The organism is Novosphingobium sp. HNCC26DJ243, assembly GCF_057180545.1.
Genome location: NZ_JBXUGN010000005.1, coordinates 115,343 through 173,013 on the forward strand (window position 1 = coordinate 115,343; position 57,671 = coordinate 173,013).

44 protein-coding genes (2 of these 44 running past the window's edge) are annotated in these 57,671 nt (G+C 64.2%); 25 read left to right on the plus strand and 19 right to left on the minus strand.

Features of this window, described 5'->3' with window-relative positions; genetic code table 11:
- The 3 genes from cobT to AC2A04_RS14655 all read right to left on the minus strand — a co-directional run.
- Positions 1-925 carry the 5' portion of a cobaltochelatase subunit CobT gene (gene cobT, locus AC2A04_RS14645; RefSeq protein ID WP_484213099.1) on the minus strand. It extends 890 nt beyond the left edge of the window, so 925 of the gene's 1,815 nt are visible here — the first part of the coding sequence; it begins with the start codon at positions 923-925; its stop codon lies beyond the left edge, outside the window.
- 30 nt (positions 926-955) lie between these two features.
- The gene (fsa, locus tag AC2A04_RS14650; RefSeq protein WP_484213100.1) at positions 956-1,609 is read right to left on the minus strand and encodes a fructose-6-phosphate aldolase; all 654 of its coding nucleotides are present in this window, start codon (positions 1,607-1,609) and stop codon (positions 956-958) included.
- Between the two features lie 72 nt (positions 1,610-1,681).
- Positions 1,682-2,365, minus strand: coding sequence for a DUF4197 domain-containing protein (locus tag AC2A04_RS14655; protein ID WP_484213101.1), 684 nt, complete (start codon positions 2,363-2,365; stop codon positions 1,682-1,684).
- Positions 2,366-2,436: 71 nt separating this feature from the next.
- Here AC2A04_RS14655 and AC2A04_RS14660 point away from each other — a divergent pair, with 71 nt between their 5' ends.
- Entirely contained in the window at positions 2,437-4,602 is a 2,166-nt protein-coding gene (locus tag AC2A04_RS14660) for a primosomal protein N' (RefSeq protein ID WP_484213102.1), read from the plus strand.
- A gap of 56 nt (positions 4,603-4,658) precedes the next feature.
- A complete protein-coding gene (locus tag AC2A04_RS14665) occupies positions 4,659-6,254 on the plus strand; it encodes a cryptochrome/photolyase family protein (protein ID WP_484213103.1) in 1,596 nt (531 codons plus the stop codon).
- Here AC2A04_RS14665 and AC2A04_RS14670 read toward each other — a convergent pair.
- Both AC2A04_RS14670 and ada read right to left on the minus strand, forming a co-directional pair.
- On the minus strand, positions 6,223-7,095 hold the full coding sequence (locus AC2A04_RS14670) for a lysostaphin resistance A-like protein (protein WP_484213104.1): 873 nt from the start codon (positions 7,093-7,095) through the stop codon (positions 6,223-6,225). The two genes, AC2A04_RS14665 and AC2A04_RS14670, sit on opposite strands and share 32 nt — an antisense overlap.
- A 24-nt stretch (positions 7,096-7,119) precedes the next feature.
- Entirely contained in the window at positions 7,120-8,145 is a 1,026-nt protein-coding gene (gene ada / locus AC2A04_RS14675) for a bifunctional DNA-binding transcriptional regulator/O6-methylguanine-DNA methyltransferase Ada (protein ID WP_484213105.1), read from the minus strand.
- Positions 8,146-8,372: 227 nt separating this feature from the next.
- On the opposite strand from ada, the gene AC2A04_RS14680 reads away from it, so the two are divergent.
- The 8 genes from AC2A04_RS14680 to AC2A04_RS14715 all read left to right on the plus strand — a co-directional run bounded on the left by AC2A04_RS14680 (position 8,373) and on the right by AC2A04_RS14715 (position 17,538).
- On the plus strand, positions 8,373-9,998 hold the full coding sequence (locus AC2A04_RS14680; protein ID WP_484213106.1) for a S1 family peptidase: 1,626 nt from the start codon (positions 8,373-8,375) through the stop codon (positions 9,996-9,998).
- A gap of 150 nt (positions 9,999-10,148) precedes the next feature.
- The gene (locus AC2A04_RS14685) at positions 10,149-10,703 is read left to right on the plus strand and encodes a F0F1 ATP synthase subunit delta (protein ID WP_484213107.1); all 555 of its coding nucleotides are present in this window, start codon (positions 10,149-10,151) and stop codon (positions 10,701-10,703) included.
- Between the two features lie 28 nt (positions 10,704-10,731).
- A complete protein-coding gene (atpA, locus tag AC2A04_RS14690) occupies positions 10,732-12,261 on the plus strand; it encodes a F0F1 ATP synthase subunit alpha (protein ID WP_484213108.1) in 1,530 nt (509 codons plus the stop codon).
- A 60-nt stretch (positions 12,262-12,321) separates the two neighbouring features.
- Positions 12,322-13,194 carry a F0F1 ATP synthase subunit gamma gene (locus AC2A04_RS14695; protein WP_484213109.1) on the plus strand — a complete coding sequence of 291 codons (873 nt, stop codon included), beginning with the start codon at positions 12,322-12,324 and terminating at the stop codon, positions 13,192-13,194.
- Between the two features lie 28 nt (positions 13,195-13,222).
- Positions 13,223-14,668 (plus strand): F0F1 ATP synthase subunit beta, encoded by a 1,446-nt coding sequence (gene atpD / locus AC2A04_RS14700; protein ID WP_484213110.1) that lies wholly within the window; start codon positions 13,223-13,225, stop codon positions 14,666-14,668.
- Positions 14,669-14,715: 47 nt separating this feature from the next.
- The gene (locus AC2A04_RS14705) at positions 14,716-14,973 is read left to right on the plus strand and encodes an ATP synthase F1 subunit epsilon (protein WP_484213111.1); all 258 of its coding nucleotides are present in this window, start codon (positions 14,716-14,718) and stop codon (positions 14,971-14,973) included.
- Between the two features lie 163 nt (positions 14,974-15,136).
- Positions 15,137-16,525: a syringate O-demethylase gene (gene desA / locus AC2A04_RS14710; protein ID WP_484213112.1), complete on the plus strand. Its 1,389-nt coding sequence runs from the start codon at positions 15,137-15,139 to the stop codon at positions 16,523-16,525.
- A 173-nt stretch (positions 16,526-16,698) separates the two neighbouring features.
- Entirely contained in the window at positions 16,699-17,538 is an 840-nt protein-coding gene (locus AC2A04_RS14715; RefSeq protein ID WP_484213113.1) for a beta-etherase, read from the plus strand.
- A gap of 36 nt (positions 17,539-17,574) precedes the next feature.
- Here AC2A04_RS14715 and AC2A04_RS14720 read toward each other — a convergent pair whose 3' ends face one another.
- Genes AC2A04_RS14720 through AC2A04_RS14735 form a run of 4 tightly spaced genes read right to left on the minus strand, consistent with a single transcriptional unit; the run spans position 17,575 to position 20,841 of the window.
- The gene (locus AC2A04_RS14720; RefSeq protein ID WP_484213114.1) at positions 17,575-18,576 is read right to left on the minus strand and encodes a nucleoside hydrolase; all 1,002 of its coding nucleotides are present in this window, start codon (positions 18,574-18,576) and stop codon (positions 17,575-17,577) included.
- Positions 18,573-19,322 (minus strand): IclR family transcriptional regulator, encoded by a 750-nt coding sequence (locus AC2A04_RS14725; RefSeq protein WP_484213115.1) that lies wholly within the window; start codon positions 19,320-19,322, stop codon positions 18,573-18,575. The genes AC2A04_RS14720 and AC2A04_RS14725 overlap by 4 nt, the downstream gene beginning before the upstream one ends.
- Positions 19,319-19,711 carry a nuclear transport factor 2 family protein gene (locus tag AC2A04_RS14730; RefSeq protein ID WP_484213116.1) on the minus strand — a complete coding sequence of 131 codons (393 nt, stop codon included), beginning with the start codon at positions 19,709-19,711 and terminating at the stop codon, positions 19,319-19,321. Before AC2A04_RS14730 ends, AC2A04_RS14725 begins: the two co-directional genes overlap by 4 nt.
- Positions 19,708-20,841: a cobalamin-independent methionine synthase II family protein gene (locus AC2A04_RS14735; RefSeq protein WP_484213117.1), complete on the minus strand. Its 1,134-nt coding sequence runs from the start codon at positions 20,839-20,841 to the stop codon at positions 19,708-19,710. Before AC2A04_RS14735 ends, AC2A04_RS14730 begins: the two co-directional genes overlap by 4 nt.
- A 585-nt stretch (positions 20,842-21,426) precedes the next feature.
- Here AC2A04_RS14735 and AC2A04_RS14740 point away from each other — a divergent pair.
- The 3 genes from AC2A04_RS14740 to AC2A04_RS14750 all read left to right on the plus strand — a co-directional run bounded on the left by AC2A04_RS14740 (position 21,427) and on the right by AC2A04_RS14750 (position 25,733).
- On the plus strand, positions 21,427-22,383 hold the full coding sequence (locus AC2A04_RS14740; protein WP_484213118.1) for a hypothetical protein: 957 nt from the start codon (positions 21,427-21,429) through the stop codon (positions 22,381-22,383).
- Positions 22,384-22,463: 80 nt separating this feature from the next.
- Complete coding sequence (locus AC2A04_RS14745; protein WP_484213119.1) at positions 22,464-25,160, plus strand: hypothetical protein; 2,697 nt, start codon at positions 22,464-22,466, stop codon at positions 25,158-25,160.
- 33 nt (positions 25,161-25,193) lie between these two features.
- Complete coding sequence (locus tag AC2A04_RS14750) at positions 25,194-25,733, plus strand: pseudouridine synthase (RefSeq protein ID WP_484213120.1); 540 nt, start codon at positions 25,194-25,196, stop codon at positions 25,731-25,733.
- Here the strand turns inward: AC2A04_RS14750 and AC2A04_RS14755 are convergent.
- Entirely contained in the window at positions 25,730-26,641 is a 912-nt protein-coding gene (locus AC2A04_RS14755) for a helix-turn-helix domain-containing protein (RefSeq protein WP_484213121.1), read from the minus strand. The two genes, AC2A04_RS14750 and AC2A04_RS14755, sit on opposite strands and share 4 nt — an antisense overlap.
- Before the next feature lie 43 nt (positions 26,642-26,684).
- Here AC2A04_RS14755 and pobA point away from each other — a divergent pair, with 43 nt between their 5' ends.
- From pobA to asd, 3 genes are all read left to right on the plus strand, one after another.
- Positions 26,685-27,854 (plus strand): 4-hydroxybenzoate 3-monooxygenase, encoded by a 1,170-nt coding sequence (pobA, locus tag AC2A04_RS14760; RefSeq protein ID WP_484213122.1) that lies wholly within the window; start codon positions 26,685-26,687, stop codon positions 27,852-27,854.
- Between the two features lie 118 nt (positions 27,855-27,972).
- Positions 27,973-28,647, plus strand: coding sequence for a response regulator transcription factor (locus AC2A04_RS14765; RefSeq protein WP_484213123.1), 675 nt, complete (start codon positions 27,973-27,975; stop codon positions 28,645-28,647).
- Positions 28,648-28,708: 61 nt separating this feature from the next.
- Positions 28,709-29,563: an archaetidylserine decarboxylase gene (gene asd, locus AC2A04_RS14770; RefSeq protein ID WP_484213124.1), complete on the plus strand. Its 855-nt coding sequence runs from the start codon at positions 28,709-28,711 to the stop codon at positions 29,561-29,563.
- Between the two features lie 10 nt (positions 29,564-29,573).
- Here asd and AC2A04_RS14775 read toward each other — a convergent pair whose 3' ends face one another.
- On the minus strand, positions 29,574-30,065 hold the full coding sequence (locus AC2A04_RS14775; RefSeq protein ID WP_484213125.1) for an SRPBCC domain-containing protein: 492 nt from the start codon (positions 30,063-30,065) through the stop codon (positions 29,574-29,576).
- On the minus strand, positions 30,049-30,402 hold the full coding sequence (locus AC2A04_RS14780) for an ArsR/SmtB family transcription factor (RefSeq protein WP_484213126.1): 354 nt from the start codon (positions 30,400-30,402) through the stop codon (positions 30,049-30,051). The genes AC2A04_RS14775 and AC2A04_RS14780 overlap by 17 nt, the downstream gene beginning before the upstream one ends.
- Positions 30,403-30,555: 153 nt before the next feature.
- Here AC2A04_RS14780 and AC2A04_RS14785 point away from each other — a divergent pair, with 153 nt between their 5' ends.
- Together AC2A04_RS14785 and AC2A04_RS14790 are read left to right on the plus strand one after the other, a co-directional pair.
- On the plus strand, positions 30,556-31,044 hold the full coding sequence (locus tag AC2A04_RS14785; protein ID WP_484213127.1) for a hypothetical protein: 489 nt from the start codon (positions 30,556-30,558) through the stop codon (positions 31,042-31,044).
- Positions 31,045-31,193: 149 nt separating this feature from the next.
- Positions 31,194-33,827, plus strand: a complete 2,634-nt coding sequence (locus AC2A04_RS14790; protein WP_484213128.1) for a TonB-dependent receptor — start codon at positions 31,194-31,196, stop codon at positions 33,825-33,827.
- 148 nt (positions 33,828-33,975) lie between these two features.
- On the opposite strand, the gene AC2A04_RS14795 is transcribed toward AC2A04_RS14790, so the two are convergent.
- The 3 genes from AC2A04_RS14795 to AC2A04_RS14805 are packed head-to-tail and all read right to left on the minus strand — an operon-like array spanning position 33,976 to position 45,127.
- Complete coding sequence (locus AC2A04_RS14795) at positions 33,976-37,095, minus strand: CHAT domain-containing protein (protein ID WP_484213129.1); 3,120 nt, start codon at positions 37,093-37,095, stop codon at positions 33,976-33,978.
- Positions 37,092-43,394 carry a beta strand repeat-containing protein gene (locus tag AC2A04_RS14800; RefSeq protein WP_484213130.1) on the minus strand — a complete coding sequence of 2,101 codons (6,303 nt, stop codon included), beginning with the start codon at positions 43,392-43,394 and terminating at the stop codon, positions 37,092-37,094. Before AC2A04_RS14800 ends, AC2A04_RS14795 begins: the two co-directional genes overlap by 4 nt.
- Positions 43,394-45,127: a ShlB/FhaC/HecB family hemolysin secretion/activation protein gene (locus AC2A04_RS14805; RefSeq protein ID WP_484213131.1), complete on the minus strand. Its 1,734-nt coding sequence runs from the start codon at positions 45,125-45,127 to the stop codon at positions 43,394-43,396. The genes AC2A04_RS14800 and AC2A04_RS14805 overlap by 1 nt, the downstream gene beginning before the upstream one ends.
- A 71-nt stretch (positions 45,128-45,198) precedes the next feature.
- On the opposite strand from AC2A04_RS14805, the gene AC2A04_RS14810 reads away from it, so the two are divergent.
- From AC2A04_RS14810 to AC2A04_RS14820, 3 genes are read left to right on the plus strand one after another with little or no spacing between them, the layout of a single operon-like run.
- A complete protein-coding gene (locus AC2A04_RS14810; RefSeq protein ID WP_484213132.1) occupies positions 45,199-46,080 on the plus strand; it encodes a heme NO-binding domain-containing protein in 882 nt (293 codons plus the stop codon).
- A 10-nt stretch (positions 46,081-46,090) separates the two neighbouring features.
- Positions 46,091-47,893, plus strand: a complete 1,803-nt coding sequence (locus AC2A04_RS14815) for an ATP-binding protein (protein ID WP_484213133.1) — start codon at positions 46,091-46,093, stop codon at positions 47,891-47,893.
- A 47-nt stretch (positions 47,894-47,940) separates the two neighbouring features.
- Positions 47,941-48,288, plus strand: coding sequence for a hypothetical protein (locus AC2A04_RS14820; protein ID WP_484213134.1), 348 nt, complete (start codon positions 47,941-47,943; stop codon positions 48,286-48,288).
- 3 nt (positions 48,289-48,291) lie between these two features.
- Here the strand turns inward: AC2A04_RS14820 and AC2A04_RS14825 are convergent, their stop codons facing one another.
- A complete protein-coding gene (locus tag AC2A04_RS14825) occupies positions 48,292-49,731 on the minus strand; it encodes a WecB/TagA/CpsF family glycosyltransferase (protein WP_484213135.1) in 1,440 nt (479 codons plus the stop codon).
- Positions 49,732-50,006: 275 nt separating this feature from the next.
- Here AC2A04_RS14825 and AC2A04_RS14830 point away from each other — a divergent pair, with 275 nt between their 5' ends.
- From AC2A04_RS14830 to AC2A04_RS14845, 4 genes are read left to right on the plus strand one after another with little or no spacing between them, the layout of a single operon-like run.
- Entirely contained in the window at positions 50,007-51,296 is a 1,290-nt protein-coding gene (locus AC2A04_RS14830; protein ID WP_484213136.1) for an oligosaccharide flippase family protein, read from the plus strand.
- The gene (locus tag AC2A04_RS14835) at positions 51,293-52,249 is read left to right on the plus strand and encodes a glycosyltransferase family 2 protein (RefSeq protein WP_484213137.1); all 957 of its coding nucleotides are present in this window, start codon (positions 51,293-51,295) and stop codon (positions 52,247-52,249) included. Before AC2A04_RS14830 ends, AC2A04_RS14835 begins: the two co-directional genes overlap by 4 nt.
- 36 nt (positions 52,250-52,285) lie before the next feature.
- The gene (locus tag AC2A04_RS14840; protein ID WP_484213138.1) at positions 52,286-53,275 is read left to right on the plus strand and encodes a glycosyltransferase family 2 protein; all 990 of its coding nucleotides are present in this window, start codon (positions 52,286-52,288) and stop codon (positions 53,273-53,275) included.
- Entirely contained in the window at positions 53,272-54,318 is a 1,047-nt protein-coding gene (locus AC2A04_RS14845; protein ID WP_484213139.1) for a glycosyltransferase family 4 protein, read from the plus strand. The genes AC2A04_RS14840 and AC2A04_RS14845 overlap by 4 nt, the downstream gene beginning before the upstream one ends.
- Here AC2A04_RS14845 and AC2A04_RS14850 read toward each other — a convergent pair.
- The 3 genes in view from AC2A04_RS14850 to AC2A04_RS14860 are tightly spaced (each overlapping or abutting the next) and all read right to left on the minus strand, a layout consistent with a single transcriptional unit that may run on beyond the window.
- Entirely contained in the window at positions 54,315-55,607 is a 1,293-nt protein-coding gene (locus tag AC2A04_RS14850) for an O-antigen ligase domain-containing protein (protein ID WP_484213140.1), read from the minus strand. The two genes, AC2A04_RS14845 and AC2A04_RS14850, sit on opposite strands and share 4 nt — an antisense overlap.
- A complete protein-coding gene (locus AC2A04_RS14855) occupies positions 55,550-56,965 on the minus strand; it encodes a GumC family protein (protein WP_484213141.1) in 1,416 nt (471 codons plus the stop codon). The genes AC2A04_RS14850 and AC2A04_RS14855 overlap by 58 nt, the downstream gene beginning before the upstream one ends.
- A protein-coding gene (locus AC2A04_RS14860) for a polysaccharide biosynthesis/export family protein (RefSeq protein WP_484213142.1) crosses the window boundary here: on the minus strand, positions 56,962-57,671 show its 3' portion. Its footprint extends 475 nt past the window's final position; only the last 710 of its 1,185 coding nucleotides appear in the window; the start codon falls outside the window, past its right edge; it ends in the stop codon at positions 56,962-56,964. Before AC2A04_RS14860 ends, AC2A04_RS14855 begins: the two co-directional genes overlap by 4 nt.

Consider the following 57,671-nt stretch of genomic DNA (forward strand, 5'->3'; position numbering starts at 1 on the left):
CGTCGAACTGCGTGGTATAGGCCTTGTAATCGAAGTTCTCGGGCAGGTCGGTCCACGGACGGTTGGGCCGGGTCGGCAGCATGCCTTCCTCGCCCTCGTCGGCCATGTCGGCATCGGCCGCGTCGTCGTCCTGTTCGATTTCCTGCTCGGAATCCGAATCCTCGTCGCCTTCGCTGGTGTCGCCGGCGATCTCGGAAGGCTGTTGCTCCTGATCCTCGGAAGTATTGGGCTCTTCCTCGCCCTCGTCCTCCTGGTCCTCGCCTTCGTCTTCCTCGTTCTCCTGATCCTGCTCGCTGGCAGACTGGGTGAGTTCGAGGTGCTGGAGCATGTCGAGCGCGAGCTGCTGGAACGCGCGCTGGTTATCGAGCGAAAGCGCGAGCGCCTCGAAGTCGTCGCCTGCCTTGCTTTCGATCCAGCTGCGCACCATCGCCATGCCGACATCAGTGCTGGCGGGCGCTGCCTGCCCCGTCAGCTTCTCGCGCAACAGCAGCGCCAGTGCCGTTGGCAAAGGCACTTCCTCGGGCCGCGTGGCGCGGGAAATCGGATCCCCGGCCATGCGCATCCTTAGCGAAGCATCGAGATTGCCGCGCATCCCTGCATAGGCGTTGGCACCCAGGGCCTCGTAGCGGACCTGCTCCACCGCGTCATAGCATGCCCGCGCCAGTGCCTCGGTCGGGGCGTTGCGACCATGGAGCGGTGCATTGTGATGGCGCAGGCGCAGCGCCATCGAATCCGCATGACCGCGCGCCTCTGCTACCTGTTCCGGCGGCAGGGCGCGGCCCGGCATCGGCACTCGCATAGAGCTTCCCGACTGCACCGGCGCATCGGCGGTCCACGCCACCTCGACCTCGGGATCGAGCGAAATGGCGCGTGCCGTGCCGGTCAGGACCGAACGGAAGCGATCGAGGGGGGATTCATCGGCCAAATCGGAAATGCTCGTGTGGGAAGGTCTGGATCAGACGATCTTCTGGCCGGTCTTCGCCCAGTCGGCAAGGAAGCCTTCGATACCCTTGTCCGTAAGGACATGTTTGAACAGGCCCTTGATCACGGCGGGCGGTGCAGTGATCACATCGGCACCGATGCGTGCGCTTTCAAGGACATGCACGCCGTGACGGATCGATGCGACGAGGATCTGCGTGTCGAAGGCGTAGTTGTCGTAGATGAGGCGGATGTCGCGGATCAGGTCCATGCCATCGAAGCCATTGTCGTCATGGCGACCAACGAAAGGCGAGATGAACGTCGCGCCGGCCTTTGCCGCCAGCAGCGCCTGATTGGCCGAGAAGCACAGCGTGACGTTGACCTGGGTGCCCTCGCTGGACAGCGCCTTGCAGGTCTTGAGCCCGTCGATCGTCAGCGGCACCTTGATGCACACGTTGTCGGCGATCTTGCGCAGCACTTCGGCCTCGCGCATCATCGTCTCGTGGTCGAGCGCAACGACTTCGGCCGAAACCGGACCATCGACCAGACCGCAGATTTCACGCGTCACTTCGATGAAGTCCTTGCCGGCCTTGGCGATCAGGGTCGGGTTGGTGGTAACGCCATCGAGCAGGCCGGTGGCGGCAAGGTCCGCGATTTCGGCGGTATCGGCAGTGTCGACGAAGAACTTCATGGGGTCTGGCCTTCCAAGCGGGGAGAATGATTCCCCCCGCCTATAGGCAAGCTGCGGCCCGATGTCAGTCCGTCACTTTATCCCGAATGCGCCCATCAGCACCGGATCGTTGGTCGAACGCGGATCGGCGCGGATTGCGGCTTCTTCGCGACCGATCGCGCGAAAGATCGCACTGTCGGCCTCATAAGCCAGTGAATTGGCGATCCCGCCGATATCGACGCCGGTCAGGGCCGAGAGCACCTGCCCCACCAGCGGCTCCCGGCTGACGCGCAGGGCATCGCCGAATTCGGGCACCATGATTTCGACAAGGCTCGATCCCATTTCCTGATGCAGGAAGGCCGTCGCCGCCATCGGATCGCTGCCGCGCAGCAGGGCAAGTGCATTGCGGATGCCGATCGTACGCACGGCCTCGGTCACCGCGGGCGCGGCCCGCTCGGCCGCGTCATAGGCCATGTCGTTGAACGCGCGCTGCAGGCGCTCCTTGAAGATGGGTCCGGTCAGGATGCGCTGAAGAACCCCGCCGCGATTGCCGATGGCCTCGGGCAAGGCCAGACGCGCCATCTGGTCGTCCCAGAACCCGCCGGGCTGCAGCAATCGCGCAAAGGCCCGGTCGGTCGAAAGGAACAGCAGCCGGCGTACCGCATCCTCGAGCGAAAACGAGGGAAACGTTGCGCATCCCGCCAGCGAGAGCACCGTGACTGACGTCATGCCGCCAAGCAAGGCCCGGCGATTGGTGGCGAACGAGAACTGCGACATCCGATTTCTCCTCATTTCGTTTCGCAGCGGGCTTTGCCCACCGCTTCGGCGCCCCATATAGACCGCCTAACATGAACCGTGTCCGATGCCTTGTCTTCAATGCCGCGCTTGGCCCGCTCGACTATCGCGTGCCCGACGGCCTCGTCGTGGAGCCCGGCAGCGTCGTCGTCGCGCCACTCGGCCCCCGACAGATCATCGGCGTGGTCTGGGAAGCGGAACGACTGCCTGGTGTCGAGGTTCCGGACAACAAGCTGCGCCCGATCCTCTCGGTCCTCCCGGTCCCGCCCTTGCCCGGGCCGTTGCGCCGCCTGATCGAATGGACGGCCGACTACTACCTCGCCCCGCTTGCCGCCGTGGCGCGGATGGCGCTGTCGAGCACCGGCGCGCTGCGCGGTGGCAGCACCGTCACCGAGTATCGCCTTACCGGCAAGGAGCCGGGCCGCCTCACGCCCCAACGCGCGAAGGCGCTCGAAGCGCTCGACGCGCAGCAGGCCACGATCCGCGAACTGGCCGAGATCGCAGGCGTGTCCGACGCCGTCCTGCGCGGGATGGTCAATGCCGGCCTGCTCGAGGCGGTGGTGGTTGATTCGGACCGGACCTACCACTTCGCCGATCCGGCCCATGCCGCGCCCGACCTTTCCCACGATCAGGCCGAAGTCGCCGCGCTTTTCGTCGCGTCAGTCCATGCCCATGAGTACCAGCCGTTCCTGCTCGACGGGGTAACCGGTTCGGGCAAGACCGAGACCTACTTCGAAGGCGTCGCCGCCGCGATCGAGGACGGGCGGCAGGTCCTCGTGCTCCTGCCGGAAATCGCGCTGACCGAGACTTTCCTCAAGCGCTTCGAAGCGCGCTTCGGCGTGTCCCCGGTGACATGGCATTCGTCGCTGAAATCGTCCGAGCGGCGGCGGGCGTGGCGTGCGGTCGCGATGGGCACCGCACAAGTCATCGTCGGCGCGCGTTCGGCCCTGTTCCTGCCCTTTGCCAACCTCGGCCTGATCGTGGTCGACGAAGCGCACGAAATCTCGTTCAAGCAGGACGACGGCGTGCGCTACAATGCGCGCGATGTGGCCGTCATGCGCGCGCGGTTCGAGAGCGTACCCGTGATCCTCGCGAGCGCCACGCCCGCGCTCGAAAGCCTGCAGATGGCCGAGGCGGGCCGCTATGAGCGCGTTATCCTGCCCGCGCGCTTCGGCGGCGCGACGATGCCCGACATTCAGGTGGTCGACCTGCGCCTCGAACAGCCCGAACGCGGCCACTGGATCGCGCCGCCTCTGGTCAAGGCGCTCAAGGACCGTCTCGACAAGGGCGAACAGTCGCTGCTGTTCCTCAACCGTCGGGGGTATGCCCCGCTCACCCTGTGTCGCACCTGCGGCTACCGCTTCCAGTGCCCCAACTGTTCGGCCTGGCTGGTCGAACATCGCCTGTCGCGCCGGCTTGCCTGCCACCACTGCGGGCACGAGGTCCCCACGCCCGACGCCTGCCCGGAATGCAACGAACCGGATTGTCTGGTCGCCTGCGGCCCCGGCGTCGAGCGCATCGCCGATGAAGTTGCCGCCATCCTGCCCGAAGCACGAGTCGCGCTGGTCACATCGGACACGCTCACTAGCCCGGCCAAGGCTGCCGAGTTTGTCGAGATGGCATCGGCCAAGGCGATCGACGTGATCGTTGGCACCCAGCTCGTCACCAAGGGCTATCACTTCCCCGAACTCACGCTCGTTGGCGTGATCGATGCCGACATGGGGCTGGAAGGTGGCGACTTGCGCGCGGCCGAGCGGACTTACCAGCAGGTCGCGCAGGTGGCCGGGCGCGCCGGACGCGGCGAGAAGCCTGGCGAAGTCCTGATCCAGACCCGTCACCCGGAAGCCCCGGTGATCGAGGCACTGGCCAGCGGCGACCGCGATGCCTTCTACGCTGCCGAGACCGAGGCCCGCCGCGACGCCGGTGCGCCTCCCTTCGGACGTTGGGCCGCGATCATCGTATCGAGCGAGGACGAGGCCGAAGCGCGCGATTCGGCGCGCGGCATCGGCGGATCTGCGCCCCGCCTTGCCGACGTCCTCATTCTCGGGCCGGCACCAGCCCCGCTTTCGCTGCTGCGGGGGCGCTATCGCTATCGCCTGCTGATCAACGCACGCCGCTCGACCGAACTCCAGCGCGTCATCCGCGAATGGCTCGAACCCCTTCGCTTCCCGCCCGGCGTGCGCGTGGCCGTGGACATCGATCCCTACAGCTTCGTCTGATCGCCTGCCCCGAAAGGGCAGGTTGAACCAATCGGTCGCTCGGCCATTCACACGCGATGACCGGCCCCGTCCTCGTGCCCATCTTGGGCGACCAGCTCTCACCCGATATCTCGAGCCTTGCCGATCGCGGGCCCGAAGACACAGTCATCCTGATGATGGAAGTGGCGCAGGAGACGACTTACGTTCGCCACCACAAGGCGAAGATCGCGCTGATCCTCTCGGCCATGCGCCACTTCGCGCAGGAGATGAAGGCCGCCGGATGGACGGTCGACTACGTCCGCCTCGACGATCCTGCGAACACCGGCAGTTTCACCGGCGAAGTCCTCCGGGCCATCGAGCGTCATGCCCCCCGCGGCGTGCAGGTCACCGAGCCGGGCGAATGGCGCGTGCGCGAAGCGATTGAGGTATGGCGCACAACCATGCCGGTGCGTGTCCGCATCCTGCCCGACACCCGCTTCGTCTGCCTGCTCACCGATTTCTATGAATGGGCGGCCGGTCGGCGCGAATTGCGCATGGAGTGGTTCTATCGCGACATGCGCCGCAAGACAGGACTGCTGATGGACGGCGACAAGCCTGTCGGCGGCAAATGGAACTACGATGCTGACAATCGGGGCGGCCCGGACAAGGGCCTCACTCCTCCCAGCATCCCCCCGTTCGCACCCGATGCCGTGACGCGCGAGGTCATCGCCATGGTCGAAGAGCGTTTCGTCGGCCATTTCGGATCACTGGACGCCTTCGCGTGGCCGGTCACCCGCGCGCAAGCCGAAGCGGCACGCGACATCTTCTTGCACAACCGCCTGCCATTGTTCGGCAGGTATCAGGATGCCATGGTGGCAGGGCAGGACTTCATGTTCCACGCCGCCCTGTCACCGGCCATCAACCTGGGCCTGCTCGATCCGCTCGACCTGTGCCACCGCGCCGAAACCGAGTGGCGCGAAGGCCGCGCCCCGCTCGAAGCGGTCGAAGGCTTCATCCGCCAGATCATTGGCTGGCGCGAATATATCCGCGGCATGTACTGGCTCGAAATGCCGGACCTTGCTCAAGCCAACGGCCTTGAAGCCACCCGGCCCCTGCCCGACTTCTACTGGACCGGCGATATACAGATGCGCTGTCTGTCCGACTGCGTCCGCACCACTCGCGACAACGCCTATGCCCATCACATTCAGCGCCTGATGGTGCTCGGCAACTTTGCGTTGCTGGCGGGCCTGAAGCCGCAGGAGGTCGCCGACTGGTATCTCGTCGTCTTTGCCGATGCCTATGAATGGGTCGAACTTCCCAACGTCGCCGGAATGATCCTCCATGCGGACAAAGGGCGCCTGGCCTCGAAGCCCTATGCTGCCAGCGGCGCCTATATCGATCGCATGAGCGATTACTGCGGCAATTGCACCTACAGCGTAAAACAGAAGACCGGCCCCGGCGCCTGCCCGTTCAACGCCCTCTATTGGCACTTCCTGGCGCGCAACGAGAGCAAGCTGGGCCGCAACCACCGGCTCGCCCAGCCTTATGCGACCTGGCGCAGGATGAGCGAGGACAAGCGCGCGGAATATCTCGCAAGCGCCGAGACCTTCCTTGCCACGCTCGAACCTGCACGAGCGGGTTGGGCTCGCCGAGTCACTGACCCTAGTCGCGCTTCCCCCACATCGGCGGCCTGATCCCGCCCTGTCTGGTCACGCGCACGAGCAGCAGCAATCCCGCCAAGGTCGCCACCGCCATCGCGACAACGCTAGCTTCGAGCCCGAAATCCCCGCCCGTGAGCCACTCAGGCCCGGTTCGGTTCGTCACCAGCAGGCCTGCGGGCCCGCGTCCGCCCGATACCGGCACGCTGAAAACCCAGCCTTGCGTGAAGTTCCACGCGGCGTGAATGCCGATGGGTATCCACAGCCGCCGCTTCCACAGATAGGCCGCACCCAGCAGGATTCCCGCTTCCATCGCAATCGCAAAGGCCGCAAACAGGCTTGCGTTGTCATTGGCGAGATGCGCCGCTCCGAACAGGAGAGAAGTGATCGCCAGCGCCGCCCAGGTACCAAGCATGGCCTCGATATGGCGCAGCAGGATTCCACGAAACAGCACTTCCTCGAACACGCCCGATGTCACTGCCATCGCCAGCATCGTCCACAGCGCCCCCATACCGTTCACCCGGCTGATGGAAATGCCGCCCATCAGAGCCACGATTCCCGTCATCAGCGTGAACAGGCCCGCACCGATCAGCAGGCCAAGCGGCAATTCGCGCCCCAGCGCCCCAAACGGCAGGTCCTCGTTCCCGCTCCGCTCGATCCAGCGGCGGCAGGCAAGGTAGATCGCGATCACGATCATCGCCAGGACGAGCGCTCCCAGGGCATCGACCGGCGTATCGTGCGAGACGACCTTTTGCAGCGCCCACGAAGATCCGCCCGCCAGCGCGACCACAAGGACGAATTCCACGATCATCAACGTCAAGGGGAAGGCGATGATCCGGCGCAAGAGCCCGGGTCTTGCGTGCTGTACCTCGTCCATGCCTTCGCTCTCCCTCCACCGGGGTCAGGCCCCTTTGCGCTCCTTGTCCAGCAAACGCTGCTTGATCTCAAGCCCATAGGCATAGCCGCCCAGCGATCCGTCGGTCCGCACCACGCGATGGCACGGGATCAGCACCGCCACGTTGTTCGCGCCATTGGCAGATCCGGTCGCGCGCACAGCTCCGGGCTTGCCCACTTCGGCCGCGATCTGCGCGTAGGAGCGCGTCTCGCCCCGGGGAATGCGCCGTAGCGCCTGCCACACCGCTTCCTGGAACGCCGTCCCCTTCACATCGAGCGGGATGTGCGAATGGTCTCCCGGCACTTCCACCGCAGCCACGACCTGCGCCAGCAGCGCCTCGAACCCATCGCCGCCCTGCACCAGCTCCGCCTTGGGAAAGCGCGCAGCGAGCGCTTCCACGCCTTCGTTGAAGGACAGGCGACATATGCCCTTGTCGGTCGCAGCAACGAGCATCGGCCCGAGCGAGGTCGGCACCACTGACCAGCGGATCAGGACCCCGCGCCCGCCCTGCGCCCATGCCGAAGGCGTCATGCCAAGCCGCCCCCCTGCGGCCGCATAGAACCGCGAGGGGCCGGAAAACCCTGCATCATAAATGGCATTCGTGACGCTCCCCGTTTCAGTCAACGCTTCGCCCATGCGCTCTTGCCGCAGGGCGCGGGCATAGGCAGCGGGCGAAAGGCCGGTATGCCGGGCAAACACGCGCTGGAAGTGCGCAGGCGAATAACCGCACCGCGCCGCAAGATCGCCCAGCGCCAACACCTGTTCCGCCGTCTTGATCGCCTCGATCGCGCTCAGCACCGCGCGCTCATCGCGCGAGACATCGTCGGGAAAGCAACGCAGACAAGGTCGCAGCCCCGCAGCACGCGCAGCGGCTCCGTCGCCGAAGAAGCGGACGTTCTCGCGCCGCGGATGGCGCGCCGCGCACGAAGGCCGGCAGTAAATCCCGGTGCTGAGCACGCCTGTCACGAAGCGCCCGTCGAATGCGCGGTCGCGGGCGAGCACCGCAGCCCAGGCCTCTTCATCAGGGATCATGCTGGCGGTCTCCGGCCCATGCCCTGCATCGTTAGCCCGATTGTCGGTTCCAGCAAGGGGCCCTGTCTCCAATGTCACTGTCCCCAATGCCGCTGTCCCCAATGCCGCTGTCATCGCTTCTGCTCCTTCTCGAACTGTCGCTTTGTCGTGGACAGCTATGGTCCGGGCGCGCGAGCCACGCGTCCCGCACCTTGCGATCAAAGCGAAACAGCGCAAGAAGCGCAGCCATGCGCGTCGCCAAACAGATAATTGCCTTTCTCGCGTTGCTTTTAATGGGCCTTGCTGCGCCCGCCGCATGGGCAGACCCCGCCGACATCTCCGCTGCAGGCCGTTCGGTCGTGCGCGTCGTCATCGTCGAAAGCGACGGCGACCGGGCGAATCTGATTACGCATGGCAGCGGCTTTGCGATTACCTCGAACCTGATCGTGACCAATGCCCACGTCGTCGAGGAACTGCGCAACGACGACACGCTGATTGCGGGCGTCGTGCCTGCCGAGGGCGGGAACGGCTTCCCGGCACGGCTGATTGCCTATTCCCCGGCCAACGATCTTGCGCTGCTGCGCATCGAAGGCGGCGGCACGCTCACTCCGATCACGCTGTTCCCCGGCGCACCCGCCGATGGCGCAGAGGTCTATGCTGTCGGCTATCCCGGCAATGTCGACCTCGCCCAGGGCCTCTCGATGGCAGACCTCGTTTCCCCCCAGGCCCCGGTAAAGACTCGCGGCTATTTGTCGGGCGGGCGCTCGTCGCGCTCGTTCGACACGCTGCTGCACACCGCTCCCATCGGCGCCGGCAACTCGGGCGGCCCCTTGCTCGATGCCTGCGGCCGCGTGCTGGGCATCAACTCGTTCGGTACGGTCAGCGATAACAATACCGATTCGGCATTCTACTTCGCAATCTCGATGCGCGAACTCGCCGCGTTCCTGCGCAAGGCAAATGTCGAGGCGCACACCAGCGGTCTGCCCTGCCGCTCCATCGCCGATCTCGACCGTGCCGAGGCCGAACGCGCTGCGGGCGATCTGGCGCGCAAGGCGGCCGAGGCCGAGGAAAGGCAGCGCGCGATGGACAAGGCGCGGCGCGATGCGGAACTCGCTATTCTATCGGAGCGCGACAACGGACTGGCGCTCGCGGCGCTCCTGCTTGTCGCAGCGCTCGGTGCTGGCGGATGGGGCATGGTCGAAGCCTCGAAGCGGCGCGGGCGGTTCCAGCGCAAGCATGTCTTTGCGGCGATGGCCTTGCTTGTCGCTGCCATCGCGGTCTGGTTCCTGCGGCCATCGCTCACGCTGATCGACCAGCGCGCGCGCGAATCACTCGAACAGCCTTTGCCTTCGCCCACCGGCGGCGACGTCGCCTCGGCGACGCCCAAGGCCGCGGGCAGGATGATCTGCGTGCTCGATCCGGAACGCAGCCGCGTCACCGTATCCGACATCACCGATGTCCCGCTCGACTGGAGCGAGGACGGCTGCGTCAACGGCAAATCGCAATACGGCTTCGCCGCCGATGGCTGGTCGCGCATTCTCGTGCCCAATTCCGAGGAAGCGATCTCGCGCAATTCCTACGATCCGGCCACGCGCACCTATACGGTAGAGCGATTCCTCATCGATCTCGGCGCGATGACCGAGGCCCGCGCGGCGCGGGCAAAGCTCGAAGCGCCTGCCTGCGGTGCAGGTCTCGAAGCCGCAAGGCGCTTTGGCGAAAACCAGCAGGCGATCAAGGCGCTGCTCCCGCCCGAGCCGAATGAGCGCCTGCGCTATAATTGCCAGCCCGCGTCCTCAACGCAGAATGCAGAAAATTTGGCTACACCTTACGGCGACACAGTCACACGAAGGAGACGAACTCGTCCAAAGCGCTAAGTCACCTTCATACCTATGCACAAGAAGCCAAGACGCATCTTGTCATATGGGCCCGACGTTGCTAGGCGCGCCCCGTCTGCGGACCACCGGGTGTTCATCTCCCGGCAATGGAACGCACCGGCTTATCCTTGGATGAAGGAACTTCGACGCGTGGAGATTTCCGGCGGCATTACGGCCAGCTTGTCAGGGCGTTACGCTTCGGCGTTGTTCGAACTGGCGAATGAACAGGGCTTCGTTGCCGCTGTCGAAGGCGATCTCGAGACGCTGGGCGCCGCCCTGCGCGAATCGAGCGATCTCACCGCGCTGATCCACAACCCGGAAGTGAGCCGCAAGGCCGCCGCCGGCGCGATCGACGGGGTTGCCGGCCTGCTCGGTCTTTCGCCTCTGGCCAAGAACTTCCTCGGCGTTCTCGCCGGCAACCGCCGTCTCTCGGCCCTGCCCGACGTGATCCGCGCTTTCGCCCAGATTGCTGCTGCCCATCGCGGCGAAGCGACTGCCGAAGTGACCAGCGCCCACCCGCTCGACGATGCCCAGATCTCCGCCCTGACTGAAAAGCTCAAGGCGCGTGAAGGCAAGGACATCAAGCTCAAGACCAACGTCGATCCCGAGATTCTCGGCGGCCTTGTCGTGAAAATCGGCAGCCAGATGATCGACAGTTCGATCCGCACCCGTCTCAATTCCCTCGCCCAGGCGATGAAGGCTTGAAGCCTCAAGGCTCTACGAAAGGCTGAAAATGGAAATCCGCGCCGCTGAAATCTCGAAGGTCATCAAGGACCAGATCGCCAGCTTCGGCACCGAGGCCCAGGTCTCGGAAGTGGGCAGCGTGCTGTCGGTCGGCGACGGCATCGCCCGCATCCACGGTCTGGACCAGGTCCAGGCCGGTGAAATGGTCGAATTCTCGAACGGCGTTAAGGGCATGGCCCTCAACCTCGAAGCCGACAACGTCGGCGTCGTGATCTTCGGCTCGGACGCCGAGATCAAGGAAGGCGATGTCGTCAAGCGTACCGGCACCATCGTCGACGTTCCCGTCGGCAAGGGACTGCTCGGTCGCGTGGTCGATGGCCTCGGCAACCCGATCGATGGCAAGGGCCCGATCGCGTACACCGAGCGCAAGCGCGTTGAAGTCAAGGCTCCGGGCATCATTCCGCGCCAGTCGGTTTCCGAGCCTGTCCAGACCGGCCTCAAGGCAATCGACGCTCTCGTCCCCGTCGGCCGTGGCCAACGCGAGCTGATCATCGGTGACCGTCAGACCGGCAAGACCGCCGTCGCGATCGACACTTTCATCAACCAGAAGGGTCCGAACTCGGGCGACGATGAAGGCAAGAAGCTTTACTGCATCTACGTCGCCATCGGCCAGAAGCGCTCGACCGTTGCGCAGATCGTGCGCCAGCTCGAAGAGAACGGCGCGATGGAATACTCCATCGTCGTGGCTGCCACCGCTTCGGAACCCGCTCCGCTCCAGTACCTCGCGCCCTACACCGGCGTGACCATGGGCGAATTCTTCCGCGACAACGGCATGCACGCCGTCATCGTCTATGACGACCTTTCCAAGCAGGCTGTGGCCTATCGCCAGATGTCGCTCCTGCTGCGCCGTCCTCCGGGCCGCGAAGCTTATCCCGGCGACGTGTTCTACCTCCACAGCCGCCTGCTCGAGCGCGCTGCGAAGATGAACGATTCGCTCGGCGGTGGTTCGCTGACGGCTCTGCCGATCATCGAAACCCAGGCAGGCGACGTTTCGGCCTACATCCCGACCAACGTGATCTCGATCACCGACGGCCAGATCTTCCTCGAAACCGGCCTCTTCTACCAGGGCATCCGTCCGGCCATCAATGTCGGCCTCTCGGTTTCGCGCGTCGGTTCGGCCGCACAGACCAAGGCGATGAAGAAGGTTGCCGGCTCGATCAAACTGGAACTGGCGCAGTACCGCGAAATGGCGGCCTTCGCCCAGTTCGGTTCGGACCTCGACGCTTCGACCCAGAAGCTTCTGAACCGTGGTTCGCGCCTGACCGAGCTGCTCAAGCAGCCCCAGTTCTCGCCGCTCGGCTTCGAAGAGCAGACCGTGGTGATCTTTGCTGGCACCAACGGTTACCTCGACAGCATCCCGGTAAACCGCGTTGGCGAATACGAGGCCGAGCTCCTCAGCTACCTGCGCACGCAGAAGGCCGATCTGCTGGCCGAGATCCGCACGACCAAGGACCTGGGTAACGACACCAAGGCCAAGGTCGTTGAAGCGCTCGAAGCCTTCGGCAAGCAGTTCGCCTGATTTTCAGAGTTATCGTCTCCCCGGCCTGCGGGTCGGGGATGACGGATCAAGGGAGCCGTCATGGCCTCGCTTAAAGAACTCAAGGGCCGCATCAACTCGGTCAAGTCGACCCAGAAGATCACCAAGGCCAAGCAGATGGTCGCAGCGGCAAAGCTGCGCAAGGCACAGGCTGCGGCCGAAGCCGCGCGTCCCTATGCCAGCCGTCTGGCCGAAGTGATGGGCAGCCTTGCCGCCAAGGTTGCGGGCCAGGATAACGGCCCGCTGCTGATGCGCGGCACCGGCTCGGACAAGCGTCACCTCCTCGTCGTCGTCAACACCGACAAGGGCCTGTGCGGCGGTCTCAACTCCAACATCGTCAAGGAAGCCAAGCTTCAGGCCCGCGCGCTTGAGGCCGCTGGCAAGACCGTGACTTTCTACCTCGTGGGCAAGAAGGGCCGCGCGCCGATCAAGCGTGACTATCCCAACGCGATCGCGAAGAACTTCGACACCAGCCTTGTGCGCACGCCCGGCTTCGACGAAGCCAGCGCCATCGCGCACGAACTGATCGCGCTGTTCGAAGCCGGCAAGTTCGATGTTGCGCATCTGATCGCGCCGAAGTTCAAGTCCGCGCTCTCGCAGGACCCGGTCACCACGCAGCTGATCCCGGTTCCCGCTCCTGCCACCAAGACCGAGACCGGCTCGGTGGTCGAGTACGAACCGAGCGAGGAGGAAATCCTCGAAGAACTGCTGCCGCGCTACGTCACGACGCAGGTCTTCGGTGCCCTTCTCGAGCGTGAAGCGTCGGAACAGGGCGCGTCGATGACCGCCATGGACAACGCAACGCGCAACGCGGGCGAGCTGATCAACAAGCTGACGATCCAGTACAACCGCAGCCGCCAGGCCGCGATCACCACCGAACTCATCGAAATCATCGCCGGCGCCGAAGCGCTCTGACGACGACATAGAAGGCAAGGAAACAACCATGGCCACCGTGCTCACCTCCACCGGCAAGATCAGCCAGGTCATCGGCGCCGTCGTCGACGTGACCTTTGACGGCGAACTGCCCGCCATTCTCTCGGCGCTCGAAACCGACAACAACGGCAACCGCCTCGTGCTCGAAGTCGCGCAGCACCTCGGTGAAAACACCGTCCGCACCATCGCAATGGACTCGACCGACGGTTTGACCCGCGGACAGTCGGTGCGCGATACCGGCGCGCAGATCTCGGTGCCGGTCGGCCCCAAGACGCTCGGCCGCATCATGAACGTGATCGGCGAACCGATCGACGAGCGTGGCCCGGTCGGCGCGGAACAGACCGCCCCGATCCACGCCAAGGCTCCTGAATTCATCGACCAGTCGACCGAGGCCGCGATCCTCGTGACCGGCATCAAGGTCATCGACCTTCTCGCCCCCTATGCCCGTGGCGGCAAGATCGGGCTGTTCGGCGGCGCAGGCGTGGGCAAGACGGTTCTCATCCAGGAACTGATCAACAACATCGCCAAGGGCCACGGCGGCGTGTCGGTCTTCGCAGGCGTGGGTGAACGCACCCGCGAAGGTAACGACCTCTACCATGAATTCCTCGACGCGGGCGTTATCGCCAAGGACGCCGACGGCAACCCGACCCCGGATGGGTCGAAGGTTGCGCTGGTGTTCGGCCAGATGAACGAGCCTCCGGGTGCGCGCGCGCGCGTTGCTCTGTCGGGTCTGACCATGGCAGAATACTTCCGCGACCAGGAAGGCCAGGACGTGCTGTTCTTCGTCGACAACATCTTCCGCTTCACCCAGGCGGGTTCGGAAGTGTCGGCTCTGCTCGGCCGTATTCCTTCGGCCGTGGGTTACCAGCCGACGCTCGCCACCGACATGGGCGCGCTGCAGGAACGCATCACCTCGACCACCAAGGGTTCGATCACCTCGGTTCAGGCCATCTACGTTCCCGCCGACGACCTTACCGACCCTGCGCCAGCCGCCTCGTTCGCTCACCTTGACGCAACGACCACGCTGAACCGCGCGATTTCTGAACTCGGAATCTACCCGGCGGTCGATCCGCTCGACTCCACTTCGCGCGTGCTTACGCCCGCCGTTGTCGGTGAAGAGCACTACCAGACCGCCCGCCGCGTTCAGGAAACGCTGCAGAAGTACAAGTCGCTGCAGGACATCATCGCGATCCTGGGCATGGACGAGCTTTCGGAAGAAGATAAGCTCACCGTCGCCCGCGCCCGCAAGATCCAGCGCTTCCTGTCGCAGCCGTTCCACGTCGCAGAAGTGTTCACCGGCATCTCGGGCAAGTTCGTCCAGGTCGAAGACACCGTGCGTTCGTTCAAGGCTGTGGTCGATGGCGAATACGACCACCTTCCCGAAGCCGCGTTCTACATGGTCGGCGGCATCGACGAAGCGGTCGAAAAGGCCAAGAAGCTGGCTGCCGACGCCTGATTTGACCTAGCTCCCCGGGCCCGCCCGGGGAGACTGAAAGGCAAGACATGTCCCTTCACTTCGAACTCGTCACCCCGGCCCGACTCGTCCGTTCGGAAGAGGTCCACATGGTCGTCGTTCCCGGCACCGACGGTGAATTCGGCGTGCTGGAAGGCCACGCACCGTTCATGTCGACGGTCAAGGATGGCTCGATCAAGGTTTACAAGTCGGCAGGTGCTGCCCCCGAAGAGATCAAGGTCCAGGGCGGCTTCGCCGAAGTCGGCGTAAACGGCCTGACCGTTCTGGCCGAACACGTCGAAGGCTGATAGTCTTCAAACCGCCCAACGGAAGGGCCGGCCCGCGAGGGTCGGCCTTTTTCGTATGTCTCGCATACTTTTTTATTGATTTCATCATTGCGAACTTTTCACGCTCACGAATTTCTGGCAATAAGGTGACAACAGCCAGAATTAGCATCGGGAGAGTCGATCAATGTCCCAAACCCTCGAACAGGTCATCCAGAACGCCGGTGACCTCGTAAACTTCGTCCGCAACCAGCAGGTTGGACCGAACGTTTACCCGGGCGTGCCGTCCGAATTTTCGAACTGGCGTGCAGAACAGTGGGCCTGGGGCCACACCGCCGTGCTCTACAACCAGTCGTACCACATGGTCGATCTCGCGGTTAGGGGCCCGGACGCCTTCAAGATGCTTGAACACCTCGGCATCAACAGCTTCAAGAACTTCCAGCCCGATCGCGCCAAGCAGTTCGTGCCCGTCACGCCCGATGGCTACGTGATCGGCGACGTTATCCTGTTCTATCTGGACGAGAACCACTTCAACCTCGTCGGTCGCGCACCGACGATCGAGTGGGTCGAATTCCACGCCGCCAGCGGCAACTGGAACGTCACCGTCGAACGTGACGAGCGCTGGGCGATGCGCACCGATGGCAAGCGCAACTCCTATCGCTTCCAGATCCAAGGCCCGAATGCGATGAAGATCATCGAGAAGGCCACCGGCAAGACTCCACCCGAACTCAAGTTCTTCCACATGACCCGCATGACCATCGGCGGCAAGGAAGTCCGCGCGCTACGCCATGGCATGGCCGGGCAGCCGGGCTTCGAACTGATGGGGCCATGGGAAGACTATGGTGCAGTCCACGCCGCACTGGTCGATGCTGGCAAGGAGTTCCAGATGGCGCTCGTCGGTGGTCGTGCCTACTCGTCGAACACGCTGGAATCGGGCTGGATCCCCTCGCCCTTCCCCGCGATCTACACAGGGGAAGCGCTCGCCCCTTACCGCGCATGGCTGACCGCCAACTCCTACGAAGCCAAATGCTCAGTCGGCGGCAGCTACGTGCCCGAAACCATCGAGGGCTACTACACTACGCCTTGGGATCTCGGGTACGGTCCATTCGTGAAGTTCGACCACGACTTCATCGGCCGCGCCGCGCTCGAGAAGATGGCGGCAGAGGGCAAGCACCGGACCAAGGTCACGCTCGCGCTCGACAACGAGGACGTCATGCGCGTCCAGTCCTCCGCACTCAGCACCGGCGATCGCGCAAAGTTCATGGAATACCCGAGCGCGGTTTATTCGATGCACCCGTTCGATCAGGTGCTGGCGGACGGGAAGATGGTCGGCCTGTCCACCTGGATCGGCTACACCGCCAACGAAGGCAAGTTCCTCACGCTCGCCATGATGGAACCGGGCTTCGAAACGCCGGGTACCGAGGTCAGCCTGCTCTGGGGCGAACCCAACGGTGGAACTTCCAAGCCTACCGTAGAACCGCACGTCCAGACCGAAATCAAGGCCACAGTCTCAGCCGTGCCTTACGTTACCGCCGCGCGCGACAACTATGCCGAGGGCTGGCGCACGCGCAAGTAAGCTTGCGGGCATCTGCCTGACAGCGAGAGCGCCGGTCCCAACCCGACGGGCCCGGCGCTCTTTGCTTTCAAAGGAGACATGCGCGGCCTTCGGCAAGGCCCGCCCACGTTCACAATTTGTTTGTGTTACTAACAAATTCTGGCACACTGCCGATCAACGATAACGAGGATGTCATGGCCCAGAACAACACCATCACCTTCTACGACCTGGCGCTCAGCACCGGTGCGACGATCAGCCCGTTCGTCTGGGCGACCAAGTACGCGCTAAAGCACAAGGGCTTCGAGCTCGACGTCGTCCCCGGTGGCTTCACCGGCATTCTTGAACGCACCGGAGGCAAGACCGAACGTCTGCCCGCGATCGTCGACGATGGCGAATTCGTGCTCGATAGCTGGGGCATCGTCGAATACCTCGACACCAAATATCCTGATCGCCCTACCCTCATCCCGCACGAAAGCGTCGCTGCGACGCTGAAAGCTTTGGACCACTGGTTCTGGAACGCCGCGGTTGGCCCATGGATGTTCTGCTTCTGCCAGGACTATCGCGACCTCTCGCTTCCGCAGGATCACGAATACGTCACCCACAGCCGCGAGAAGATGCTCGGTCGCAAGCTGGAAGAGGTTCAGGCTGGCCGCGAAGAACGCCTGCCCAAGATTTCGGCCGCGCTCGAACCGCTGCGCGCCGCGCTCGGTCAGCATCAGTGGCTCGGCGGATCGACACCGAACTATGCCGACTTCCGCATCATGGGCGGAATCCTGTTCACCGCTTCGGTCTGCAAGACCCCGGTCCTTGCCAACGACGATCCGCTGCGTGACTGGATCGAGCGCTGCCTCGATCTCTACGGCGGCCTTGGCCGTCATCCTGGCCTCTTCCCGCTGTTCGGCCTCGAGCAGCGCGAAGGCGATCCCGACCTGTTCAACCGCGCGGCCGGCCAAGGCGGCATTTACAAGCGCAACACCGGCCCGGATTCGACCCGCGCCGAAACCCAGCGTATTACCGAAGGCATGAAGAAGTAAGACAGGCGATCGGGGCCGGAGCAATCCGGCCCGCGCTTACCTGAGCTTGGCCAGCATGTCGCCGAAGGTCAGCCGCGTGTCGATCGTCGTATAGACGCGGATGGGGCGGCCTTTGGCGTTGCGGCGATAAAGCCCATCGTCGCCGATGATCGGGCATGGCCGCACAACGTAGTCGCTCGAGGCGGGATCGGGCTCGAAGGTAGATTGCAGCGCGGTGAGGGTGACAAGCGGGCTGTCGCCCAGCACATACGTCTCACCGGCCGGCAGTCCGTACTTGCCGACCATCTCCCACACCTTTTCGACTTCGCCCACCAGCCACGCGCTGATGCCGCCGCGCGACTTCATCTCGACCAGCTCGCCCGCACCGAACAGCATTCGCCGGTAGGTGTTTCGCGGCACCTGCCAGATTGCGATGTCCGACCGGTTGAACACGACCTGCGCCGCGATCCGGTCGATCGTCAGGTTGTATTCGGCAGGGGTTGCGCCGGGGACGGGGATCCCGAGGCCCGGATATTCTTGCCCGCCGATCCAGACGAGCGTCATTTTCTTCGCGATTTCCGGGGCGATCAGCAGCGCCGTTGCAAGATCGGTCAGCCCCGCGCCGGCGCAATAGAACAGCGGCCGGGAGTCGTCGCGCATCGCCTCTGCGATGATCGCGTCCGTCGCCTTGGACCGGGCCGGCAGCGCCATGCCGGCAAGAGCCTTGGGAGCTCCGGCGACGACCGGCACCTTGCCGGCGATACCGAGCCTGCCAAGCAGTTCGTTCGCACGCTCAGCCGAGGCTTCAGCCTGATCGCCCGGCCCTCCCCACGGTTCGTTCTCGTGCATGTGCGATCCGATGATCGCGCGGATTTCGACCGAGGTGCAGCGCAAGTGGTGGGCCAACTGGAACAGGCCGTCCGGATCGCCCGACAAGTCGTTGTCAACGATAACCCGGAAGCGGCGCGCGTCCGGCTTGGCCAGGGCTGGCAACGGAAGGGCCAATGCGGCAGTACCGGCCGCGGCAAATGAGAGAACTTCCCGGCGGTTCATGATCATTCGCTTTTGATGGCAGCGGCGGTGCGCAGGAGCAAGGATTTGATGCGCGCCTCGCTGGCAGCATCAAACCGGACGGCGGGCACTGCCACGCTGAAAGCACCCGCGAGCGATCCGCCGATCCATACCGGCACGGCAGTCCCGCAGATGCCCACGGTCGCCTCTTCCCGCGCGACGCTGAAGCCTTCCACGCAGATGCGCGTAAAGTCCGCGCGCAGGTCGGCTTCGCTGGTGTGCGTATAAGGGGTCAGCGCCTCACGCTGGACCTGCGCGAAATAGCGCGCCTGTTCCTCGGGCGGCATCCACGCCAGCAGCAGCTTTCCGGCAGCGAGCGCATGGAGCGGGCGGCGCGTGCCCGGATCGACCGCGTATCGCAAGGCCTGGTCGCTCGCCTCTGTGACGATCGCCTCGACCTCCCAATCGCGCCGGACCATGAAGGAAGAGGTCTCGTTCAACTCGCTACGCAGCGCGCGCACCAGCGGGGCTACGCGATCTTCAAGCGTCAGTGCCGCATCGGGCGCGCGCAGGCGCTGCAGCCCGGGCCCCGGCAAGTAACGCCGTCCTTCCCGCGCGAGGTAACCGCGCTCTACAAGCGTGGCGAGCAGGTAGGACAGGCTGCTGACCGGGATTGCCAGCGCGCCCGCGATTTCCTGCGCCACGGCCCCCTGCCGGTTCGCAACGACATACTCGATCACGTCGAGCGTGCGCATCGCGGACTTGACCGGGTTTGAGGCGGCCGGCGCGTTCACTTGAACAGCAGGCTCCCGCGCCGCTCGGCAAAGCGCCAGCCCTCCGCAGTCAGGCAGAAGCGATCGTGGAAGGAACCGACCAACGGCGCGCCTTCGCCCGTGAACAACAGCATCGCACTCGTCCCGCGCGCGGTGGCGGGGCCCTCGACGTCTATCACCACATTTGAGCACACGTGCCGTGTGGTGCGTGGTGGGCGGGCCTTGAATGCCGCAAGGATAGCCTCGCGCCCTTCAACGCCTGCGTCGGGCGAGGTCGGGCGATACATCACGCCGTCCTCGGCATAGAGCGCGGCGACCTCGTCCCACCGCGCCTCGTCGTTGAGGTTGGCGTAGAGCGCGATCAGGCGCGCGCAGTCATGTTCGGCAGCGCGCCGGTCCTCCGGGCTCACAGGCGGGCGCCCGCGATGTCGGCACCTTCGCGCAAGGACTTGAGCTTGCGCCAGGTCACTATCGGATCGAGCTTGCCGTAGCCCGCGAACGTACCGAAGCCGCAGTCCGTGCTGGCGACGACGCGATCGGCGCCGACGAACGAGGCGAAGCGTTCGATGCGCTGGGCGATCAGTTCGGGATGTTCGATGTAATTCGAACAGGTGTCGATCAAGCCCGGCGCAAGGATCTTGTGATCGGGCAGCTTGGCATCGCGCCACACGGTCCATTCGTGTTCGTGACGCGGATTGGCACCCTCGAACAGGATCGTCGCGGGACGCGCGCCGATCACGATATCGACGACGCGCTCGAGCGGAATGTCGTGATCGTGGGGGCCTTCGTAATTGCCCCAGCAGATGTGCATGCGCATCTTCTCGGGCGGAATGTTGGCGGTCGCCGCATTCAGCGCCTCGACGTTGGCCGCCGCGATCTTGAGGAATTCCTCCTCGGTCGCGTCCTGATAGCCTGTATGGCGGCTCATCGCGAGATCGGGGCAATCGAGCTGCAGGTAGAAGCCCGCATCGACGATCGTCTCGTACTCCTCGCGCATCGCGTCGGCGAGGTCGGCGAGATAGGCCTCGTGGCTCGGGTAGTGGCGGTTGACCTGAAAGGCGGTGATCAGGCCGGGCGAAGCGGCGTTCATGAAGGCTTCCGTCCCGGGCCCGGCGTGCTTGTCGAGCGCAGAGCGGAAGCGGCGGATATCGTCATGCAGGGGCTGGAGCGTGACCTTGCGGACCGGGCCGATGCACGAGGCGCGGACGAATTCCTGGCTGCCCATGATCGCTGAAAGCTTCCTGGCAAGGTTCGGCACTTCGGCGAGATCAGCCGCCGGCTTGCGGTCGATATGGCCGCCAAAGCCGGACAGGCGCTCGATCATGTAAGTCGAGTAGCCGACCTTGCCGAGTTCACCGTCCGAAACCACCGAAACCCCGGCTTCGACCTGGTGGCGGACAGCTTCGTCCACCGCTGCCGAGACTTTCGCATCGAATTCGGCGGCATCGTATGCTTCGCCCTTGTCGCGGGCGAGCAGGAGCGGGGTGAGTTCATCGCCGCGAGGCAGGCTGCCAACGTGCGTGGTCTTGATCTTCGCCATGATTTCAGCCTCTCCCACAGTTCATATCCGTGAAAATTTCATAGCGTACTTGAGGGAGGAAACAAGCGGATTTGCTGGATTTTCCCCGCAGCGACACTGCGAGAGGTTTACACCGGTTTACACTGTCCAGAGACGCAGGGGGCCCTTTCCACCTTTCCAACAAGGTCGGCCAAAGCTCTCGCTCATGCGTCGGGGTCGAGAGAGCCGGCCGGGCATGGCGCGCATGGTGACGCTGGTTGGTGATGTAGGAAAGCGCTTTGCTGCGCTCGCTCCTGACAGGGCATGAACCTAGCACGATTGAGCGGTTTACCGCACTATGCCGAGGAGGCGAAATTAAAGAACAAAAACAGCATGGTCCTTTACCAAAGAAATAATTTGACACGAACTTTTGTTAAAGCATGAATATTAATCTGGGATCGCGTTTTAGTCCCACAATGGACCATATCCTATTAATGACTCCCCATAAGAAGATTAAACAATTATTAATCATCAATCACTCGATGAATTGGCGAGTCGCCCGCAGCAACTCGGCTTTCAGGGCTGCACATCCGACGCAGCCCTTCGAGAAACACGGGGGAGTTTCAGATGAAGACCGTTAAGATCCTTGTGAGTGCCGCGCTGTGCGCCTCCTCGTTGAGCCCGATCGCGATTGCGCCTGCCATGGCAATTACTCTATCGGCCGACACTGCAACCGCGATGGCCGGCACCTGCGAGGCAGACCTCGCGTCGAAGCTTACCGCACCGCTGCATGATGGCCGCCCGTCGCTGAGCGTCGAAGTCGTCGAAACAGGCCAGCTCGATGGCGCCCCGGTCGAAAGCAACCGCGTTGAAACGCCGGGCACCCGTTTCGGCACCGGCACGCCGACGTATTCGGGTTTCACGATCGAAGGAAAGCCGTTCCGCACCGGCGGCAGCGTCAACATGTTTGGCGACAAGGTTGCCAAGAACAAGAACTGGCCCGCCAGCGAATATGATTTTACCGCCGATTATTCGACCACGACAACGGTGAGCTACAACTGCGAATACACGCGTTACAGCGAAACTTATGTCCCGCCGGTCGAAGGTTCGCCGGTACAGGGCTATTACATTCGCGATCCGGAAGCGAACGGCAACATCGAGGCGGTTACCCGTGCCTGCGAAGGCTTTACAGAAAGTGGTGCAACCAAGCCGTTCTGGGGCGAAGATCACGCCCAGTGCCTGTTCATCAAGACGGCTGACGCCGTGGAACCGCAGGACGAGCAGTGGATCGACAACGATCCTGCCGCCGCGCCCGAACTCACCTCGTCGCATACGATCGACGAAACCAACACCGAATATGGCGTAGCAGGCCACGAAGTTCTTGGCGGCCCATGGACCGAAGTCGGCAACTGGCTCGCCGAAAAGGTCGTGATCTGCATTTCGCCTCGGAAGCTGCCTGGCACCTGGACCAACCAGAACGGATACACGGGCAGCTTGTGCACGACGGCCTACTTCAACACCGCGCCGTGGGGTGGCGGCTCGCAGACCTCGAACGGGACATATATTTCGGTTCCTGGCGCCTGAGCGCTCTGACGTTGGATAAAGTGCACTTTCGGCTCCATCGGCAACTGCCGGTGGAGCCTTGCTCCTTTGTACGATTCTGAATGGCTATCACTCGACATATCGTTCGCCGTGAGCGGGTCGCGCGCCGTGCGGCAGGCACGCGCGCGGCCTGGTCAACGCCGCGGCTCCAGTGTCTAGGGGCAATAAAGTCTGGAACTTCGATTTCGGCCCTTCTGCTGTCCTGTCTTTCCAGCACGGCCCATTCAGCCAGCGTAGGCACCGAAGGAAGTGCCGAGGCCACATCGGGAAGCGGCGATGGCGCAACACGAGGCGAATCGGCGCAACCCTACCGACCCGGCCTCGATCTGCCGGTTCCGCTGTTCGACCGGCAGATCGTGGTGGTGGGCGATCGGGTGATCATTTCGCAACTGTCGGATGTGGAACCCGAACAGACGTACGAGGAGGACCGGATCGCGTCCTACGGCGCCAGTACGGTCGGACAACTGGTTGACCAGATCCAGAACGAAAACGGCGACGACCAACCCGCCGTTCTGGTAAACGGCCAGCCGGTCAGCGACATCGGGGACATCTCCGACTATCCGGTGGAAGCGGTGCGCAAGATCGAGGCGCTGCCGCGAGGATCGGCCACGCGCGTGGGTGGCGGATCGACGCAGCGTGTTTACAACATTGTCCTGAAGCCGTCGGTCAAGTCTCTTACCGTGACCGGAAGCCGCGAAATGGCTACCGAAGGCGCGTGGCATCTTGACCGGGGCGAGGCGCAGCTGACCTATATCCGCAAGCGCGACCGCATCAATCTTTCGATCAAGGCATCGCGATCAGATAACCTGTTCGAAAGCGACCGAAATCTCGTTCGCCCGGATTCAGCCATACCCTTTGCGCCACAGGGCAACTTGATCGCGTTTCGTGGCAGCGAGATCGATCCGAAACTGTCGGTGCTGGCCGGTGCGACTGTCTCGACTGTCGCCTTGCCCACTGGCGGCGGCCAGCCGACGCTGACGAGCCTTGTTCCTTTCGCGAACCAGGTCAACGCAAGTCGCATCGGGGAATTCCGCACGCTGCGCGGGGCGTCGCAGCCGATCGAGGCCAGCCTTTCGGGCAACAAGACCCTGGCGCCGTGGCTATCGCTCTCCTTCAACGCGCGGATCAGCCAGACCACCGGATCGAGCCTCAATGGCCTGCCGACGGCGCGCTTCCTGCTTCCTGCAAGCCACCCTGCCAGCCCGTTCTCAACGCCCGTGGTGATCGCTCTGAGCGATGCCGCACGCCCATTGCGCTACGACACGCGATCGGAAAGCCGGTCTGTGACGACATCGCTGATCGCTTCGCGCGGATCGTGGCAGGGCACGCTGTCCGGTCGGTATGAGGAACGCGAGCGGGTTTCGGGAAGCAGCATTGCGGGGCAAGTCACGGGCGGGTTCATAACGATTGATCCTGCGGCCAACCCCTTTGGCGGAACGCTGGCGGCGATGATCCCGCTGACGCTGCGCAATACGCGCAACCGCACTACCGCACGGGAACTGCGGCTCGATCTGCAAGGTCCGCTTTTCGCGCTGCCTGCCGGGTCGATCCAGGCGCGCGGCGGTGGCGCAATGGGCGGATCGACGCTCGACACGACAGACCAGCAGGACCACACGGCACGGATCGAACGCAACGAATGGAGCCTTCGCGGCGGGATAACGGTGCCGCTGACCAGCAAGTCGGCGAATTTCCTTGGCGTGCTGGGCGACATCGATCTTTCGGGAGATATCGCGCGGCAGGACTTCGGGCGCTTTGGCAGGGTCGACGAATATGCCATCGCGCTCAACTGGCGCCCCCTGCCCTGGTTGCGGTTCAACTTGACTGACAATCGCGATGGCCGGGCGATCCCGCTCGAACTGATCGCAGCGCCTGGCACGATTGCCCAGAATGTCCCTTACTTCGACCCGCTGCGCGGCGAGACCGTGACCGTCACGACGATTTACGGCGGTGGCGGCGAGTTGCGCAACGAAACCCAGCGGTTGCGCACGCTATCGGCCTCCGCCTCGCCCTGGTCGCGCTACAAGCTGCAGTTGAATGCCGATTATTCGATCTCGGACACGCGCAACCAGTTCGGTGCACTGCCATTGCCCACGCCAGCGGTGGTCCAGGCCTTTCCCGATCGCTTCGTGCGTGATGCCAGTGGGCGGCTGACGCTGGTGGACAACCGGACAGTCAATTTCGACCGTCTTCGCTCCCGCCAGTTACGGCTGGGCACGAGCTTTGCCATACCGCTCGAGGCGATGCCGCTCGACGCGTCCGGCAAGCCAAAAGCCTACGGCCCGCGGCTGACATTGCAGGTGAATGCAGCCCACACGTTCGTGCTTGAGAGTTCCGCGCTGATCCGGGCAGGCCTTGGCGAGGTCGATCTGCTTTCGGGCGGTGCGGTCGGTCTGGGCGGGGGGCAGCAAAGACACCTCACCAATGCCAACCTTTCGCTCATGCGGGGCGCGAGCGGCTTTCGGTTGAGCGCAAGTCGGCGGGGGCAGAGCCGGCTTGCCTATGGATCGCAAGGGGCGCCGAACACTTTGACTTTCCATGCGATCGGCACATTCGATCTCCGCGCGATTGCCGACATGGGATCCCTTTTCCCGAAGACGCGCTTCTGGAAAGGGGCGCGCATGTCACTTGCGGTCGACAACATCGGCAACACCCGACAGCGCGTTTCGGCGCAAAGTGGCGATTTGCCGCTGGGCTTTCAGCCGGCCTATCGCGATCCCATCGGGCGGACCGTGACGGTGGAATTGCGCAAGGTCTTTTGACAGGCGAGCGCTGGCAGCGCAAAGGCCGGGGCGATGACGCTGATCGTTTTCAACAAGCCATACGGGGTGCTCTGCCAGTTCACCGATGAGCGCGAGGGCCCACCGCGTCCGACGCTGGCTGACTTCGTCAAGGTTCCGGGAGTTTACCCTGCCGGACGGCTCGACACCGACAGCGAGGGACTGCTGCTGCTGACCGACGACGGCCGGCTGCAGGCGCGGATTGCCGATCCGCGCTTCAAGATGGCCAAGACCTATCTGGTGCAGGTGGAAGGCGAGCCCGACGATGCCGCGCTGAACGCGTTGCGCCGGGGTGTCCGGTTGAAGGATGGCATGACGCTGCCCGCCGACGTCGAACGCATCGACGATCCCGCACTATGGCCGCGCGACCCACCGGTGCGCTTCCGCAAGACCGTGCCCGATTGCTGGATCAGCCTGACCATCCGCGAGGGCCGCAACCGGCAGGTGCGTCGCATGACCGCAGCCGTCGGCCACCCCACGCTGCGGCTGGTGCGCTGGCGGATCGGCGAGTGGACGCTGGACGGTCTGGCGCAGGGGGAGTGGCGCGAGGTTTAGGCACGATCCCCTGCCGGTCTGCGGCCGGTCATGCGGTGATAGAAGCGCGAGAAGTAGGAGGGGTCTTCGAAGCCGAGTTCGGTGGCGACCTGTGCGGCGGTAGCGTTGGTATATCGCAGCAGGCGATGGGCTTCGAGCGCGAGGCGGCGGTGGATGACCTCGAGCGGGGTGCAGGCGAGCTGCGCGGTGGTGAGCCGGGTGAGCGTGCGCCGGGTCATGCCGAGCGCGCCTGCGTAGAAATCGAGGCTGCGATGCTGGCGATAGTGCAGTTCGACCAGCTGGCGGAAGCGATCGAGGCGGCGGTCGGCGCGGGCGTCGGGGTCGGCGGGCGCTGCCTCGCGCGCCAGCGTGCGGATCAGGGCTTCGGCCAGCGCGAGGAACAACGGATCGCGCTCCTGCCATTGCTGTTGCAGCACCAGCATTTCGCGCGCGAGCCAGCAGGCACGGGTGGCGGCCTCGGGCGAAAGGGGCGCAAGGCCGCCGCGTGCCAGGGCGGTCAGCAGCGCGTCGGCAGGACCGGTGGCCCTTGTGGAAAAGTCTGTCGACAAGGTGAGAACAAATCCGCGCGTGCCCTGGCGGAAGCGGAAGCCGTGGACGGCGGCGGCGGGTACGATCACTCGCCCCGGGCCTTCGAGCCCCTCGCGCGCACCATCGAGCAGGACCTCTGCGTGTCCCTCCTCTACCAGCAGCACTTGCACGAAATGGTCGTGACGGTGCACGCCGATTTCCCAATCGTGCAAGGCGCTGCGCTCAGCAATCGTTTCGATATGCGCAAAGCCGCCGGGAGCAGGCGCGGCCCCCTCGCCATAGAGCGCATAAGTGGGGATGGCCGGTTGCATGTCCTGATAGTGCCAGTAGTTTGTCCCATGGCTGCATTCCGCCAAGACCGTCGTCGTGTCAATCTGCATGGCAGTTGCCCGGATCCCAGAGCGGGCGCGTGGGAGGATAGCCATGAAGACCCAAGTCGCCATCGTCGGCGCCGGCCCCGCCGGCCTACTGCTCGGACACCTGCTCAAGGCCGAGGGCATCGACTGCATCGTGGTGGAGCGGCAGCAACCCGATTACATCCTTGGCCGCATCCGCGCAGGCGTACTCGAGCAGATCACGGTCGGACTTATGGGACGGCTCGGCCTCGATGCGCGGCTCAAGGCCGAAGGGCTCGTCGAGGAAGGGTTCAACCTGGCTGACGGCGAGCGCCTGATCCGCATCGACGTGGCCAACCTCACCGGCAAGACCGTGGTCGTCTATGGCCAGACCGAGATCACGCGCGACCTGATGGACGCCGCGGCCGGACGCGGGCTCGAGGTAATTTACGGTGCGGACGAGGTGGCGCTTTCGGACATCGAGAGCGACGCCCCTTACCTCACCTACGCGCTGGACGGCGTGGCGCAGCGGATCGACGCGCGGTTCATCGTCGGATGCGATGGCTTCCATGGCCCTTCTCGAAAGGCGATCCCGGCAAGCGTGGTGCGCGAGTACGAGCGCGTCTACCCGTTCGGCTGGCTGGGCATCCTGGCCGACGTGCCGCCGTGCAACCACGAACTGATCTATGCCAACCATGAACGCGGCTTCGCGCTTGCCTCGATGCGCAGCCACACGCGCAGCCGCTACTACGTGGACGTTGCACTGACCGAGAAGGTCGAGGACTGGTCTGACGAGCGCATCTGGGACGAACTGGCGGTGCGCCTCGGGCCCGAGGCTGCGGCGAACATGACGCGCGGACCCTCGATCGAAAAGTCGATCGCGCCGTTGCGCTCTTACGTGTTCGAACCGATGCGCCACGGCAGCCTGCTGCTGTGCGGGGACGCCGCGCACATCGTGCCGCCGACCGGTGCCAAGGGGCTGAACCTTGCGGCGAGCGACGTGCACTATGCAGCCGAAGCGCTGACCGGCCTCTTCAAGCGCGGCGACAACGATGCAGTCATGGGCTACTCGGCCAAGGCGCTGGCGCGGGTGTGGAAGTCCGAGCGGTTCTCGTGGTCGTTGACAAAGCTGATGCACCGCTTCCCCGAAGACGGGCCGTTCGAGCGCGCAATGCAGGTGGCAGAGCTGGACTACATTGCCAGCAGCACCGCTGCGCAGACGAGCATTGCCGAAAACTACGTGGGCCTGCCAGTCTAGGCAGGACTTCGACGACCCTGCCCCTTCCGCTTGCGGGAGGGGCGCCGGGTTGTAACATCGTCATGTTCCCGTCACATGGGCGGGACAAAAGCCTCTTTGTAGACAGGGGCTTTTTTGCATGCGGCATATCGACATTCTGCTGACGGGAGACCTGCCCGGAGGGCGCGAGACATTTACCCATTCGGATCTGCGCGTGGTCTTCCACCGCTGGAAGGCCGATGCGCCGCTCCCCCTGATGGAAGGTCAACCCTGGGCATTCATCGATTGGGTGCTGGCCGAGATGTCGGGCCTCGAGCTGTGCCGCCGCTTTCGCTGCGCGGATGGGCTTGGCCAGAACGCACACATCACGATGATTCTCGAAGAAGATGACGCCGAAGCCAAGCGCCGCGCCTTGCGCGCGGGCGCGGACGATTACATCCTTGGCCCGGTAGATCGCCCCGCGCTGCTCGACCGCGTGCTTTCGGTCCAGTTGCCCGACCACGACGCCCCTGCCCGCACGCTCAAGCTGGGCGACCTGACGCTCGACCTTGCGGCGCTGCAGGCGCGCTGGCGCGAGAGAGCGCTGTTGCTGATGCCCAACGAGCTGCGGCTGCTGCGCTATCTGATGGAACAGCCCGGCCACGTCTTTTCGCGCCAGCAACTGATCACGGCGCTGGGCAAGCATGACCAGCCGATTGACGAGCGCACCGTCGATGCGTGGGTCAGCCGTTTGCGGCGGGCGCTGCGGGACGTGGGTGCAGGCTCACCACTGCGCACGGTGCGCTCGCTGGGATACGTGCTCGACCGGCCCTGAACTTTCTGCGCAAGAAGTCCTTCCGGTTGCGGTCTGCGTCTGCGTCTGCGATGCGGGGATCATGATGTCCGATCGCTTCAAGGTTATGCTGCAACACCTGGCTCCCAAGCAGGGACTGACGTCTCTGGCCGGGCGCATCGCAGGCGCGCACGGCGGGGCTGCCACGACGCAGTTGATCCGCTGGTTCGTTAGCCGGTACGGCGTGGCGATGGACGAGGCGGAAAACCCAGACATTGCCAGCTACAAGAGCTTCAACGACTTCTTCACCCGCCCGCTCAAGACCGGGGCCCGCCCCCTTGCGGCAGCCGATTTCGTCTGTCCGGTGGATGGCGCGATCAGCCAGTTCGGAGAGATCAAGGACGGCCAGATCGTACAGGCCAAAGGGCACGGCTTCACGACGACCGCGCTGGTCGGCGGCGATGAAGCGCTGGCCGAGCAGTTCCGCCACGGCAGCTTTGCCAACCTCTATCTGTCACCACGCGACTACCACCGCCTGCACATGCCATGCGATGGCACGCTGAGGCGGATGATCCACGTGCCGGGAGCGCTGTTTTCGGTGAACCCGGTCACCGCGCGCGGCGTGCCCGGCCTTTTTGCACGCAACGAGCGCGTGGTCTGCGTGTTCGATTCCGAAGCTCACGGCCCCTTCGTGATGGTGCTGGTCGGAGCCACGATCGTCGGCAGCATGGCGACGGCGTGGCATGGTGTGGTCAACGCAAAGCGCACCGGCAAGGTGGCGCGATGGGACTACGCGCCCGGCACCGTCGTGCTCTGCCAAGGTGAAGAGATGGGCCGCTTCCTGCTCGGTTCGACGATCGTGATGTTGTTCAGGCCGGGCACGATCGCGTTCAACGAAAGCTGGATGCCCGAGCGGCCGGTGCGGTTGGGCGAGATGATGGGCAACCGCCCGGCCTGAGGCGCGCTGGTCAACCTGCCTCGGAATCGCCCAGCAGCGTTTCGAGTTGCGCGAGCGACTCCTTGGTGCCTTCGCACGCACCCGAGGCGAGTTCGTCTTCCAGCGCCTGAACGTTCGGGAACAGGTTGGAGATCGTGACGGTGGTGCGGCCGTCGCTTTCGGCAAAGGTGACCGTGGTGACCGGTCCCTCGCCGCTTTCCTCGTTCGTCCAGACGATACGTTCGCCGGGCACGACATCAAGGTAGCGGCCGAAGAATGCCATCGGAGAATCGGACGAAGGGTGGCCGATCTCGAGCCGGTAGCTGCCCCCTGTGCGCACATCCATCTCGCACGAGACGATCGTCATGCAGAACGATTTGGGCGCCCACCACTGACGGAACAGGTCAGGATTTGCCCAAGCTTCGAACACAATACGGGCGGGCGCGTTGAAACTGCGGGTGACCAGCAGTTCGCGATCGGACGCGCGTTCGACGTTCGTGGCAGTATCAGTCCCGCTGCTCATCGTTCTTCTCCTTGCGCAAAAGGTCTTCGACAACTGCATCGAGCGCGTTGAAACGGGCTTCCCACATCCGGCGATAACGTTCGATCCACGCCGCCTCTTCCTCGAGGCTGAGCCGACCGAGGCGGCATTTGCGGACGCGACCCTGCTTCTGCGTGGTGACGAGCCCGACCCGCTCCAGCACGGCAATGTGCTTTTTCATGCCGGTAAGCGTCATGTCGAATCGCTGGGCCAGTTCGCCAACCGAGGCGTCCATTCCCACGAGATATTCGACAACCCCACGCCGGGTGGCGTCGGACAAGGCGGCAAAAGAAAGATCGAGGCGCTCAAACTGAACCATATGGTTCACTATTTGCACATCTGCCTCGCCATTGCAAGCCGCACGCTATGTTACAGTTTCAAGACAATGGGCGAAATCTGATGCATCCCCCTCCCCGCGCGGTAATCTAGGGCCATGAGGAAACTGATTGCGCTGCTGCTCCTGTTCATCGCGATGCCTGCCCATGCCGAACGGCTGCAGTTCGACCATCGCCTGTCTCCGCCCCTTCAACGTGTGCTGGACGAGGGGCGATCGGAGATGGTGCAGTTTGACGGGTCCGATCCGAGTCGACTGGTCGACCTGATTGCCGTCCGCGGTGATTCGGCGACCAATTGGCAGGAAGCGCTGCAGATCGTGTCCATTCCGAAGCAGAAAAAGCTGGAGGATGCGAAAGGCTGGATGACCCAGATCCAGGACGGGATCCGCGCCCGTTCGACTGCGGCATGCAAGACGGAATTCACTGTCCTTGCCAGTGACGAAAACTCGGTAACCTTCGAACGGCGTTCTGCCGGTTGTGGTCCGCAATCCGTGCGTTACGGCCTTTATCGGTTGGTGACCGGAAAGCGTTCATGGTTCCAGCTTGCCGTGTTGGCGAAAGACAGGCTTACGGATGAAGCAAAGGCACAATGGCTGGCGCTTCTCGCATCTGCTCACATCGAATGACCTGATCGACGTCGCCTTGTCACGTTAGTGTCACTGACACGTCACCGCAGTGTCACCGGGCCCCTCTAGGGCGGCCCGCATGCCGCTCGGTGGCTGCCTGAAAAGGCACCCTGGACGGCTGTGATAGAAACGTCATCAGGGAAATTCTCATGAAGTCCGCGCGTATTCGTCGTTCTGCTTCGCTGGCAGCCATTGCCATCGCGGCCCTCTGCAGTTCGGAATCGGCATTCGCCAAGTTCTCCGTCGGCGCCGAAGGCGTGACCGTCGAGGGCGCAGAAGACCAGACTGCCCCCGAAGCCGAAGCGCAGTCCGAAACGGGCGGCCGCAGCGGCGGTGGCCTTACTGAAATCGTCGTCACCGCTACCAAGCGCGAGACCAACCTTCAGAAGACCCCGATCTCGATTTCGGTCATGGGCGCCGAGACGATCAAGGAACGCAAGGTCCAGAGCCTGCTCGATCTGGCTGACGGCGGCGTGCCAAGCCTGCGCGTTGCGACCTTCGAAGCGCGCCAGTCGGCGCTCACGATCGGCATCCGCGGCATCGTGCCGCTCGACGCCAACCAGCCCGCCCGCGAACAGGGTGTCGGCGTCTATATCGACGGCGTCTACCTCGGTCGCCAGCACGGCCTCAACACCGGCCTGTTCGACATCGAGCGCGTCGAAGTGCTCAAGGGCCCGCAGGGCACGCTGTTCGGCCGCAATACCGAAGGCGGCGCACTGTCGCTTATCTCAAAGGCTCCGACCGGTGAATTCGGTGGCAGCGTTGACGGCTCGGTCGGCAACATCGGCTCGCGCAGCGGCGGGCTTCACCTCAACCTGCCCAAGTTCGCGGGCTTCTCGATCAAGCTCGACGGTGTGTATCAGCACCAGGACGCGATCACGAAGAACCCGCTCGCTGGCCAGGCCGGCTGGGGTTACTTCAACCGCAAGGGTCTGCGCGCTGCGGTGCGCTGGCAGCCGGCTGACGGCATCACCAACGACTTTTCGTACGACGTGGCCCGCGACGAGAACACGCCGTTCTACAGCCAGCTGCTCAACTACAACCCGAACAACTGCCTGAGCGGCGGCACCAACAAGGCACCGCTCGGCATCCCGGCTGGCAGCACCTGCGTGACGCCGGGGACCGCTTTCACCGGCACTCAGGGCACGATCAAGCCTTTGGCGCCGGGAATCGTGGTCAACGGTGACACCCTTATGCGCACGGCCGACATCGGCGTTCCGCAGCGCAACAGCGTCGACAAGACGCACGGCTTCACCAACGTGTTCAAGTGGAAGATCTCGCCCGAGTTCGAACTGCGCTCGATCACGGCATGGCGGGGCGTCGACGTGCAGCAGTGGGACAATTCGGGCGGCGCGCACCGTGTACCCGTGATCAACTACACCCCGAGCTGTACCGCAGCCGCACCTTGCGCATTCAGCCGCTACAGCCTTGCCGACCTGCACCAGCGCCAGTTCAGCCAAGAACTGCAGGCCGTCGGATCACTGGGTTCGGTCGACTACGTTGCCGGCGTCTACTACTTCAACGAACACGTGAGCGACGATGCGGCAACGCCGAACTCGATGGGTGCGATCTACAAATCGGCGACCGAAGCCACTTTCGTGCCCATTCCGTTCTGCACCGGCAATACGCCCGACTTTGTGGGCCAGGCCGTGAACGGCTGCTCGATCGACCGCGCCTCGGTAGTCAATTCGAAGAGCTATGCGGTCTATGGCCAGGCTACCTGGAATGCGACCGAAGCCCTGCACATCACCGTCGGTGGCCGCTACACCTGGGATGACAAGGAAGGCGACCTGACCTGGTCGCGCAACATCAACTACACGGTGAACACCGCCGCAGCAGCCGCCAACGGATACGCCCGCCTCGACAAGCGGTGGAAGCGTTTCAACCCGATGGCGACCGTCGCATACGACTTCAACAGCGACGTGCACGGCTATGCCAAATATTCGACCGGTTACCGTGCAGGCGGTGCCAGTTCGCGCACTTCGGACTATCGCGCCTTCAATCCCGAAGACGTGAAGAACTATGAAATCGGCCTCAAGGCGGACATGTTCAACCGCCATGCGCGGATCAACATCGCCGCCTACATGATGGACCGCAAGGGCAGCCAGGTCGACCTTTCCACCATCCAGCCGACCGCGACCGGCAACTTCAACAACCTCGTCACGTTCAATGCGCCCGGCACGACCAAGATCCGCGGCGTGGAAGCAGACCTGACGATCAAGCCGACCGATGGCCTGAAGCTGGACCTGTCCTATGCCTACACTTACACCAACATTCCGCAGGTGCCGGTGACGTATCGCGAGTTCACCAGCGCGGGCGTGCCGACCGGGAACAGCACGACTGTCCTGCAGAAATTCTACATCGTCTTTACCCCGCGCAATGCGGCCAGCGGCTCGATCGACTACGAATTCCCCGAGTTCGCCGGCGGTGCGCGTGCAAAGATCCACTTCGATGCAAACTACTCGCAGGCAACGCAAAGCTTCGACCAGTTCGGCACAAAGGCTGACGAGAGCTTCATCGTCAATGCCCGCCTGTCACTGCTGGACATCGGCCTGGGCGGCGACAAGAACAAGCTGAACCTGGGTCTGTGGAGCCGCAACCTGTTCAACAACCAGCTCGTATACCGCCGCGATCCGTCGAACAGCCTGCCGTCGGTCCAGAGCAACGCTTCGGCGGGTGTGCCGAATGTGGTCGTGATCGGCAACAACAACAACATCCTGGGTGATTACGGCAACTTCAACATGCCGCGCACCTTCGGCATCGATGCTTCGATCAAGTTCTAAGGACTGACGTTTGCGGAACGACAGTGGCGGGCGGTCAGCAATGCTGGCCGCCCGCTTCTGATTCCAACGCTCTAGTATCTGCACCACACTTCGTCAGTGCGATCGCAGCGAAGCAATGACGCACGTTTGTGATTTACCGCACGGCACTTCAGCGGGCCGGAGTCGTCGTGGGCAGCCCAGCGGACCTGGCTGGGACCAGCGGCTTGGCGCCATCGCCCAGAACGATAAAGGCGGCCCAGTAGAACGGGTGCGAGGTGTTGGGATCGTCCATCAGTTTTTGCTGGGCACCCGCGAGGGCATCGGACAGTTCCTGACCGGGCCGGGCATCGATCACGCCGCCGATCAGCCGCTTGGTCGCGTCGAAATCGTCAGGCACAGGCCAGTGGCTGGCGATGACCGAACGCGCGCCCGCGCCGACAAAGGCGCGCACGAGCCCGTCGAGCGCAAAGTTGCCGCCGGTCGTCACGCCCGCCTCGCGACTGGCCGATACGGTGGCCATGCCGGCCGTATCGCAGGCTGACAGGATCACGAGATCGGCATTGAGCCGCAGATCGAAAATCTCGCGGAAGCTGAGCAGCCCGTCCGATCCGCTGTCACCGAAGCTCGTCACAAGCGCGGGGCGGGCAGGACAATCGGCGCGGGGCGCGGTGACTAGACCGTGAGTGGCAAAGTGCAGGACGCGGTACTGGTCGAGGTCGGTCGCCGAAAGCAGCGCACTGTCGCTGAACGCAGCGTCGGTAAGGACCGTGCTGCCGCCCTGCCCCAGCTTCTTCTGCGCAAACAGCAGTTCATCGGCCGAGATCGGGTTTTGCCATGTCGCCAGCGGCCAGTCGCATTCGTCCGCGACCGCCGCGAGCGGGCGCGCGGCCGGCTTGGCATTGTGCCCGAGGCCGAGATAGGTCCGGGGCGCGGTCGAGCTGGCCAGCTTGCGGATATCGAGGAAGCCACGCGGACTGACCGCGATCGAGACCTCGCGCCCACGGCCGAGCCATTCGACGCCGGTGAAATCGAAGGCGTCGCCATCAGGCGATTCGACGCGCTTGTCATATTCGGCGATGCCCTTGTCAGCGGTTACGAGCACCGTGGGCGGAAGTTGTAGCATACCGCCATCGGGTTCGAACACGAGGTGCCGGACCTGCGACATCCGATCGTCGATCGGCGCGAACAGCTTGAGGTAGAGTGCGCGCGATTTGGCGAGATCGAACGGGTAGTTGACCTGCTTGCCGTTCTCGACCTTCACGATCGTGTCGCGGATATCCTGCACCGATTTCGACAAGCCATCGGGCGAAAGCCCCGTGTCGAAAATGCGCGCGTCGCCCGATGTGGCGAACATCGCGTAGACGTGATCGCCCACGATCATCAGCTTGTAATAGGCCTCGCCCGCCTTGAGCGCGCCCTGCAGTTCCGGGAGATCGACGCCCTTTGGCGCGAGCACATTGTAGCGGGGATAAGCGGCAAGCTTGCTGACAAGCGCGGTCTGGTCGCGCTGAAGCGACGCAAGATCGTCCTGAGCGCTCTTGAGCGCAGCTGCATCCTGTTCGGTCGGGGCGGCCGTTGCGCCGAGGACGGCAACACGCGATTCCAGGCGGGCGATCTCGCGGCTGCGGGTAACCGAAAGGCGGAACAGCGAGGAGGCCTCGTCGTTGCCTTCGGACAACTGGCGCGCGAGTACGGCCTGCGTCTGTGCGACGCCGGGGCGCTGGAGAACCTGCGAGGCGGTGAACAGGGCGCGCGAGGAATCCGCGTCGCCGCGCTTGGCCAGCAAGCCGAAATAAGGGCCGAGCAGTTCGCGCAAGGTTGCGCCGGAATCGGGCACCGAGAGACTGGCCTCCACGACCTGCGCGTAGAGCGCAAGCGCGCCGGCTTCATCGCCCGAGCGGCCCAGCCATGCGGCCTTGCGCGCCTGCGCCGAAAGCAGGGCCGGGGACTGCGGAAAATCATTGCCGATGATCCGGATCGCGCGGTCGAAGGAGGCGCCTGCATCTGCAGTCCGTCCCTGCGCTTCGGCAAGCAATGCCAGTTCGATCTGGATTTCCGAGCGCAGCCATCCAGCCGACGCGACGCGACCCCGGCGCACGGCATCGAGCCGACGGCTGGCACCCTCGAAGCCTGCAACCGCCTCGTCATAACGGTTCTGCAAGCGCGCGGCTGTGGCCTTCAGCGAGTCCGCCTGCGCGTCGAGAATCTCTTCACGCTCGGCATCGGAGAGGCCGGGGTCGGACGCACCAAGACGCTTGAGGGCGAGGCTTTCGCGGTTGATTTCTTCCGCCAGTGGCATGTCGATGACCCCGGTGGAGAGACTGGCCCGGTCAAAGGTTGCCGCGACCGGGGTGACGTTGGCGGCGAGTTCTCGCAATGCTGCGACCGGCCGGCGCTGGTTGAGGCGATTGATCGCGCGATAGTTGCGGATCAGCCGCTGGACAACGCCATCGCTCCGCGCTGAGGCAGCGCTGGCCTGGGCCAGCAGGCGGTCTGCGGCCGTGAAGTTCGCAAGATTGGACTGCTGCAGCCCCTGATTGGCCAAGGCCTCTGCAAGGCCCGGCGCGCGGGCGGAGCGATCGCGCAACGCGAGTGTTTCGAAGAATTCCGACGATTCCGCAAACCGCCCGCCATTGTTACGCAAATAGCCTTCGTCGCGTGCTCCGAGCCGATCGAGCTGTCCGGCCTGGACGCGGGCAAAGGCCGCCGGGTCGCTCACTTCGGTGGTTGCCACGCGGATTTCGCCGGGGACCGGCGCATCGCCCACGACACTGGCAAGCGCGATGCGCAGCGCGGGATCGTAGCCAGAGAGACCTTCGACGAGATAAGTCACCTTGCCTCGCTTCACGGCATAGCGTTTGTAATCCACTCCCGCCTTGTGATCGCTGCAGTTGACTGCATCGACACGGCCCAGCCCGGCAATCTCGACTGCGCCAAGCCCACCGCAAGCCAGCGCGACCCCGGCGATGCCCGCCGGTTCAGCGCCAGGATCGACTGCACGGCGCACGGCGATCAGTGTGCCGATCGCTCCGGAGGCGTCGCGACAGCTCAGGCGGTAGCCGCGATCGAACAGTCCGCCGAGACGTGCGTCGAGTGGCGCGTTCTGTGCAGTGCAGGTTACCCCGCTGGTGCCGACGCGGAACGAATTGCGCACCGATAGCGGTTGGTCGGTGGCGCCGACCGCCGCATTCGGCAAGGCGATGCCGACGAGCGCTGCGGCAAGAGCCACGCGCCCGACGAGCGAGGACCGGATCCGGTGATGGCGGGGAGCCATGATAGCGGTGCTCACTGCACTCCTCCCTCTGCACTGTCTTCGTTGACGACCGAGCCAATCAGCGACGGATTGCCGCTGCCCGCCACAGGCTGCTCGACAAGTGGTGACGTTTCAAGCGGCGTGCTGTCGATGACCGGCTGCGGGACAGCAATCGGACTGCTTCGATCGCGCGCGCGAATTGTCGACTTCTGCACGGCCGCCTCTTCTTCCTCGCTGTCCGGTTCGCCATCGGAGGCGGGGCCCGGATCGGTTTCATCGTCGATAAATTGCGGAGTATTGCCAAGCGGTTCGGCGCCGATGATCTCGAACTGCGCGGCAAGGGCCGGAACCGGATCGGCTTCGGCAACCGTCACGCAGGCGCTTGCATTGATTGCGCAGCCGTTGACCGAACTGTCGGGCGTGTAGAACGCCAGCGTGTCGGCATTGTTCACGACAAGATCGCGAGCCGCGACACCGCCGATAATGCCGTCTGGCGTCTGCCACTTGCCGTTGACGATCACCGAGATGCTTGCCGGTGCCGCATCGGCAGGTGGCGTCAGATCGGTAAACTCGAAGTCGGCGAAGAAGCCTGCGGGATCAAGCACTGTCCCGGTGTTCTGGATGTAGAGCGTGCCCGTCGGGTAAAGATCGAGGCCGAGAGCGCGGAGCACGCCTTCCGGCCTCTGCACCGCGGCAGGCGAATTGAGATCGAACACATGACCGGCGTAGAACGGGTCCGCCGCCAGCCTGTCGAGAATAGCGCCGCTTGCCACGTGGATGTTGTCGGCGTGAATCTCGACGATACCGCCCAGCGACGTGCCGCCCTGCGTCGTCGACCCTTGCGTCAGCGAGATCGAGCCGGTTTCGGCATCGAGTTCGAACCGGCCGGTATCGAATTCGACAATGTTGGTATCGGCAAAGCCGCTACCGGTCAGATTGCCGATCACGCGGATCGCGCCGCCCGGCGTCTGCGTTTCCCGGTTACCGGTGGCAAAGAGGACGAAGGCGGTCGAGTCCCCCAGTGTTGCGGAACCGATGGCGGTACCTGCGGAGAGCGTGACGTCTCCGATCAGCATGTCGATCGGGTTGCTGGAGACATCGACGGCGCCAATAGTCAATTGGTGACCGCTTATCAGGCCGATTTCGGCATTGCTGAGGGAATAGCCGGTGCCATCGAGGCCATCACCGATCAACGCCGGGCTGTCCGAGAGCGAGATCAAGGCGATCTCTCCCGTGGACGATGTCCGAAGACCCGACAGTATCTGCTGCCCTGTCGGCGAGGTGACGCTGCCGTTGTCCACGATGCGGATATCAGCAGAGGCGATCGTCAAAGAAGGCGAACCCCAGCGCTGACCGACAGTCACCAGACCGCCAGACTCAACCTCGATCGAGCCGAAGCCGGCTATGCCCGCTGCGGTCATGTCGCCCTGCGAATAGGAGACGAAGCGTCCGGCGATGATCTGGCCCAGGCTCGTGACCGACCCTCCAAGACGGACCGGAGCGGCGGCGAACAGCGCATTGAAATCGGTTGTGTCGGAAAGCAACGTCGAGCCGGAAAGCATCGAGGCATTGGCCAGTAGAACGCGGCCGGTTGCGTTTGTCACGCGCGGGCCGTTGGCGGTCTGGGTGAGAACCAGGCCGGCAAACAGCGGTGCAGTGGAGATGTTGTCGCCCGCCAGCAGGACGATGTCGCGCGCGTTAAGGTTCCCCCCGACGCCGACCGATTGCGCGCCGCTGATGAACACGTCTCCGGGCGTGTTGATACTGTCGGTCAGCACGTTGCCACCGGTCGATACGACCTTGACCCCGGTAAAGCCGGACGCGCGCAAGGAGCCCGTGGCGATGTTGCCGCCACTGCCGATCTTGACGCGGCCGCCCGCCTGGATGTTTCCGGCGGTGATCGAACCCTGGCCCGGAACGAAGCTGCCGTTGCCGTCGCTCGTGCCCGCTGCCAGCCGCACATCGAACAAGCTGCTGTTGACGTTGCCGACGGTGAGTGCATCGGCGGCAAAGACTCCGATGAAGCCGTTGGCGAAGATGTCGCCCGTGGTCGCGGAACTGCCGAAAATGAGGACGCGGGAGTTGCCGCTGATTGCCGCGCTGTTGAATGACCCGAGCGTCGAGGCCGTGAATTGGCCCGCCGAAGCGAGGCCTGCGATCGATATGTTTCCGGCCGTTGCCGTGGCAGGACTCGCGCCGAAGACGAGTTCCTTGTCGAAGCCGGTCGCGGTCACGCCGAGATCGCTCATCGAAACATCGGCTATCAGCACGCGATTGATCGCGTTGATGCCACCAATGCCGATGTCTCCGCCGCCAAGCAGCAGCATGTCATAGGCCGTGACGTCGCCCGTCGTTATCGATCCAAGCGCGCCGATGCCGAGATCGGACGCAGCGAAGACCGAGCCGGTCGAGACGTTGCCGCCGGAGCGGATACCAATCGAATAAAGGTCGCCGTTGGCGCCACTGGGCGTGCCCGAGCCTGCCACGAGATTTGCCGTGGAGACACTGCCCCCCGTCTCGACCGTGATCGAGGTGCCTGCAGTCATGTTGCCCGTGACCACAGCGCCCAGTGCCGAAAGGTCGATCGAATCCCCGGCGGTTACGTCATCGAGAGACAGCGTGCTGCCCGCAACGACGTCAACGAAGGTGCCGGCGCTCAAAGCGCCAAGATCGATCCGTCCCGTCGCAAAGAGTGACAGACTGCCCGCAGTCTGCAGGTTGGCATGGGCGACAAGGTCGGCGCCGGACCCAAGCACGAGCAGCGACGTGCCGACCAGCGTGCCGAGAGTTGCAGGGGCCGCTCCGTCGAACGCCCAGTTGCCGCCACTGATGAACGCATGATCGGCGGTAATCGTGGACTGGTCGAGCGTCAGCGAGACGGTCGATGGGGTCTCGAACGTGAGGCCGGTGGCGATCGTTGCCGTCGAATTGACGAAGTTGATGGCATCGGTTGGCGCGGTGGCGGTCTGTCCGTCCGCGACGGCGACAAACGCCAGGCTGTTGGCCGTGATCGTGCTGTTGATGGCGCGGAATTCCACAGCACCGCCTACGATCGTTCCGGTCCCGTTGACAGACCCGGTGCCGCCTGTGGCGCTGGCGCTGAAGCTGAGATCGGCCGCCGTCAACGAACCGCCCTGCGTGGGCTGGTTGAAACGATTGGTCACCAGCGCGTAGGAGCCTGCGACCTCGGTCGGGTTTGTGCTGCCCAGAAGCGCATTGCCGCCCAGTCCCGCAACCGACCCTGCGCCGCCGTTGCCTCCGTTCATGGTGGTCTGGAAGAAGGCCGTTCCGGTGATGGTGACCGGCGCGCCGCGCACCAGCAGGCTGGCGCCGCCACCCGCAACATTGCCGCCATTGCCGCCAGCGCCGAGCGGCGGACCGCCCGATGAATCGCCGCCATTGCCGCCGTTGACGAGCGTGGCCGCGCTGATCGTGCCGAACGTGGCAGAGCCTGCATTCAGGCTGCCGGTATCGATTCCGCTGGACAGGCCGACTTCGACCGCTCCGCCCGTGGCATCGCCGCCGTTGCCCCCCGCCGCACCGAGGCCGATACCACCGCCGCCGCCGGTAGCATTGGCGAATGCCGAGACCGCGACGACTTCAAGCGCGCCGTTGCCCGCGCCCCCGGTTATGCCAACGATGCCCCCTTCGGCCCGGCCACCGTTTCCGCCCACCGAGTTTGCAGAGAACGCGTCAGATCCGAAACCGCCGGATGCCGAAGCGTCTGCCGAGAGCTGGTCGACAAATATCGAGCTTGCCCCTTCGAGGGCATTGTCGGCCCGGACAAAGACAGCCCCGCCGGTGGCCGCGCCACCGGTTCCACCGGTAAGACCGAAACCACCGTTGGCAACGGATGAAGCGTTGAGCGTGTCGAGCGTGATATCGCCATAGCGGGCATATACGGACGATATGCCGCCTGTTGCGTTGCCCGCGAAATAGCCGTCACCCCCTTGGGCGTCCGCCGAAAGGAATGTCTGGCCCGCTACGGCAATAGAGCCAGCGTTGCCTGCCTGGGTTTCGCTGCCGACTGCAATCCGCGCCGTGCCACCGATGCCGTCGCCGCCCGAGCCGGACGCAAAGTCGCCGTTGCCGAGCCCGCCAAATCCGCTCGCGTTGACAATCGCATCCGAGGCGAAGGTGATATTGCCGCCCCCGCTGACGACCTGCGAAAGGCCGCCAGTGCCGTTTCCAGCCGCCGACAGCGCATCGCTGCCAATGCCACCGATGCCAACGCTCGAGAGAAACGCCGCTCCACCGACCACGATGTCACCGAAGGCTGCTGCGTTTATCGACGCGGTGCCGCCCTGCCCGTTTCCGGCATTACCACTGGAAGACTGCGCGCCGCCGTTCGCGTCCGCCAGGAGCGTGACGCTTCCCGTCAACTCGACCAGCGATGGTGCAGTCGGACTGCCGCTTGCGAAGATCTCGACGAAACCCGCGGTGCCATTGCCTGCGGTACTGCCTCCAGCGCCGCCTGTTGCATTGGCATTGGCGCTCAAATCAGCCAGCAAGGTCTGTCCGCCACTGATCGCAAAGACGCTGACGGTGCCGCCCGTCCCCGCTGCGCCACCACCGGTCAGCCCGCTGCCGCCCGCGCCATCGGCCGAAAGCGATGTGGACGCACCCACCTGGATCACCGAGTTCGCATTCGTGCGCACGGCGGCAAGGCCGCCTGTGCCAGCGCCACCTTCGATGGTGCAGGTTGCGCATCCGGTGCCGCTGCCGCCGAAGCCCGAAGCATTCGCCGCCAGTGCGCCTGCGATGGTCACTTGCGCTGCATTGGGCCCGGTCGACAGGACCCATGCCGTGCCCGCCTGAGCGCTGCCGCCGCCGGCACCACCGACTTGTGCCTGGCCGCCGAAAGCGTTCGCATCCAGCCTGGCATCGCCACCGATCGTGATCTGCCCGCCATCATTGGCCTGTATCTTGGCAAACGACGCCACGGCATTGCCGCCATAGGTGCCTGCCGAAAGGGTCTGCGCGCCAAAGGCGTTGGCGCTGATGTTGGCGTCGCCAGTCACGTCGATCGTTCCGCCTCCGCTCGCGTAAAGTTGCGATCGGAAAGCCGTGGCCGTCACCGAAGGATCGGTGCTGGTTGCGTCGGTACTTACGGTGACGTTCCCGCCGATGGTGACCGCGCCACCCGCATTTGCAAAGATGCCGGAATCCCCGCCGGTGCCGTGCAGGTTCACATCGGACGCGAAATCGAGCCCGCTTGCGGTGCTTGAGCCGAGGTTTACGCTGCCGGTAGCATCAGCATTGAACGACGAGGTCGCGTCGGCATCGCCGCCAGTGATCGAAACGAGGCCGGCGCCCCCGCCCGCGGAGGGGGCGACGTCGGCAACGCCGCCGGTCACGTCATGGCCGGCCGAAAGCACGATCGAGTTGCCGAAAACGTCGGCGGCGCCGGCAATGTCGAACCCAAGCGAACTGCCGCTGCCGATCGCCATCGTGATCGCGTCGTTCTTGGCGACGGCCACCATGTAGACGCGGTGAACGATCGCGGCAGAGGCCGAGGCCGCGCCGGTGATCGTGCCGTTGTTGGCGGCGACCGTACCGGTGGCGCTCGTTCCGGAATCGACCTGGATGTCGAACAGGCCGTTTGGCGAAAAGGTGACGGTTGCGGCATCGGCGGCTACGAGCGCGGCCGAGCCGTTTACGGTGATCGTGCCGCTGTTGACGACGCTCGGCGCGATCATCGCCACATATGACCCGTCGACCGGGGCGTTGATCTGCGCGCCCGCCAGGATCTGCACTTGTGCGCCCGGGACCGTCGCTGGCTGGAACTGGTATGCGCCGCCGGTGCTGAAATTGCCGCTCGTATCATAGGTGAGATCAGACGCAGTCAGCACCAGATTGCCGACGTCGAACACCGCGTTCGATCCGAGCAGGATACCGCCGGGGCTGTAGAAGAAGACGGTACCGCCAGGCGTCGGGCCGGCGGCGCCCTGCAGTTGTGAAACGACATTGCCGTTGAACTGGATCGGCCGCGTCGAGCCGACGGGCAGGATGCGGTTGAGCACGACGAAACCGCCCAGCCCGCCCGCCGATGGGCTGTTGGTAAATGTTGCCGTGGTTCCTGCAGGCTGGAAGTTGATTGGCCCGCCGGTGGCGGCCTGATCGGTTGGCGTCCAGTTGATCACCGCACTCGGGCTGAAGACGGTGATATCGGTGGTGTTGGCACCCGTGGTGATGTTGACGGACCCGGCGGTCGAGGCAACCGTGCCCTGGAACGACTGCGCCCGTGCGACGGGCGAGACCGCCAGCATGGCTGCGGCCAGTGCAAGGCCGGAGGCAGAAACCAGCGTGCGGGAATTGGGCCGGAACGCGCGCATCAGAAGGTCCTCCAAGGCAGGAGACGGGTCGTCAGGGTCACCAGGAATCGGGGATCGGAGCGGCGGGTCTGGAGCCCTGCCTTCTCGAGCGGGACGGCCAGCGTCGCCTCGAGCCGGAAGCGCGATCCGATTTCGCTGCGGAAGCCGCCGCCGACCGAAGTCAGTCGCTGCGAGCCCGTGGTATCCTTGTTCCAGACCCAAGCTGCGTCGAAATAGACGAAGGGCTGCACGCGGACTTCGCGGCTTTGCGCAAAAGGCAGACGCGGCCCGCGAAGCTCGACCGATGCGCCAATCGCATCGTCGCCCACAAGATCGCCGGGATCATAGCCCCGCCCGATCGTGTAATTTCCGGCAGAGAACTCCTCGAAGCTGAGCAGCGGCTTGAAGGCATACTGGCCGCGCGGCGCAAGCAGGAACGACACCTTTCCGAGCGAGCGCTCGTACTCTCCTTGATAGCGCACGAGCGTGGCCGTGGGCGAGCCGTCGAACCGGCTGGTCGAAACCGTGGCGCCGCAAGCCACGCCGATGCAGCCCCGCGTTGCATCCAGAACCGCAAGGCCCTGCCGCAGTTCGAACGACGAGGCGTAGCGCCAGGCCGGACGGGCGCGCGTGGTGTCGACGCCATCGAAATCGAGGCGCGTCCACAGGACGCGCAACTTGTCGCGCGTAAGCGGGCCGATGAGATCGACCTTCTGGTTGAGAAGGTCAAAACCGCTGGCCAGCCACACATTGCCCGCCTGCGAACGGCGCAGCGGATAACGCGCATAGAGCGTGGCCAAGAGCGTGCGTGCATCGATGCTGGTACCGGTCGGCAGTCCCGGCACGTCGGGTTTTGTCCAGGCGTACGTCAACTGACCGCCGACGATCAGGCCGTTGCGGCCGGGGCGGAACTCGTGCGAGCCCTGCAGGATATGCTGCTCGTTGAAATCGGACGTCGCGTAATAGGACAACGAGGTAACGTCGCCCATTCCGGTCAACCCGAAGGCCTGCGCGCGAATCTGTCCGCCGAAACGGCCGGTCGCTTCCGACGACAGGTTTTGCAGCGTAAGGTCGACCGCGTAGGGTTCGCGCAGCACGCTGACTTCCCCGACCAGATCGCCCGCGCCGGTACCGGCAGGGCGCAAAGTAAGCTGGACATTGTAACCGGGAAGATCGCGCGCCAGCAGGAGGTAGCGCTCGGCCCGATCAAGATTGAAGACCTCGCCCTCGGTCAGCGCGCCAAGATACTGTTCGAGCTTGCGTTCAGCCCCGCGTGTCTCGCCACGGGCGCGCACGGCGGTGATCCGGGCGTAGAGCACTTCCATGCGCACCTCGCCGTTGTCGATCTTCTGCGTGGGCACCTGGACGGCGGCAAGGTAGCCCTTGTTGCGCAGCGTCGTACCTGCGGCATCACGGATTTCGCACAGCACGGCGATCGGCTGATCTGCGCCGACATAGGGCTGCCAGGACGAGGCGAGGTCTGCCGGTGCAATTTCCTTCAGCCCGCCGAAGGTGACGTTGCGCAAGTTGACCTTGATGTCCGAATATTTGGGATCGGCAAGTGGACATGGCGAGCGTTCGACGCCGCCACTGACCGAGAGGCGACCCGCGCCCTCCTCAGCCCGTCCGGTAACGCCGCGAATATCGTCGCGAGTCGGGACCGAGCCATTGGCTTGCGGGAGGACCGCCTGTGCCAAGGCCGATTGCGGGATTGCTGCAATTGCTGCGCCTGCAAGCACTACCGCCTTGTTCAACAAGGCAGCTTTTCCCCAAACCCCAGAATTCATGTTGCCGTCCCCGCCCAAAGATATGCGACGCGGCCCGATTGGTTTCTTATTATGTCCTGAGCGTTAGACCGATTGATAGCCTGCTGCAAAGGTTCTCTTGCGCCGGTTTGCAAAAATCTCTTTTCCGCAAACTGTTAGGCTCCTTACAATGGTTAACGCGCCACTCGTTCACAACCGTCACCAGAAAGAGTTTTGTCGCATTATGCAATTATCATTTTGCAAAATGCGACAGCATGCTTTGCATTTTGCAATACGCCACTTGTCTTAAATTGGCCGAAAACACTGTTGCGGTCATGTTGCTGCGCGATATTCAAGTCTGGCACGGCAATTGCCTCAGGTTGACGTCATCTTTGAGAGGTCCGGCGATGAAGGGCGTAGTGCTGTCTGAACTGGTTCGCTTCGTCGAACTGGAGTTTTCACCGGAGGTCGCCGACGAAATGATCCGGCATTCGGCAGTGGCCAGTGACGGAGCCTATACCTCCGTCGGCAACTATCCCCATCAGGAAGCACTGGCCCTGATCGGAGCGCTGGCCGACATGACCGGAAGAGCCGTGCCGGTGCTCGCCGAGGCCTATGGCTATTGGCTCGCTGGCCGGTTCGTCGAACTCTACCCCGACATGTTCCAAGGCTATAGCGACGTCCGTTCCTTTCTGCATGATGTCGATTCCAAAATGCATCGCGAGGTCAAAAAGCTTTACGAGGATGCCCGCACTCCTTCGATCATCGCAGAGATTGATGGCGAAGAACTTGCGGTCGCCTACTCGTCACATCGCCCCTTCGCCGATGTCGCCTTTGGCCTGATCCGGGGCTACATTGCCTATTTCGGCGATGACATGATCGTGACGCGTGACGCAGGCGATCCGGGACCGCACACGGCCAGCTTCAAGGTCACCCGCGTCGTGCGCGAACAGGCAGGATGAAATCGGCGCAGTGACATCGCAGCTTTCCCTTGAAGATCAGATCGCGCTGCTGGAACGGCGCCTTGCGCGTTCGGAAAGAGCCCGGGCGGAGGCGGAATCCCTGCTCGAGCGCAAGAGCCGCATTCTTGCAATGGCCAATGAGGAACTGCGCGCGCGCAAGGCCGATCTGACGCAAAGCCTCGAGCGGCGCACGCGTCAGCTGATCGACGCGCAGCGCGTGGCGGGATTTGGCACGCTGATCTGGGACATCCGCGCCAAGCGCCTCGAGATTTCGGATCAGGTCAAGCTGCTGTTCGGGATCGATCCGGCGAGCTCGGTCGAAAGCCATCTTCCCCTGCTGCGACAGGTCCTCGCCGAGGATCGCGCATCGGCGGCGGCCTGGCTCTATCGCAATCTCCATGGCCGTGCAGTCCATGGTGCAATCGATCTGGCAGGCGACGACCGTATCTGCCTGTTCCGCACGGTCGACCGGTCAACCGGTGCGGTGCGGTGGCTGCTGGGAATGGCCGAGATACAACTCAACGAGATCGGGAGGCCGCAATGGATCTTCGGCACAGTTCAGGATGTAACCGTCCAGACACTCGCAGCAGCCGAAGCTGAGGAGCTGCGGACCCTGGAAAAACAGCGTCTGGCCGATCTGGTGCAGCTCAACGACGAGCTTCTGAAGGCACGCGAACAGGCCGAGCAGGCAAGCACTGCCAAGTCGCGCTTCCTTGCGATGATGAGCCATGACATCCGCACGCCGCTCAACGGCGTGATCGGCATGCTTGCGCTGCTCGAAGATGAATCGCTGTCCCGCAGCCAGCAGCAGACGCTGAACCTTGCGCGGGCAAGCGGCCAGCAATTGCGCGTGCTGCTCGACGATATCATCGATCTGGCACGCGCCGAGGCCGGCAAGCTCCAGCTCAACCCGATCAACATCGACCTCAAGAAGCTGCTCGGCGAAGGCGCCGCGTTCTGGCGCTACGTCGCCTCCGGCAAGATGCTGACTCTCGACACGCTGATGGATGGCGACCTGCCGCAGTGGGTATCGATCGACCCCGTTCGTCTGCGGCAGCTTATCGACAACATGCTCAGCAATGCGATCAAGTACACCGTCAAGGGCGGCGTCACCATTCGCGCTGAATACATTGAAGGGTCACGCCTCCGCGTCGAGGTCAGGGATACAGGGATTGGCGTGCCGGCCAACCGCCGCGCGGAATTGTTCCAGGACTTCGGCCAACTGCAGATGCTCGGCAGCGAACCCGGCGGCGCCGGACTTGGCCTCGCGATCTGTCGGCGCATCGTCGAAGTCATGAACGGGACCATCGGGGTCGAGAGCCTTGCGCCGGGCAGCTGCTTCTGGTTCGAAATCCCCTGCCCGCAAGTTGGCGCTCCGCCTGCGGTGAACGCTTCGGTCATTCAGCCGCTCGTCCGCGGAGACGGAAGTCCCGTCCGCGTTCTCGTGGCCGAGGACATCGAGACAAACCGGATCGTCGTCGAAGGCCATGTGCGCAAGATGTCGTGCGAGGTAACTCTGGTCGAAAACGGTCTCGAGGCGGTCGAAGCCGTCAAGGGCAATGAATTTGATCTTATCCTGCTGGATATGGCCATGCCGGTAATGGACGGCGCGCATGCCACGCGGTTGATCCGTGAGATGCCTGCACCAAAAGGCACGACGCCGATCATCGCGCTTACAGCCTATGCGCGGCCCGAGGAACTTGCGCCGATTTTGGAAGCAGGAGCAAACGCAAGTGCCAGCAAGCCCATAGTCGGTGAGGACCTCTATCGGGTCATACGCATCACGCTCGACGAGCACTCGCGCAAAGACTGACTTTTGCCGCCGCCATTCTCGAACACCATTTCCCGGATCCAGCTTCCATGCTTTCAATGATCGATGTTCCGTCAACGCGTGCACAGTTTGCCGCGTTTCCCGAGGAAATCGCGCTGCGCCTGCTGACGGCGACCGAAGCCGACATTCTTGAGTGGACCAACCGCCTGCTCGAGGCATGGAAGAGCGGCAGCGAAGAGGACATTCGTCGCGCGCGCCATTCGCTCAAAGGGCTCTGCGGCAACTTCGGCGCGACCAAGCTGACCGCGATGAGCGAGGGCGCGCTGGATACGCCCGAAGCGCAGGAAGCCTTCGTCGAAATGCGACGTCGCACGCTTTACGCGATCCGGGTGGTGGCATTGGGGGCTCCGGACCATTCCGCCAGCCCCCTGCCCTGACGATCAATAGGCCCCCCGCGCCGCCAGCACCGCCGGAACCGTGCGTGCGACCAGGGCGAGATCGCGCAGCAACGACCGGTTCTCGAGATAGTCGACATCAAGCCGGACCTGCTGTTCGAACGGTATGTCGGCGCGGCCGCTGACCTGCCAGGTGCAGGTCAGCCCCGGTGCGCCGTTGAGGCGGGCACGTTCGGTGCGGCCATATTCGAGCACTTCGCGCGGCAGGGCTGGCCTTGGACCGACTACCGACATCGTGCCTTCGACGATGTTGAATAGTTGCGGCAATTCATCGAGCGACAGCCGGCGCAGCCATTGACCGACCCGCGTCACGCGGGGATCGCGCTTCATCTTGAAGCAGGTGGCATCACGATCAGACTGTGCGCGGACGGCAGCAAGGCGCGCTTCGGCATCGATCACCATCGAGCGAAATTTCCACATCCGGAAAGGAGCGCCGCGTAGCCCGATCCGGGTCTGGCGGAAGAACACCGGGCCGCCGTCCTCCAGTTTGATCAGCAGTACTATCAGTGCAAACAGAGGCACAAGCGCCACAACGGCCAGAACCGCCGAGGAAAGGTCGAAGGCGCGCTTGATCCTGGTCGAGAGTGCGGCATCGTATCCGCGCACGCGCCAGGCATGAAGTGCGGCCGAGGCAAGGAAGCGGGCGTTTCCGGCGATATAGCGGCTGGCGAGACGGCGGGGCTCCTGCATCAGCCGCCAGACCCATTCGCATCCCGCTGCCCGCATGGCTGAAGGCGCGCGCGGAATGGCGCCCGAGTAGTAGTCGAACAGCCCGCCCACGCCAAGCACGACTTTGGCCCCCAGACGATCGCGCAGCCGCGCTATCCACTTCTCCTGAATCGGCACGCCCATCCCGACAAGCAGGATGTCAGCCCCCGAGGCGTTGACCATAGCGACGATCTCGTCCTCCTGCGACGCGGGCCAATAGCCATTGTGCGTGCCAACGATGCGCAGTCCGGCAAAGCGCTCGCGCATGGCGCGTCCCGCTCCCGCCGCGATGCCCGGCTTGCCGCCGAGCAGGAAGATCGATTGGCCAGCGCGGGTCGCCTCGCGGCAGATTTCGGGGAAGAGATCGGTGCCGTTGAGGTTCTCGCCCATTTCCACCCCTGCCATGCGCGACGCAAGCGAAAGGCCGCTGCCGTCGGGCAGGAGATAGTCTGCCTGCCCCAGCGCGGCGCAATATTCGCGATCGGCGAGCGCGACATTGATGCAGTGCGCGTTGAGGAACTGGATCGTGACCCGGCGCCCCGCTGCAGCATAAGCGACAATGTCGCGAGCCACGGTGCTGCGGGTGGAGTCGATCATATCGAAGCCGAACAGGCTGAACCGGGGTGCAACCATCAGCGGTGCGCCCTCGCGCTGACGACGCGCTGTGGCGACAGGTTGCCCAGACTGGCTGTCGGCGGGATCGAAGGAATTGAACATGGCGAAACTCTCCTGAATGCTGCCGGGAGCTCAGCAGGAGGCGTGCCAGACGCAGGAAACCGCGCAATTCCGGCAGGTTGGCAGCTCTAGCCAGGTCAGGCAGCGCCGAATGCATTTCATATTGCAAGATGCCGCAGCCGATCGTCGCATTTTGCATCGCAAAACGGGAACGGGATGCAGGGCGTGGCGTGTCTGCGCACTGAAAACCCGGGATTTCAGGGTTTGGCACGATCCTTGAGACAGCAGCCTGACAACTTCGATCAGGACGATAATCGGTGCGAAACGCCATCAGAAAATCACGTGCGATGCTGCAGCAGGATGCGGTGCGCCGCCTGCTGGGCGGCCTTGGTGCCTATGGCGGGGCAGAGCTTGCGACGCGGATCGTGCGACTGGGCGCGACCATTGTCATCGCCCGCCAGCTCGAGCCGGACATCGTCGGACAGGCGGCGCTGGCGCTGACGCTGTTCGAGATCGTGCGCGTCCTTGCCCGCACGGGCGTCGGCCAGCGTATCATTGCCTGCAACCCGGCCGAACTTGCCGCAACCTGCAACACCGCGCACGTACTGTTCTGGGCGTGGTCGCTCGCCCTGGTCGTGGTGCAAACGGGTGCCGCCGCGATCCTCTGGCTCGGGTTCGGCCAGACTGCGGCCGGCGCGATGCTGGCGGTCCTGTCGTTCGTCTATCTGTGGATGCCCGGTGGTCTGGTCCAGTGTCACCTCGCCATGCGCGAGGGCCTCAACGGCGCGATGGCGCGCACATCGGCGGCACAGGCAATTGTCGACCATGTCCTGACTGCTGCGCTGCTCGTTGTCTGGCCAAGCCCATGGTCGGTGGTTCTGCCAAAGCTTCTGACCGCACCAATCTGGCTGGTCATGACCCGGCGCAATCGCCCGTGGTCGCCCGATCCCCTGGCAGGACGTATTCCATTTCGCAGCATTGCCGGGTTCTCAGGCGCGGTCCTTCTTGCCGAGACGCTGATGGCCGTTCGCAGCCAGTGCGACAATCTCATCGTTGCCGCGATGATGGGCACCAATGCACTTGGCACCTACTACTTCGCCTATAACGCAGGCATCGGGATCGTTTCCTCGCTCGTCAGCGCCTTTGCCACCGTGGCATTTCCGGTGTTGTGCGCCGCGCCGGAAGGCAGCGCCCGCAAGAGCGCAATGCTGAGGATCGTCGCCATGGGCTGCACGGTGTTCGTGCCGCTCGCGCTTACCCAGGCCGTGGCCGCACCGTTCTACGTCCCCGTGCTGTTCGGAGCGCACTGGACGCCGGCAGCACCGCTTGTGGCGTTGCTGTGCCTGACCGGCCTGCCGCTTCTCGCCACCACGTTCACGACACTGTGGAAACGCGCGCAGGGCGAGGCCGGCACCGATGTCGTCAACCAGACGGTGATGTGCGCTGCCGCCCTCGGCGGTCTGGCACTGGGCGCGCGCGCGCATTCGCTCGAGGCGGCAGTGACTGGTCTCCTGCTCGGCCAGATCGCCGCCGCCACCCTTATCATGCTGCGTAGCGCGGCTCCTATGCTGCGCAGCAATCCATTTAACAGAGAGACTTTCGCATGATCCCGCAGCAAGCCGCTTCCGTGGCCCCAACGCCCCGCGTCAGCGTGGTGATGCCGCTCTACAACGCAGCCTCGACGCTTGAAGCCACCATCGCTTCGGTGCTGGCCCAGAGCTTCGAGTGGTTCGAACTGATCATTGTCGATGACGGTTCGAGCGATGACAGCCTGAAGCGTGCACGCGCTCTGGCTGCGACCGACCAGCGCCTGCGCGTGGTATCGCGCAGCAACGGCGGCGTGTCCTCGGCCCGCAACCTTGGCGCAAGCCTGGGCACGGCGCCGCTCATCGCCTTCATCGACGCTGACGACCTGTGGCACCGGGACAAGCTTTCGCATCACGTGGCGATGCATCGAGGGATGCCGACCTGTGCGGCAAGCTACGCCCGGATTGCTTTCATCGACGAGGATGCTGCGGCACTCGACGGCGCGAAGACTCATTCATCGCTGTGTCCCCGCAAGCCGCAATTGCATGACGTGCTTGGCGAGAACCCGGTCTGTACCGCGTCGAACTTCGTGGTGCGGCGAGACTGGTTCGAAGCGGCCGGAGGCTTCAACGAGACACTGTCATTTGCCGAAGATCAGGACCTGGTCGCGCGGATTGTCTGCGTCGGCGGTGAGGTCGCGGGGATCGACGCCGTGCTGGTAGGCTACCGCTTCAGTCCGCAGGGTCTGTCGATGGATCTCGACCGGATGCACGAGGGCTGGCGTCGCGTTGCGATCCAGTTCCTCGATCCCGCAGCGCTTGCCGCGCTCGATGCCCTTTATTGCCGCTATCTTGCCCGCCGCGTGCTGCGCGCTGGTGGGCGGCCCGCACTCGCGCTGCGCTACGCCGTGTCGGGCTTGCGGCTCGATGCCGCCGCGTTTCTGCGCGACCGCAGGCGCGGCTTTGCCACGCTGCTCGGCGCGGTTGCAGCTCCACTTATGCCATCGGCGTGGCGCCTCCGCCTGTTCGCCTGATCTGTCACCTCCTCGTCTCACTGAAAGATTTTTGCCATGATACCAACTGTTTCCATCGTCATGCCGGTGTACAATGTCCGCGACTATGTGGCAGAGGCCATGCAGTCGGTGCTTGCCCAGACGTTTGCCGATTTCGAACTGATCGTGGTTGACGACGGCAGCACCGACGGCAGCGAACTGATCTGCAAGAGCTTCACCGATGCTCGTATCCGCATCGTGCAGCAGCGCAACCGCGGCCTTGCAGGCGCCCGCAATACCGGCATTGCCGAGGCGCGCGGACGCTACGTTGCGTTTCTCGATTCCGACGATCGCTGGACCACCGAAAAACTGGCGCTTCACGTGATCCACCTCGACAACAACTCTGCAATCGGCGTCAGCTATTGCCCGTCACGGCTGATCGACGAGGCCGGCGCGCCGATGCGCCTCAAGCAGACGCCACGCCTGACCGGCATCACGTCCGAAACGATCTTCTGCCGCAATCCGGTGGGCAATGGCTCTGCACCGGTCATTCGCCGATCGGCGCTCGATACCGTCTCGTTTGCACACCCGGGTGAGCCGGACCGGACCTGCTGGTTCGATGAAACCCTGCGCCAGTCCGAGGATATCGAGATGTGGCTGCGGCTTTCGATCGTGGGCGGTGTGCGGTTCGAAGGCATCGCGCCCGCGCTGACCGAATATCGCGTAGTTGCAGGCGGTCTTTCGGCCCAGGTCCTGCGCCAGTACCAGTCCTGGCTTGACGTAATCGAAAAGCTGCGGAGCTATGCGCCGGATTTCGTGGCGCAGCACTTGCCGCGTGCGCGCGCGTACCAGTTGCGCTATCTCGCGCGGCGTTCGGTGCAGATGGGCGATGCCACCATGGCCGAGACGCTGTTGCGCGAGGCTGCGGCAAGCAGCATGCGCCCTCTGATCGAGGAACCGGTAAAGACACTGGTGACCGTTGCCGCAGTCGTGGCGGGCCGCGCGCTCAAGCCCGAGCGCTTCGCGCGGCTTGCCGGTTCACTTTCGGGCGGGAAGCTGGTGGCATGAGCCGGCCCCGTCTCGTCAACCTGCTCGACGACTTTGCACTTGGCGGCGTGTCGCGCGGGCTCGGCATCTTCGATTCCGCGCCGGTGCGCGCGGTGGTCGATCCCTCGGTCCTCGCGATCGATCCGTCGGCAATCCTCGCGCCCAAGGTGGATGCAGAGATCATCGTGCTGCACTTCCCGCCCAACTGGCGACGCATCGCATTTCTGCTGAGCCTGCGTGCGCGCAATCCACACGCGACGATCATCCATGTCGAGCACAGCTACACCCGTGCCTGGGAAGCTGTGAAAGTTCCCAATCGCGGACGCTTTCATGCGATGCTCGGGATCGCCAACCGCCTTGTCGATACGATCGTCTGCGTTTCGCACGGTCAGGCCCGGTGGCTGTCCGAAGCCTCGCGCATCGATCCGGCGCGCATTGAGGTGATCTACCCCTATTCGCAGAATCCCGGTCTCAGTCAGGTCGCCCTGCCCGAGTTCCGCAAGCGCGCGCCCCTCAGGATCGGTGCTTACGGACGCTTCCACGAAGCCAAGGGCTTTGACCGCCTGATCGAAGCCTGGAAGCGCGGGTTGATGCCCGGAACGGAACTGGTGATCGGCGGGTTCGGGGCAGAGGAAGAGCGGCTCAAGACCTTGGCCGATGGCTGCACCGGGATAACCTTTGCCGGCAAGATCGCGGATGTCGCCGGCTTTCTTGGCCAGTGCGACGTCGTCGCCATCCCTTCGCGCTGGGAAGCGTTCGGCCAGGTTGCGACCGAGGCGCGCGAGGCAGGACGCCCGATCATCGTTTCGCCGGTGGACGGACTTCCCGAGCAAGTTGGCACCGCCGGCCTCGTGATCGACTTCACGAGCGACGACGCGATTGCATCGGCTTTTGCCACGCTGACGCCCGCCCGCCTCGAGGCTATGGCGCTCTCGGCACGCGCCGCGACGGCGAGCGAAGGACAGGTCCGCGAACAGGGTTGGGGCCAACTACTTGCGCGGCTCGTGTCGAGCAGGAGCGGGGCGGTAGCCGGTGGATTGTCCCCGGTCGGGGCTGCTGCCTAAGCCTGCGCGCCCTCGCCATCGGCTTGCCGCAGGGCAATGCCGATGGCGAGCAGAGCGGGCCAGCCGATATAGGTCAGGACCTCGAGGTTCTCGCCAAAGCTGTAGAGCCAATAGACGAGGATCATCGCCAGTGCGAGCCGGCCTTCGCGCCCTCGCATTGCCGCGCGCAGGCTGACCGCCAGCGTTGCCAGCATCGGGATCGCCAGAGCGATGGCTCCGGCCAGTCCCTTCACGTAGAGCAAACCATACCAGCTGTGATGGCTGCCGATCGGCATGTATTCGACCATGTGGGGGCCACGCTCGACGATGCCATGGCCGAACCAGTAGGCCTCATCCTTCCAGCGCTGCACCGCGATCCGCCCGAGCGCGGCGCGCACGCGCGAGGAATCGGCGCGCGCGCCGGCGAAGTCGCTGACGGCCTTGTCGATGATCAACCGGATCTGCGGAGCGAGCCAGCTTGCCACCATGACCAGCGGAGCGGCTGCGAACCAGCTCGACGCGCGATTGGCGCGGCCGACAAGATGCGTCACCGGGATGATCACCGCCAGCGCGACGAGTGCGAGGCGCGACTGCGACAGCAGCGCAACGAGGATGGATGCGGCCATCCCGGTCCAGCGCCATGCCTTATCCTTTTCCTCACGGGCCAGCAGGAAGTGCACCACCGCCACCATGCCCGCGGCGGGCGACCACGGCGCGAAAAACTGCCAGCGCGCCGTACCGACGCCCGGCTCGATCGTGTAAAGCACGGCTGCGAAATATTCGTCGCCCGATCCGCCGAGCACCTTGAGCGGTGACACCCAGAGCGTTTCGGGCAAATGCAGCAGGGGAGCGAGCAGGAACAGCGGCAGGAGAAAAAGGGTCTGGCGGCCAAGGCGGCAGATCGCCCGCACGACCACTTCGAGCCTGATTGGCAGCACCGCGCCGGCGAGCGGAAACAGGGCGAGCAGGGCCCAGCCCTTGGCCCAGCCGATTGCCGATTTCACCGTCTGGCCCGTGCCGAGGTGGAAGTTTGCATGGCCGGCAAACAGGATCAGCAGCATGGCCGACATGCCGGCCAGCCATATCCACATCACCCCCGGCACGGGACGCGCGGCACGGTCAGGCCCGAGCGAGGGCCCAAGATACCAAGCCCGGAATGCGAGGAACGCGAGACTCCACCCAAGGAACGGGCCTGCGATGTAGAGCCCGCCGACCAACCAGAGCCACCAGGTGGCTCCGATGGTCCCGGCGATCAACCTTTCCGCAGGATCCGGTCGAGCAGCGGTTGTCGCAGCCAAGCCATCAGACATGCGACCAGCACCAGCAGGCTGGTTGCGAGGGCTCCGGCAAGCGCGATGACCAGCGAGGGACTGCTGGGATCGCGCGGCAGGGACGGGGGTGCGAGAGTCTGGACAAGCGGGTACGAGGCATAGGGGTCAAGCTTGTTGGTATCAAGGCGGGCAAGCGCCGAGGAAAAAACGGCCTCGGCCACGCGGTGATCGCGCTGAAGGTCGGCGAGTTCGGAGGCCTGGGTGATAAGGCTGGGGGAGAGCGAGCGTTCGCGCGCAAGGTCGCCGCGAATCTCCGCCAAGGCCGCGCGCGTGCCCGCCGCCTGTGCATCGCCGACAACGAGCGCCTGCATCAGGTTCGATCGGCCATCGGCCACCTGATGATCGACCGCATCGAACAGAACCTGTTCGGGCAGGCCGGTCAATTCACGCCCGCGACGGACCAGCGCCATGCGCAGTTCGTCACGCTCGCTGCTGGCCTGGGCCATCGCGGCATGGCGGGGGCCGAGCGTTCCGGCTTTCTGTTCGGCATCGGCGCTGGCAGCGGCAAAACGCTGGGCGAGTTCCTGAAACAGGGGATCACCGCGCAGCCGCATGGCAGTGTTGGCGCCGGTTGTCGATGTCCGCAGGCTTCCGCCGATCCTGCCCGCGGTGCCGTCCTGCTGGCGCAGCGTCGTGCGCAGTTCGCGCTCCTTGTCGCGCAGGGTATCGACTGCGGAGATGCGCGAATTGAACTGGTCGAGCGTGGCAAGACCGTGGCTTGCCTGGAAGGCGATCAGCTTGCGCTGTGCCAGCTTCACCTTGTCGGCCAGTTCGCCAAGGTGGCGACGGTCGGACACTTCGCGCTTGTCGGCCTCGTCGGTGCGCAATTCGTCCAGCTGCTGGAGGAAGGCGGCGCGCAAGGCCTCGGCACGGCGATGCGCCGCCTCGGGCGTTGGCCCCGTCACATCGACGCTGATGAGGTTTGTCTGGTCGATCAGCTTGATGCGCGGTTCGGGAAAGGCGCCGCCGTCTTCCCCGACGATATCAGCCGCCTTGCGCAACGTGACATCGGCGGTGAGGAGCTGCTTGTAGTTCTCGGTCGGGCTGAGCGTCGAGCTGGAAAACGCCGAGTTTGCCGACGATTGCGCCTGACCGATCGATTCAACGTTGAGCGAACTGCCCATGCCCGATCCTGGCAGGATCAGGGTGAAGGTGCTCGAATAGCTGGGAGGCATGAGCATGAGGTAGGCGGCGGTCAGGCCCCAGATCAGCGCAAAGGCCGGGACGATGACAGCGACGTATCGCCGGTAACGCCCGGCGCTTGGCAGGCCCTGCCGCACGAGATGCCAGAAGCGGACCAGACGCCGTTCAGGCGCCAGAGTTGCGGAGATGGTCAATTGCCCAACCCCTTCACGATCGCAACCGGGCCGAGAAGGTTGCCCATGAGGCCAATGACGTCGACCACCGACATGGCCGTGCTATCATAACAGGCGATGGCGTCGTTGGGCATGAGGTAGGGATTGGCGTCGTCGCGATCGGCATTGCGGACGAGTGACTCGACCGAGCGCTCGATCGCGATCGATTTGCCGTTGATCGGATTGCGCGAGATGAGGACGGCGCGACGTCCGGCGTTAAGCGCGGAACCGCCCACGCAGTTGGCCGAAACCAGTCCCTGCAGCAGTCGCGTGCCATAGGGCAGGCTGGTCGATTCCTTTCCGATGGCCGACGACGCATTGCTGGCGGCCGGACGCGAAAGGTTTGACATGTAGACGCGGATGCCGGGGGCCGTGACGCTGCTCGGGCGGGCAAGCTCGGGCTGGAAGCATCCGGCCGAAGGAACGACGATGCGATCGCCGGCTGCCAGCTGCGGATCGACCGCGCCGCTGCCGCCGAACGCGGGCCAGACGTCGATCACGGCATAGCGATCGCCGCGGATCAGATAGACCGACCCGGCCGCAGCATCGGGCCGCAACCCGCCGGCCGCGCGCAGGGCAGTCGATAACGAGCGTCCGGCGTTGAAGTCTCCACCGGCGGCGTTGCTCAGTGCGGAGGCCTTGTCATCGGGGCCGCGCTCGCCCGCGCGGACATTGCCGGGCTCGAACA

Excerpts from the sequence above, each read along its gene's own strand:
- AC2A04_RS14845 (WP_484213139.1), top strand. The coding sequence starts at position 53,272 with ATGAGCCGGCCCCGTCTCGTCAACCTGCTCGACGACTTTGCACTTGGC.
- AC2A04_RS14785 (WP_484213127.1), top strand. The coding sequence starts at position 30,556 with ATGCCTGCCCATGCCGAACGGCTGCAGTTCGACCATCGCCTGTCTCCG.
- AC2A04_RS14665 (WP_484213103.1), top strand. The coding sequence starts at position 4,659 with ATGACCGGCCCCGTCCTCGTGCCCATCTTGGGCGACCAGCTCTCACCC.
- AC2A04_RS14840 (WP_484213138.1), top strand. The coding sequence starts at position 52,286 with ATGATACCAACTGTTTCCATCGTCATGCCGGTGTACAATGTCCGCGAC.
- AC2A04_RS14790 (WP_484213128.1), top strand. The coding sequence starts at position 31,194 with ATGAAGTCCGCGCGTATTCGTCGTTCTGCTTCGCTGGCAGCCATTGCC.
- AC2A04_RS14750 (WP_484213120.1), top strand. The coding sequence starts at position 25,194 with ATGACGCTGATCGTTTTCAACAAGCCATACGGGGTGCTCTGCCAGTTC.
- AC2A04_RS14800 (WP_484213130.1), bottom strand. The coding sequence starts at position 43,394 with ATGCGCGCGTTCCGGCCCAATTCCCGCACGCTGGTTTCTGCCTCCGGC.
- AC2A04_RS14680 (WP_484213106.1), top strand. The coding sequence starts at position 8,373 with ATGCGCGTCGCCAAACAGATAATTGCCTTTCTCGCGTTGCTTTTAATG.
- asd (WP_484213124.1), top strand. The coding sequence starts at position 28,709 with ATGATGTCCGATCGCTTCAAGGTTATGCTGCAACACCTGGCTCCCAAG.
- AC2A04_RS14735 (WP_484213117.1), bottom strand. The coding sequence starts at position 20,841 with ATGGCGAAGATCAAGACCACGCACGTTGGCAGCCTGCCTCGCGGCGAT.
- desA (WP_484213112.1), top strand. The coding sequence starts at position 15,137 with ATGTCCCAAACCCTCGAACAGGTCATCCAGAACGCCGGTGACCTCGTA.
- AC2A04_RS14655 (WP_484213101.1), bottom strand. The coding sequence starts at position 2,365 with ATGTCGCAGTTCTCGTTCGCCACCAATCGCCGGGCCTTGCTTGGCGGC.
- AC2A04_RS14660 (WP_484213102.1), top strand. The coding sequence starts at position 2,437 with ATGAACCGTGTCCGATGCCTTGTCTTCAATGCCGCGCTTGGCCCGCTC.
- AC2A04_RS14775 (WP_484213125.1), bottom strand. The coding sequence starts at position 30,065 with ATGAGCAGCGGGACTGATACTGCCACGAACGTCGAACGCGCGTCCGAT.
- AC2A04_RS14705 (WP_484213111.1), top strand. The coding sequence starts at position 14,716 with ATGTCCCTTCACTTCGAACTCGTCACCCCGGCCCGACTCGTCCGTTCG.
- AC2A04_RS14780 (WP_484213126.1), bottom strand. The coding sequence starts at position 30,402 with ATGGTTCAGTTTGAGCGCCTCGATCTTTCTTTTGCCGCCTTGTCCGAC.
- AC2A04_RS14755 (WP_484213121.1), bottom strand. The coding sequence starts at position 26,641 with ATGCAGATTGACACGACGACGGTCTTGGCGGAATGCAGCCATGGGACA.
- ada (WP_484213105.1), bottom strand. The coding sequence starts at position 8,145 with ATGATCCCTGATGAAGAGGCCTGGGCTGCGGTGCTCGCCCGCGACCGC.
- AC2A04_RS14745 (WP_484213119.1), top strand. The coding sequence starts at position 22,464 with ATGGCTATCACTCGACATATCGTTCGCCGTGAGCGGGTCGCGCGCCGT.
- atpD (WP_484213110.1), top strand. The coding sequence starts at position 13,223 with ATGGCCACCGTGCTCACCTCCACCGGCAAGATCAGCCAGGTCATCGGC.
- AC2A04_RS14715 (WP_484213113.1), top strand. The coding sequence starts at position 16,699 with ATGGCCCAGAACAACACCATCACCTTCTACGACCTGGCGCTCAGCACC.
- AC2A04_RS14765 (WP_484213123.1), top strand. The coding sequence starts at position 27,973 with ATGCGGCATATCGACATTCTGCTGACGGGAGACCTGCCCGGAGGGCGC.
- AC2A04_RS14850 (WP_484213140.1), bottom strand. The coding sequence starts at position 55,607 with ATGTCTGATGGCTTGGCTGCGACAACCGCTGCTCGACCGGATCCTGCG.
- AC2A04_RS14835 (WP_484213137.1), top strand. The coding sequence starts at position 51,293 with ATGATCCCGCAGCAAGCCGCTTCCGTGGCCCCAACGCCCCGCGTCAGC.
- atpA (WP_484213108.1), top strand. The coding sequence starts at position 10,732 with ATGGAAATCCGCGCCGCTGAAATCTCGAAGGTCATCAAGGACCAGATC.
- pobA (WP_484213122.1), top strand. The coding sequence starts at position 26,685 with ATGAAGACCCAAGTCGCCATCGTCGGCGCCGGCCCCGCCGGCCTACTG.
- fsa (WP_484213100.1), bottom strand. The coding sequence starts at position 1,609 with ATGAAGTTCTTCGTCGACACTGCCGATACCGCCGAAATCGCGGACCTT.
- AC2A04_RS14820 (WP_484213134.1), top strand. The coding sequence starts at position 47,941 with ATGCTTTCAATGATCGATGTTCCGTCAACGCGTGCACAGTTTGCCGCG.
- AC2A04_RS14695 (WP_484213109.1), top strand. The coding sequence starts at position 12,322 with ATGGCCTCGCTTAAAGAACTCAAGGGCCGCATCAACTCGGTCAAGTCG.
- AC2A04_RS14720 (WP_484213114.1), bottom strand. The coding sequence starts at position 18,576 with ATGATCATGAACCGCCGGGAAGTTCTCTCATTTGCCGCGGCCGGTACT.
- AC2A04_RS14670 (WP_484213104.1), bottom strand. The coding sequence starts at position 7,095 with ATGGACGAGGTACAGCACGCAAGACCCGGGCTCTTGCGCCGGATCATC.
- AC2A04_RS14740 (WP_484213118.1), top strand. The coding sequence starts at position 21,427 with ATGAAGACCGTTAAGATCCTTGTGAGTGCCGCGCTGTGCGCCTCCTCG.
- AC2A04_RS14825 (WP_484213135.1), bottom strand. The coding sequence starts at position 49,731 with ATGTTCAATTCCTTCGATCCCGCCGACAGCCAGTCTGGGCAACCTGTC.